At 44.9% G+C, this 56868-nt stretch carries 58 protein-coding genes and 3 pseudogenes (1 of these 61 only partly in view); 29 read left to right on the forward strand and 32 right to left on the reverse strand.

The window, feature by feature from the left end; all coding sequences use genetic code 11:
* Positions 1-419: pseudogene (locus tag B5D35_RS06965) on the reverse strand (transposase); the annotation flags it as partial.
* Between the two features lie 5 nt (positions 420-424).
* Here B5D35_RS06965 and B5D35_RS06970 point away from each other — a divergent pair.
* A pseudogene (locus B5D35_RS06970) lies at positions 425-1480 on the forward strand (BCCT family transporter); the annotation flags it as partial.
* A gap of 50 nt (positions 1481-1530) precedes the next feature.
* On the opposite strand, the gene B5D35_RS06975 reads toward B5D35_RS06970, so the two are convergent.
* The 4 genes from B5D35_RS06975 to B5D35_RS06990 are packed head-to-tail and all read right to left on the reverse strand — an operon-like array spanning position 1531 to position 5839.
* On the reverse strand, positions 1531-2139 hold the full coding sequence (locus B5D35_RS06975; protein WP_078751872.1) for a nucleotidyltransferase family protein: 609 nt from the start codon (positions 2137-2139) through the stop codon (positions 1531-1533).
* Positions 2140-2143: 4 nt separating this feature from the next.
* Positions 2144-3154, reverse strand: a complete 1011-nt coding sequence (locus tag B5D35_RS06980) for an XdhC family protein (RefSeq protein WP_078751873.1) — start codon at positions 3152-3154, stop codon at positions 2144-2146.
* Positions 3155-3171: 17 nt separating this feature from the next.
* On the reverse strand, positions 3172-5370 hold the full coding sequence (locus tag B5D35_RS06985) for a xanthine dehydrogenase family protein molybdopterin-binding subunit (protein WP_078751874.1): 2199 nt from the start codon (positions 5368-5370) through the stop codon (positions 3172-3174).
* Positions 5363-5839 (reverse strand): (2Fe-2S)-binding protein, encoded by a 477-nt coding sequence (locus B5D35_RS06990; RefSeq protein WP_078751875.1) that lies wholly within the window; start codon positions 5837-5839, stop codon positions 5363-5365. The genes B5D35_RS06985 and B5D35_RS06990 overlap by 8 nt, the downstream gene beginning before the upstream one ends.
* A 215-nt stretch (positions 5840-6054) precedes the next feature.
* Here B5D35_RS06990 and B5D35_RS06995 point away from each other — a divergent pair, with 215 nt between their 5' ends.
* Entirely contained in the window at positions 6055-6942 is an 888-nt protein-coding gene (locus B5D35_RS06995; RefSeq protein WP_078751876.1) for an AraC family transcriptional regulator, read from the forward strand.
* Between the two features lie 21 nt (positions 6943-6963).
* Here the strand turns inward: B5D35_RS06995 and B5D35_RS07000 are convergent, their stop codons facing one another.
* A complete protein-coding gene (locus B5D35_RS07000) occupies positions 6964-7509 on the reverse strand; it encodes a hypothetical protein (RefSeq protein WP_244556524.1) in 546 nt (181 codons plus the stop codon).
* A gap of 241 nt (positions 7510-7750) precedes the next feature.
* On the opposite strand from B5D35_RS07000, the gene B5D35_RS07005 reads away from it, so the two are divergent.
* Positions 7751-9214 (forward strand): cobyric acid synthase, encoded by a 1464-nt coding sequence (locus tag B5D35_RS07005; protein ID WP_078751877.1) that lies wholly within the window; start codon positions 7751-7753, stop codon positions 9212-9214.
* A 159-nt stretch (positions 9215-9373) separates the two neighbouring features.
* On the forward strand, positions 9374-10435 hold the full coding sequence (aroG, locus tag B5D35_RS07010) for a 3-deoxy-7-phosphoheptulonate synthase AroG (protein ID WP_078751878.1): 1062 nt from the start codon (positions 9374-9376) through the stop codon (positions 10433-10435).
* Between the two features lie 86 nt (positions 10436-10521).
* Here the strand turns inward: aroG and B5D35_RS07015 are convergent, their stop codons facing one another.
* From B5D35_RS07015 to B5D35_RS07065, 11 genes are all read right to left on the reverse strand, one after another.
* Positions 10522-11646, reverse strand: a complete 1125-nt coding sequence (locus B5D35_RS07015; RefSeq protein ID WP_078751879.1) for an amidohydrolase — start codon at positions 11644-11646, stop codon at positions 10522-10524.
* A 197-nt stretch (positions 11647-11843) separates the two neighbouring features.
* Complete coding sequence (locus B5D35_RS07020; protein WP_078751880.1) at positions 11844-12410, reverse strand: YceI family protein; 567 nt, start codon at positions 12408-12410, stop codon at positions 11844-11846.
* A complete protein-coding gene (locus tag B5D35_RS07025; protein WP_078751881.1) occupies positions 12407-12946 on the reverse strand; it encodes a cytochrome b in 540 nt (179 codons plus the stop codon). The genes B5D35_RS07020 and B5D35_RS07025 overlap by 4 nt, the downstream gene beginning before the upstream one ends.
* Positions 12947-13169: 223 nt before the next feature.
* Complete coding sequence (folX, locus tag B5D35_RS07030) at positions 13170-13535, reverse strand: dihydroneopterin triphosphate 2'-epimerase (protein WP_198557030.1); 366 nt, start codon at positions 13533-13535, stop codon at positions 13170-13172.
* Between the two features lie 11 nt (positions 13536-13546).
* Complete coding sequence (folM, locus tag B5D35_RS07035; protein WP_078751883.1) at positions 13547-14254, reverse strand: dihydromonapterin reductase; 708 nt, start codon at positions 14252-14254, stop codon at positions 13547-13549.
* 287 nt (positions 14255-14541) lie between these two features.
* A complete protein-coding gene (locus B5D35_RS07040) occupies positions 14542-16116 on the reverse strand; it encodes a GMC family oxidoreductase (RefSeq protein WP_078751884.1) in 1575 nt (524 codons plus the stop codon).
* A gap of 5 nt (positions 16117-16121) precedes the next feature.
* Positions 16122-16640 carry a hypothetical protein gene (locus B5D35_RS07045; protein ID WP_078751885.1) on the reverse strand — a complete coding sequence of 173 codons (519 nt, stop codon included), beginning with the start codon at positions 16638-16640 and terminating at the stop codon, positions 16122-16124.
* Positions 16641-16670: 30 nt separating this feature from the next.
* Positions 16671-17072 carry a VOC family protein gene (locus B5D35_RS07050; protein ID WP_078751886.1) on the reverse strand — a complete coding sequence of 134 codons (402 nt, stop codon included), beginning with the start codon at positions 17070-17072 and terminating at the stop codon, positions 16671-16673.
* Positions 17073-17153: 81 nt separating this feature from the next.
* Positions 17154-17465, reverse strand: a complete 312-nt coding sequence (locus tag B5D35_RS07055; RefSeq protein WP_425291232.1) for a ribbon-helix-helix domain-containing protein — start codon at positions 17463-17465, stop codon at positions 17154-17156.
* A gap of 129 nt (positions 17466-17594) precedes the next feature.
* Positions 17595-18122, reverse strand: coding sequence for an NlpC/P60 family protein (locus B5D35_RS07060; RefSeq protein ID WP_078751887.1), 528 nt, complete (start codon positions 18120-18122; stop codon positions 17595-17597).
* Between the two features lie 104 nt (positions 18123-18226).
* Positions 18227-19093 (reverse strand): LysR family transcriptional regulator, encoded by an 867-nt coding sequence (locus B5D35_RS07065; RefSeq protein WP_078751888.1) that lies wholly within the window; start codon positions 19091-19093, stop codon positions 18227-18229.
* Positions 19094-19204: 111 nt separating this feature from the next.
* On the opposite strand from B5D35_RS07065, the gene B5D35_RS07070 reads away from it, so the two are divergent.
* On the forward strand, positions 19205-19477 hold the full coding sequence (locus tag B5D35_RS07070; RefSeq protein ID WP_078751889.1) for a DUF1127 domain-containing protein: 273 nt from the start codon (positions 19205-19207) through the stop codon (positions 19475-19477).
* Positions 19478-20308: 831 nt separating this feature from the next.
* On the opposite strand, the gene B5D35_RS07075 is transcribed toward B5D35_RS07070, so the two are convergent.
* Entirely contained in the window at positions 20309-22300 is a 1992-nt protein-coding gene (locus B5D35_RS07075; protein ID WP_078751890.1) for an exoribonuclease II, read from the reverse strand.
* Positions 22301-23822: 1522 nt separating this feature from the next.
* Here B5D35_RS07075 and B5D35_RS25475 point away from each other — a divergent pair.
* The 6 genes and pseudogenes from B5D35_RS25475 to B5D35_RS07105 form a co-directional block, all read left to right on the forward strand.
* Positions 23823-24263, forward strand: a pseudogene (locus B5D35_RS25475) (diguanylate cyclase domain-containing protein); the annotation flags it as partial.
* Between the two features lie 303 nt (positions 24264-24566).
* Positions 24567-26495, forward strand: a complete 1929-nt coding sequence (locus B5D35_RS07085) for a DEAD/DEAH box helicase (RefSeq protein ID WP_078751892.1) — start codon at positions 24567-24569, stop codon at positions 26493-26495.
* 142 nt (positions 26496-26637) lie between these two features.
* Positions 26638-27297, forward strand: a complete 660-nt coding sequence (locus B5D35_RS07090) for a cupin domain-containing protein (protein ID WP_078751893.1) — start codon at positions 26638-26640, stop codon at positions 27295-27297.
* Positions 27298-27552: 255 nt separating this feature from the next.
* A complete protein-coding gene (locus tag B5D35_RS07095; RefSeq protein ID WP_170915143.1) occupies positions 27553-28662 on the forward strand; it encodes a PAS domain-containing protein in 1110 nt (369 codons plus the stop codon).
* A gap of 47 nt (positions 28663-28709) precedes the next feature.
* On the forward strand, positions 28710-29294 hold the full coding sequence (locus tag B5D35_RS07100) for a GGDEF domain-containing protein (RefSeq protein WP_244556525.1): 585 nt from the start codon (positions 28710-28712) through the stop codon (positions 29292-29294).
* A gap of 194 nt (positions 29295-29488) precedes the next feature.
* Positions 29489-30157, forward strand: coding sequence for a class I SAM-dependent methyltransferase (locus B5D35_RS07105; RefSeq protein ID WP_078751896.1), 669 nt, complete (start codon positions 29489-29491; stop codon positions 30155-30157).
* Positions 30158-30186: 29 nt separating this feature from the next.
* Here the strand turns inward: B5D35_RS07105 and B5D35_RS07110 are convergent, their stop codons facing one another.
* A complete protein-coding gene (locus B5D35_RS07110) occupies positions 30187-30393 on the reverse strand; it encodes a DUF3283 family protein (protein WP_078751897.1) in 207 nt (68 codons plus the stop codon).
* Positions 30394-30544: 151 nt separating this feature from the next.
* On the opposite strand from B5D35_RS07110, the gene B5D35_RS07115 reads away from it, so the two are divergent.
* Positions 30545-30892 carry a helix-turn-helix domain-containing protein gene (locus tag B5D35_RS07115; RefSeq protein ID WP_078751898.1) on the forward strand — a complete coding sequence of 116 codons (348 nt, stop codon included), beginning with the start codon at positions 30545-30547 and terminating at the stop codon, positions 30890-30892.
* Between the two features lie 63 nt (positions 30893-30955).
* On the opposite strand, the gene B5D35_RS07120 is transcribed toward B5D35_RS07115, so the two are convergent.
* Genes B5D35_RS07120 through pdsR form a run of 4 tightly spaced genes read right to left on the reverse strand, consistent with a single transcriptional unit; the run spans position 30956 to position 35163 of the window.
* A complete protein-coding gene (locus B5D35_RS07120) occupies positions 30956-31624 on the reverse strand; it encodes a glutathione S-transferase family protein (protein ID WP_078751899.1) in 669 nt (222 codons plus the stop codon).
* An 18-nt stretch (positions 31625-31642) separates the two neighbouring features.
* Positions 31643-32254 (reverse strand): glutathione S-transferase family protein, encoded by a 612-nt coding sequence (locus tag B5D35_RS07125; RefSeq protein WP_078751900.1) that lies wholly within the window; start codon positions 32252-32254, stop codon positions 31643-31645.
* A gap of 30 nt (positions 32255-32284) precedes the next feature.
* Positions 32285-34471 carry a proteobacterial dedicated sortase system histidine kinase gene (gene pdsS, locus B5D35_RS07130; RefSeq protein WP_078751901.1) on the reverse strand — a complete coding sequence of 729 codons (2187 nt, stop codon included), beginning with the start codon at positions 34469-34471 and terminating at the stop codon, positions 32285-32287.
* Positions 34468-35163: a proteobacterial dedicated sortase system response regulator gene (gene pdsR / locus B5D35_RS07135; RefSeq protein WP_078751902.1), complete on the reverse strand. Its 696-nt coding sequence runs from the start codon at positions 35161-35163 to the stop codon at positions 34468-34470. Before pdsR ends, pdsS begins: the two co-directional genes overlap by 4 nt.
* Positions 35164-35385: 222 nt before the next feature.
* On the opposite strand from pdsR, the gene pdsO reads away from it, so the two are divergent.
* Together pdsO and B5D35_RS07145 are read left to right on the forward strand one after the other, a co-directional pair.
* The gene (pdsO, locus tag B5D35_RS07140) at positions 35386-36111 is read left to right on the forward strand and encodes a sortase-associated OmpA-like protein PdsO (protein WP_078751903.1); all 726 of its coding nucleotides are present in this window, start codon (positions 35386-35388) and stop codon (positions 36109-36111) included.
* A gap of 13 nt (positions 36112-36124) precedes the next feature.
* Positions 36125-36574: a GNAT family N-acetyltransferase gene (locus B5D35_RS07145; protein WP_078751904.1), complete on the forward strand. Its 450-nt coding sequence runs from the start codon at positions 36125-36127 to the stop codon at positions 36572-36574.
* Positions 36575-36592: 18 nt separating this feature from the next.
* Here B5D35_RS07145 and B5D35_RS07150 read toward each other — a convergent pair whose 3' ends face one another.
* From B5D35_RS07150 to B5D35_RS07160, 3 genes are all read right to left on the reverse strand, one after another.
* A complete protein-coding gene (locus B5D35_RS07150; RefSeq protein ID WP_078751905.1) occupies positions 36593-37075 on the reverse strand; it encodes a methylated-DNA--[protein]-cysteine S-methyltransferase in 483 nt (160 codons plus the stop codon).
* 127 nt (positions 37076-37202) lie between these two features.
* Positions 37203-37625 carry a DUF3010 family protein gene (locus B5D35_RS07155; protein ID WP_078751906.1) on the reverse strand — a complete coding sequence of 141 codons (423 nt, stop codon included), beginning with the start codon at positions 37623-37625 and terminating at the stop codon, positions 37203-37205.
* A 138-nt stretch (positions 37626-37763) separates the two neighbouring features.
* Entirely contained in the window at positions 37764-38918 is a 1155-nt protein-coding gene (locus B5D35_RS07160) for a cyclic di-GMP phosphodiesterase (RefSeq protein WP_078751907.1), read from the reverse strand.
* 456 nt (positions 38919-39374) lie between these two features.
* Here B5D35_RS07160 and B5D35_RS07165 point away from each other — a divergent pair, with 456 nt between their 5' ends.
* Positions 39375-39896: an NUDIX hydrolase gene (locus B5D35_RS07165; protein WP_078751908.1), complete on the forward strand. Its 522-nt coding sequence runs from the start codon at positions 39375-39377 to the stop codon at positions 39894-39896.
* Positions 39897-39951: 55 nt separating this feature from the next.
* On the opposite strand, the gene B5D35_RS07170 is transcribed toward B5D35_RS07165, so the two are convergent.
* Complete coding sequence (locus tag B5D35_RS07170) at positions 39952-40854, reverse strand: lipid A deacylase LpxR family protein (RefSeq protein ID WP_078751909.1); 903 nt, start codon at positions 40852-40854, stop codon at positions 39952-39954.
* Between the two features lie 119 nt (positions 40855-40973).
* Between B5D35_RS07170 and B5D35_RS24800 the strand changes: the two genes are divergently transcribed.
* The gene (locus B5D35_RS24800; RefSeq protein WP_244556526.1) at positions 40974-41288 is read left to right on the forward strand and encodes a rhodanese-like domain-containing protein; all 315 of its coding nucleotides are present in this window, start codon (positions 40974-40976) and stop codon (positions 41286-41288) included.
* Between the two features lie 9 nt (positions 41289-41297).
* Entirely contained in the window at positions 41298-41825 is a 528-nt protein-coding gene (locus B5D35_RS24805; protein WP_244556527.1) for a sulfurtransferase, read from the forward strand.
* A 57-nt stretch (positions 41826-41882) separates the two neighbouring features.
* Here B5D35_RS24805 and B5D35_RS07180 read toward each other — a convergent pair whose 3' ends face one another.
* Entirely contained in the window at positions 41883-42701 is an 819-nt protein-coding gene (locus B5D35_RS07180) for a phosphate ABC transporter substrate-binding protein (protein ID WP_101210167.1), read from the reverse strand.
* 337 nt (positions 42702-43038) lie between these two features.
* On the opposite strand from B5D35_RS07180, the gene B5D35_RS07185 reads away from it, so the two are divergent.
* Positions 43039-44673 (forward strand): AAA family ATPase, encoded by a 1635-nt coding sequence (locus tag B5D35_RS07185; protein ID WP_170915145.1) that lies wholly within the window; start codon positions 43039-43041, stop codon positions 44671-44673.
* 9 nt (positions 44674-44682) lie between these two features.
* Positions 44683-46131, forward strand: a complete 1449-nt coding sequence (viaA, locus tag B5D35_RS07190) for an ATPase RavA stimulator ViaA (RefSeq protein ID WP_078751911.1) — start codon at positions 44683-44685, stop codon at positions 46129-46131.
* 47 nt (positions 46132-46178) lie between these two features.
* Here viaA and B5D35_RS07195 read toward each other — a convergent pair whose 3' ends face one another.
* The 4 genes from B5D35_RS07195 to B5D35_RS07210 all read right to left on the reverse strand — a co-directional run bounded on the left by B5D35_RS07195 (position 46179) and on the right by B5D35_RS07210 (position 49590).
* Positions 46179-46796, reverse strand: a complete 618-nt coding sequence (locus B5D35_RS07195) for a LysE family translocator (protein WP_078751912.1) — start codon at positions 46794-46796, stop codon at positions 46179-46181.
* Positions 46797-46901: 105 nt separating this feature from the next.
* Positions 46902-47696 (reverse strand): ABC transporter ATP-binding protein, encoded by a 795-nt coding sequence (locus tag B5D35_RS07200; protein WP_078751913.1) that lies wholly within the window; start codon positions 47694-47696, stop codon positions 46902-46904.
* The gene (locus B5D35_RS07205; protein WP_078751914.1) at positions 47693-48604 is read right to left on the reverse strand and encodes an ABC transporter permease; all 912 of its coding nucleotides are present in this window, start codon (positions 48602-48604) and stop codon (positions 47693-47695) included. Before B5D35_RS07205 ends, B5D35_RS07200 begins: the two co-directional genes overlap by 4 nt.
* A 17-nt stretch (positions 48605-48621) precedes the next feature.
* Positions 48622-49590 (reverse strand): ABC transporter substrate binding protein, encoded by a 969-nt coding sequence (locus B5D35_RS07210; protein WP_078751915.1) that lies wholly within the window; start codon positions 49588-49590, stop codon positions 48622-48624.
* 769 nt (positions 49591-50359) lie between these two features.
* Here B5D35_RS07210 and nhaD point away from each other — a divergent pair.
* The 10 genes from nhaD to B5D35_RS07265 all read left to right on the forward strand — a co-directional run.
* Entirely contained in the window at positions 50360-51781 is a 1422-nt protein-coding gene (gene nhaD, locus B5D35_RS07220) for a sodium:proton antiporter NhaD (protein ID WP_212567534.1), read from the forward strand.
* A gap of 111 nt (positions 51782-51892) precedes the next feature.
* On the forward strand, positions 51893-52354 hold the full coding sequence (locus tag B5D35_RS07225) for a dCMP deaminase family protein (RefSeq protein WP_078751918.1): 462 nt from the start codon (positions 51893-51895) through the stop codon (positions 52352-52354).
* 81 nt (positions 52355-52435) lie between these two features.
* Complete coding sequence (locus B5D35_RS07230) at positions 52436-52714, forward strand: peptidylprolyl isomerase (RefSeq protein WP_078751919.1); 279 nt, start codon at positions 52436-52438, stop codon at positions 52712-52714.
* A gap of 67 nt (positions 52715-52781) precedes the next feature.
* Positions 52782-54368 (forward strand): recombinase family protein, encoded by a 1587-nt coding sequence (locus B5D35_RS07235; RefSeq protein WP_078751920.1) that lies wholly within the window; start codon positions 52782-52784, stop codon positions 54366-54368.
* 264 nt (positions 54369-54632) lie between these two features.
* Positions 54633-54851: a helix-turn-helix domain-containing protein gene (locus B5D35_RS25385; RefSeq protein WP_078751921.1), complete on the forward strand. Its 219-nt coding sequence runs from the start codon at positions 54633-54635 to the stop codon at positions 54849-54851.
* A gap of 7 nt (positions 54852-54858) precedes the next feature.
* Positions 54859-55116: a hypothetical protein gene (locus B5D35_RS07245; protein ID WP_078751922.1), complete on the forward strand. Its 258-nt coding sequence runs from the start codon at positions 54859-54861 to the stop codon at positions 55114-55116.
* A 264-nt stretch (positions 55117-55380) separates the two neighbouring features.
* Entirely contained in the window at positions 55381-55998 is a 618-nt protein-coding gene (locus B5D35_RS07250; RefSeq protein ID WP_078751923.1) for a hypothetical protein, read from the forward strand.
* Between the two features lie 83 nt (positions 55999-56081).
* Positions 56082-56312, forward strand: a complete 231-nt coding sequence (locus tag B5D35_RS07255; RefSeq protein WP_139367730.1) for a hypothetical protein — start codon at positions 56082-56084, stop codon at positions 56310-56312.
* Positions 56305-56523 carry a hypothetical protein gene (locus B5D35_RS07260; protein WP_078751925.1) on the forward strand — a complete coding sequence of 73 codons (219 nt, stop codon included), beginning with the start codon at positions 56305-56307 and terminating at the stop codon, positions 56521-56523. Before B5D35_RS07255 ends, B5D35_RS07260 begins: the two co-directional genes overlap by 8 nt.
* Before the next feature lie 320 nt (positions 56524-56843).
* A protein-coding gene (locus B5D35_RS07265; protein ID WP_004411484.1) for a hypothetical protein crosses the window boundary here: on the forward strand, positions 56844-56868 show its 5' portion. It continues 167 nt past the right edge of the window; the window shows 25 of its 192 coding nt (coding positions 1-25); it begins with the start codon at positions 56844-56846; the stop codon falls past the right edge of the window.

Raw genomic sequence — 56868 nt, forward strand, 5'->3', positions numbered from 1 at the left:
GAGCAAACGTTGATCTTCTTTAACTCGAGAGCTGAGAGAATGTCGACACCAGGCATAGAAGCCACTACGCTCAATGCCAAGGGCACCACACACAACCAACAGCGGATACTTCTGAAGTCGCTCTCTTATGAACGTGTACTTTTCTTTGACTCCCCTGCAAAGTACACCGCGGCTTCCTTTAAAACGTCCCTTTCCATCGTAACCCGCTTTAAATCAGCCCTCAGCTGGCGTATCTCTGCACTTTGATCGTCTTCTTGTTTACGCTGCTTCTCGGGCTTATCGTACTTTTTAACCCAATCACACAAAGATTTGTAACTGACACCCAACCGCTCAGCTACAGAGCTGAGTGTATGACCTTGTTTTGTGACTTGCTGGACGGCTTGAATTTTGAATTCTTCTGGATAGCGTTTTCCGCTCATAGCAACACCACGTGAAAGGATTAAAACTCCGCCCAAGAGCATTGCTAGCCCCCATTTTTGGTGACCGATTGGAAAATCATTGGTTCGGGGCGGTCGTGGATGCATGTTCAATCATTGGTGTTGCAGCGGGTACGATTGGGCCTATTGGATTCTTGGCAAGCCAACTTGGTTATAGTATTGAGTCTCTTACAGGGCTTGAAAACACTTTGTCGTTACAAGTTGTCTTGTTACTCGCGATTGTGTTTGTGTACTCAATGTCAGCGTTCTCCGGAATGGATAAAGGACTTCAGTGGCTTTCAAAAGTGAATGTCCTTGGTGCAATAGCATTGTTGGTTTGCGTATTAGCATTGGGGCCAACGCAATTTATTTTCGGCGCTTTCACTCATGCTTTCGGTGACTACCTTGCCAATTTTGGAGCATTAAGCGTAGGGGACTTTAATACGGGCTGGATGCAAGGGTGGACGTGGTTCTTCTGGGGCTGGTTTATTGGATTTGCGCCAATGATGGCGATTTTTATTGCGAAGATATCCGAAGGGCGAACCATCAGAGAACTGATTTTAGCCATCAGCATTTGTGCACCTATTGCGACGAATTTCTGGTTCAGTGCATTAGGTGGCACAGGAATTTACTTTGAGCTGACGCAACCGGGGTCTATTTCAGGTCCCTTAGCCGGCGCGGGATTGCCCGCAGTACTCATAGCCATGTTGCAGCAGTTGCCGCTTCAAGTGATTTTAGTCCCCGCTTTTCTTTTGCTGACCACCACATTCGTTGCGACAACGGGAGACTCCATGGCGTTTTCGATTGCCGTTGTTACATCGCAACAATCTACGCCGTCTAAATGGCACCGTTTATTCTGGGCGATCATGCTTGGTGTGGTTGCCGCCATTTTACTTATCGCGGGTGAGGGAAGTCTCGACGCACTTCAGTCCTTTATCGTTATTACAGCAGTGCCGGTATCTCTGCTCATTGCGACAACACTGCTGTGTGCGCCAATGACGGTGATACGTATGATGGATGAGCGTAAGTGGCGTGAAAAATGCGTACCTGTTGCGTGTGATTGAGGCTTGAGTTGTCACCGCAAACATGCGGTGACACTTTTACCACGGCGGCATTACCACAGCGACGACATATTATTTAAATAGTGCGTGTAGTTTTCTAAATCTTCCGGTGTGTCGATATCGATATAACATTGGTTAATATCAACGATGTGGACAACGTGCTTTCCGTCGTTCAAAAGATGTTTTGCGCCATTGTCGCCGTGGAGCCGTTTCAACTCTTCGAACATACTTTTCCCTGCGATGGCGGGTACGCCGACCGCATCACGATACTGGCAACAAACGGCATCACATGCATGTTCGTCAAAGACTTTCAATAGTAATTCTATGTTGTCGCCACTAACGGCTGGCTGATCGGCCAACATAAACAAGATGGCATCGTAGTCGCTTTCCAGTTGAGAGGTGACAAGGGCAATAACATCGCCAATACCTTTGTCCCAGCAGGGTGCGAATATGACATTGGTTTGCCAATTGCTCTTAACAACATGTTGCTGAATGGCGTCATGCCAAAATCCGGTATAAATGTACGTATCGACATTGATCTTACTTATTGCCTGAAGAGGGAATGCAATAAGTGCTTGGTCATTGATAGGAGCAAGTGATTTACAACTACCAAAACGGCGGGCTGCTCCAGCCACCAAAATTACTGTAGCGAGTTTTGTCATTCAGTCATTTTCCACTCAAAGATTTTGTATCGGCTCCATTGAGCACCGCTACACACTCTGAAAGAATAGAAATTGCGATACCTTCTGGCAATGCTGCGCCTAGATTTAAGCCTGCGGGCCCGTAAACTTTACAAGGCAGATCAGTGTCAATTATACGTGAGCGGGTGAATACCTCTGCCTTTCGATTCTCTGGCCCTAATAGTGCGATGTAATTCAAAGAGGTGGCTAACGTACTTTCTAACACCGACGCATCGAGCGAAAGATTGTGAGACATAATGATCAATGCATCGACATGCTGTTCGTTGCAAAACTGGCTGAGTGTCGCGGCATCGCCTCTAAGAAAGGTGTCTACGCCAGTAAAGTGTTCCAATCTTGCGTTTGCGGGCCTCGGATCCCACAGGGAGATTTTCCATCCTAGCGCCTTGGCTATGGTGGCAACGGGTTGTGCGTCCAGTCCACCTCCTGCAATCAACAGATGTATGGGAGGCTGAATAAAGGTACGTAGCCAGTCTTGCTGTTCCTTTTGAATTATTCTGCCCTTCTTTTGCCTGTCGCTTAGGATGTGATGCGCATCAGAGATGGGAGTAAATGCCCCGTGAGATTGTGCATGAATTTGCTGAACATAGTGTCCAGAGATGCCTTGTTTCAGACTTATATAGAGTTCATCCAATGCTAAATAGCGGTTTTCCATCGCAACAGGGTGAAGGCAGATGTGAACGGTTCCGCCACAACCGATACCTAATTGGTAAGTAATATCATCTTCATCAGCACTGTCGTAGGTTAGCGATATGGGGGTATTTTGAGTCATGACTTTTTTCGCTTGACGCTGAATGTCTGATTCAAGGCAACCACCGCTCAGCATCCCAAGTTGCTGTCCGTCGCCAGAGAAAAGCATCATAGCACCGGCTTTTCGATAGCAGGGCCCTTCGGTTGAAAAGACAGTGCCCAGCACCCACTCGGTCGTGTCTTTTTGAGGAAACCAATGCGAAAGCAAATGGTAGAGATGTTGATGCATTGGCATCCCTTAATGTGTCACGATAAAGATAACGGTAAGTTGTATAAGCGCTGACCTGTTGCAGCAAAAACGGCATTTGCGACGGCAGCCGCAATGGGGGGCGTACCCGGTTCACCGACGCCAGTAGGCGCAACGTCTGAAGGAACAATATGCACCTCAATTTTCGGCATTTGTTGCTCTCTCAACACTAAGTAGTCATGAAAGTTTGATTGCACTGTTCCCCCTTCATTGAGTGTGATTTGACTCAGAAGGGCAGGTGAAAGCCCAAAGCCAATTCCACCCTGCATTTGCGCTTCTATGATGTCTGGATTGATGGCAAGTCCACAATCGACAGCGCACACTACGCGTTCCACAATAATTTGGCCGTTTTCGACTGACACCTCTGCAACTTCCGCAACGTAACTTTTGAACGATTCATGCACGGCAATGCCCCGGCCTTTACCTTCAGGAAGCGGAGTTCCCCAATTCGCTTTTTCTGCAGCCAGTTTGAGTACCGCCTTGTGGCGAGGATGCTTCTCTAGCATGGATTGCCTGAATTCAACCGGATCTCTCCCTGCTTTTGTAGCGAGCTCATCGATGAACGTTTCGGTGGAATACGCATTGTGGGTATGACCGACAGAGCGCCACCACAACACGGGAACAGGGAGTTGCGTGGTGTGGAGTTCAACGGAAAAGTTTGGGATGTGATAGGGCAAGGTTGATGCACCTTCGACCGAACTGGCGTCTACACCATTTTGTATCATAAATCCTTCAAAGGGCGTGCCAGACGCGATGGATTGTCCGACGATCCGTTGCTGCCATGCCTGTATATTCCCGCTTTCATCAAGTGACGCTCTGATTTTGTGGACATACATGGGGCGGTAATACCCTGCACGCATGTCATCTTCACGTGTCCAAATGAGCTTAATAGGTACACCGCGCATTTGTTTAGCTATGGATGCTGCTTCAACGACGTAGTCAGACTGTGGGTTGGCACGACGGCCAAAGCTCCCGCCTGCAAACAGTGTATGGATCATAACCTTGTTGGGATGCACATTGAGCACGTCGGCAACGGCAAACTGGTCTAGGGTCTGGAGTTGGCACCCATACCATAATTCAGCCTTGTCTTTGTCGGCGAGAATGACACAGTTCATTGGCTCCATCGGCGCATGCGCGAGGTAGGGGAAGTAATAGGAGGCTTCGACTACCTCACTGGATTGTTCGAGAATCTTGTCGGCATCCCCGTCATTCCGAGCTGACGCCCCTGGCGTATTTGCAAGCTCTACGTATTCTTTTTTGAGCGCGTTGGTGCTTTTGGTAAATCCAGAGCGATCCCAGACGATATCAAGCTTGTCTCTACCAACCTTTGCACTCCAAAAATCTTCCGCGACGACAGCAATGCCGCTGGGTATTTGAATAACATCGATTACGCCTGGGGATTTTTTTGTTTCACTGGCATCGAAGGACGTGACGGTTGCGCCAAACGCGGGTGGGTGGGCGACCAAGGCGGTGCGGAGTCCTTCTAATTGAACATCAATCGTGAACGTCGCCGTGCCATTACTTTTGCCATGATCCTTACGTTTCGTCCCTGATTTGCCGACGAGTTTAAAGTTGCTAGGATCTTTTAAAGTCACGAGCTCATCAGTCGGGACAGTTTGTAGTGCCGCAAGTTCAGCCATTTGGCCATAGATTGCTGAACGCTGTGACGGTAAATGGGAAATGACGTTGTTTTGTGTGGTGATGGTGAGAGGTGACACTTGCCATACTTTGGCGGCTGCATTGACCAGCATGAGGCGTGCTTTTGCGCCTGCATAACGTAATTGGAGAAAAGAATTCGCGATTGCTGTACTGCCACCGGTCCCCTGAACGGTACCAAACAAGAGGTTATTGTATTCCGTGGCATTGACCGGCGCTGGCTGAGTGACAACCTTGCTCCAGTCTGCATCGAGCTCTTCCGCTGCAATGGTGGCGAGCCCTGTTGTGACACCTTGCCCCATTTCAAGGTGCTTGATAATAATGGTGACGCTATCGTCATTCCCTATTCGGATAAAAGCATTGGGTTCAAACGGTGATCCCGACGTCTCTTCGGCGTCAGCGAGCGCTTGAGGCAAATGAAGGCCCAGTGTCAGGCCCGCTCCCGCGGAGGAGAGGAGCTTAATAAAACCGCGCCGTGATGTCTCTGTAGTAGGCGTGTCGAATTGGGTTTGATTGACATAGTGTTGGATAAAATCACGCATTCGATCCTCCTGCCTGTAGCTGTTGCGCTGCATCTTTAATGGCAGACTTAATGCGAACATAGGTTGCACACCGGCATATGTTCCCGCTCATTGCAGCGTCAATGTCGGAATCAGAAGGCGCGTTGTTGTTTGTAAGGAGGGCAGCAGCCGCCATGATTTGGCCCGATTGACAGTAACCACACTGAGGAACCTCGAATTGTTCCCATGCTGCTTGAACTGCTTTGGCTGCTTTAGACTGAACGCCTTCGATTGTTTGAATATTTTGGCCTGCGACGGCAGAGATGGGAGTGACACAGGCGCGTATAGGTTGCCCTTCCAGGTGGACAGTGCAGGCGCCGCATTGCGCGAGACCACAGCCAAACTTGGTTCCTGTCAGTTTAAGGTTATCTCTGATCACCCAAAGAAGTGGGGTGTCTGTGGGAACATCGAGATTATGGTGTTGCCCGTTTATCGTCACGGAAATGCCCATTTCAAACTCCTTTTTATGTCTATGGCGAGAAATGGAAACGACATACTTTTGATAAGACAGTTGCTTCACAGCATCTCAACTATGACTTTAGATTGCCTCTGTCGTTATAAAGATGCTCCTGAGTTCTTGCCTAATACTCCGAAAACTCAGTGATAGGTCATTGTTAAGAACACGAAGGTGCCATAATTCTCCGAATAGGACTCGGGGAGTGAAGAATGAGCATTGACCAAACTCTGGTTGATAAAGTGTTCGATTTAGCCCATTCGGATGGTGTGACAACGACGCCAGTTTCTGCCTTAAATGTTTACGTGTCATCACACGATATCCCACTGATGCCAATTGTTCTCCAGCCTGCAATTTGCTTTGTTCTTCAGGGTAAGAAGAAAGTTATTGCAGGACGTGCAAACTATGAATACAGCCCGAATACATACCTTATCAACTCAGTGATACGGCCAGTGGAAGCCAGTATGTTTGATGTACATGAAGAACGGCCTTATGTGGGACTCAGCTTGGGAATCGATCAACATGTCGTTGGGCAATTGATGATGGAGATGAACCGATGGGATCATGAATCTACGTACGTTGAACAGACCACATTGACCCAATCAACGCCGCTGACGATGCCTATCACCAAGGCATTGGATCGTTTGGTGAGCATACTGTCTAGCCCTATGGATTGTGACATTATGGCAAGTTCAATTTGTCGTGATTTGTATTATCAGGTGTTAAAGGGCCCGTGCGGTGGTCTGTTGCGAAACAGCGTGAGTCATCATGCTGGTGCGAATCGAATAGCGCCAGTAGTGCACTATATCGAGAAACATTTTGAGAGGAATATCTCCATTGAGGAAATAGCGAGTGTGGCAGGAATGAGCGTTTCTTCATTGCATGAGCATTTTAAACAAATTACTTCCGTATCACCTATGCAGTATGTGAAGTCTTTACGACTACACAAGGCAAGATCGATGTTGTCGCAAGGGTACCAAGTGTCAGAAGTCTGTTTTGGCGTAGGCTACAGTAGCCCTTCACAATTTAGCCGAGAGTTTAAACGCTACTTTGGAATTGCCCCTAGCGAGGCGAAATCCAACGCTGCAACCATGGGTTAAATTCTAGTCTGGTTTAGTTCATTAAATCTCAAACCGGACGTTCAGATAAAACTGTTCTTTATACAGGCCATTGGCGCGATACATGACACCGACGGATAGTGCATCAGTTGAATGAAAGCGCCCGCCAAGCTCGACAATACTTCTTGTATCATCAGAATCGAAAGCGACTTGACCCACAATCGCTGTCGCTTCAATTTGGGGCATCACCCATGCTCGAATACCGACGTTAACGCCATATGCCAACTCACCAAAATCATGCTTTTCGTCTTCAGGAAATTTCACCGAGTAGATGCGAGCATCACCATGGAGGTCGACAAACCCGTTGATGGGAGCTTGAAAACCCGCGCCGCCGGAAATGACCCAGTCACCTTCAAACTGACTGCTGCCATTGACGACAAAGTGGGCGCCATCCATAAAGGTGAAGCGACCAGTACCGGCTAAACCTGAAGGGTCTGCCGTGAAACCGATTTCTAGGTTGGTGTAATTGAAATTGGTTGCCATTGCATTCGTACAACTTACGCCAACCACGACCATCAGCACTTTGATTAAAATAGTTATTGGTTTCACCCGTTGCTGCCTTGTTTACAATCAGTTACATGATTGCGAGTGTAAGAGTTGCTGCGTGAAAAATTTAGCTAAGATTCGAATAACTTTGATGGTTGTGGCAAAGTTAATTGATTAAAACTCGCTGCTTATCAAATTATTGCAACACGATGTGATATCGTTGCACGAAAATTTCTTCTTAGGCGCAGATACCGTGCGATGTATGGTTTGTTGCGAGGGTCTGTGCCGCAGTCTAGGCTTTTCTATGCTTCCTACACATAAAGCTCTGATGGTGCAGGGTACATCCTCTGATGCAGGAAAGAGTGTTCTTGTTGCCGGTCTGGGTCGCGTCCTTGCGCGTAATGGTATCTCGGTTGCCCCCTTTAAATCTCAGAATATGGCGTTAAATAGCGCGGTGACTGAAGATGGTGGTGAAATTGGTCGGGCTCAAGCGTTTCAAGCGTTTGCATGCTGTGTGGCGCCGAGTGTTCATATGAATCCTATCCTGCTAAAGCCCGATACTGATTGCACCGCACAGGTTATTATCCAAGGAAAAGCATCCGTATCGATGCAGGCTATTGGCTTTTCGTCATACAAAAAAATGGCAATGGGGCCCGTGCTTGAATCCTTCAATATCCTCAAAGACAAATTTGATTGCGTGCTCATTGAAGGGGCGGGCAGCCCGGCAGAAGTCAATTTAAGAGAGCATGACATTGCGAACATGGGGTTTGCAGAAGAAGCGGATGTTCCTGTGATCATCGTGGCAGACATCGACCGAGGCGGGGTGTTGGCGCATTTACTTGGGACGTTGGAATGTTTGTCACAATCTGAAAGAGATCGTGTCATTGGATTTGTCATTAACCGCTTTCGTGGTGACATTGAGTTACTGAAGCCGGGACTGACGTGGTTGGAAGAGAAAACTGGGAAACCAGTGTTAGGTGTAGTGCCTTACCTGCAGGGGCTTAATCTCGACGCTGAAGATGCCATTGATGTGACACAAAACATTGATCACTCCCTGCCAATGTTAAACGTGGCCGTTCCGGTTTTTCCGCGAATAAGCAATCACACAGACTTTGATACATTGCGGCTCCATCCGAATGTGAATTTACATTTTGTTGGACCTGGAGACGCAATTCCAGAATGTGATCTGATTGTTTTGCCGGGCAGTAAAAATGTCATTTCCGATTTAGCAGCACTTCGTGAGTACGGATGGGATAAAACCATTGCTAAGCACTTGAGATACGGTGGAAAGGTCATCGGCATTTGTGGCGGCTATCAAATGCTTGGTAAATGTATAAACGACCCTTATCACGTTGAAGGGAGCGTCGATTCTGCTCTGGGGCTGGGTTTTCTCGATGCGGAGTCAGTGATAGAAAAAGAAAAAGTGCTGACACAAAAAGAAGGTCTTCTTTCACTTAATGCCCGGTCCGTAAATGTGGTGGGTTATGAAATCCATATGGGCATCACGAAGACGTTAGGAAAGTCAGTCATTGAAACTGATAATGGCAGCGATGGATTGATCAGTGACGATAACAGTGTGTTTGGTACGTATTGGCATGGGCTGTTCGATTGTCCCGAAGCATGTTCATTAATTTTGAACTGGGCAGGGCTAGATACGCAAGGCAGCGTGGATGTTGTTGAAGAAAGAGAACGAAGCATAAATAAACTGGCTGATGCGTTAGAAGCCTCAATTGATCTGGAACTGCTCTGGGGCGATATAGTTCGTTAAGGTGCCCTTGTCAATTTTTATGTTAAACATAAATCTTGTCAAAGTTGTAAAATTACGTTTGCACTCTATGCGGTTTGACGATAAGTTAAATATGAATGTAGGGATTACACGTTGTATTGCTATAGGCAAAGCAACGGGAAGTATAAGCAAGGTGAGATAATGAGCTTTCATAAAACAGACGATGTACGCATTAGCAATATTAAAGAACTTCTTCCGCCAGTAGCGGTTTTAGAAAAGTATCCGACAACAGAAAAAGCGTCTGAGACTGTTTTTAATGCTCGTCAGGCTATTCACAATATTCTTAATGACAAAGATGACCGTCTTCTCGTCATTATCGGTCCATGTTCTATTCATGACCCAATTGCAGCCGTGGAGTACGGTGAAAAACTGAAAGCTCTTCGTGATAAGCATGCGGATAAGCTAGAAATTGTTATGCGTGTTTACTTTGAAAAACCACGTACAACAGTTGGCTGGAAAGGGCTAATTAATGACCCTTACATGGATAACAGCTTCCAACTAAATGATGGCCTACGCATCGGGCGTAAATTGCTGCTGGATATTACCAATATGGGTTTACCAACAGCGGGCGAATTTTTGGATATGATCACGCCACAATACATGGGTGATTTAATCAGTTGGGGTGCAATTGGTGCGCGCACCACGGAATCACAGGTTCACAGAGAATTGTCTTCAGGTCTATCGTGTCCCGTTGGTTTTAAAAACGGTACCGATGGCAATATCAAGATAGCCACTGATGCAATCCGCTCTGCAGAGTCTCCTCACCATTTCTTGTCAGTGACGAAGTATGGTCACTCTGCAATCGTGGAAACTACGGGTAACGAAGACTGCCATATCATTCTTCGCGGCGGTAAAGAGCCAAATTACTCGGCAGAACATGTGTCTGCGATCATGTCTGAGTTGGAATCTGCGAAGTTGCGTTCCAAACTGATGATTGATTTCAGCCACGCAAACAGCAGCAAGCAGTATAAACGTCAGGTTGTCGTTGGTGATGACGTGGCAAATCAGATTGCAGGTGGTAACGATTCAATTTTCGGTGTGATGATTGAAAGCCACATCGTAGAAGGCCGCCAAGATCTTGTAGACGGTAAAGCACCAGTTTACGGGCAAAGCATTACCGATGCTTGTATTGGTTTGGACGATACGGAGCAAGTGCTGCAACGATTGGCCGACGCGGTTCAAGAAAGACGAGCCAGTAAATAAAGCACCACCTTTCTATTATAGAGCCGCCTATCTTGGCGGCTTTTTCTATTCAGCATATGTTCGCGTGGTCGCCTCTCGTGCCTGTCTTATTTCAGCCCGTTCATGTCTCTGATGATTTGTTCGAATATTTTGCTAGAAACATCGATCAATGCATCGGGAAAGTCGTAGTGCGGATCGTGTAAAGGCGGATGTTCTGAACCGCTTCCCAAACCAAAAAATGCCGATGGCCACACTTTAGAATATTCCGAAAAATCTTCTGACCACCGAATCGGCGCTTCAAGATTCACGAAATCAAACTTGAGGTCTTTGCAGGCTTGGCGCAGTAACATGTTAGCTTCGCTGTGATTGATGGTGGCACTAAATTGATCGAACCATTCAATTTGCAAATCTAACCCATCTCTTTCAGCGTAAAAGTGCGCCAATTTCTTCACTTGTTCGCAAAGGGCAGAAAAACTCTTGTTGCTGTCACTTCTCAATGTAGCGAGAAGCTTTCCTGTTTCTGGTGTTGTTCCAAAAGCGGGTTTACCAAGGCTTACATGAACAATAGTCGTTAGGGTAAACCCTTGAGAAATTGCGTATGGAAGCGCCTCGATATCTTGCATTAATTCTCGAATAGCGGAAGTGGGGTTAATGGCTGTTTCAGGGTAGGCTGCATGCGCTGTTTTTCCGACGAAACGAATTGCGACACCCGTGGAGGCACAGGCGAACGTATTATCTCGACACAATATTTGTCCAAGCGGGTAGCCAGGTACATTATGGTAACCAAAGGCATAATCGAACGGTGTCGTTTGCCAAGAACTGTCCTTCATCATGCCTTGCGCACCTCGACCATTTTCCTCTGATGGCTGAAAGATCAGTGTCACTGAGCCTCGTTGCAGTTTAGTGAGAGAGAGTTTGTAAGCAAGTGCCATCAAGCTGGCTGAATGCCCATCATGACCACAGGCATGCATGACACCACGAACGGTCGAGCCGTGTTCATGGCTGGGATTTTCGTGAATTGGCAGAGCATCAATATCTGCGCGAAATAGCAAGTGTGGCCCATCGTCGACACTATCAAACCTCACGACAACCCCATATCCACCAACGCCGGAAACAGGAGCAAGGCCAAAAGAGGTCAAGGTCTGGATGATCACATCACTGGTTTTTTTTTCGAAACCTGATAGTTCAGGGTATTTGTGGAGACGATGACGGAACAGGATGGGGTTGAACATGGCGCTACCGAACAGCGGAAAGTAAACGTCATACTCTACGCATACGAGACGGTGATTTTTGTGACGCAGATCTAATCTGTTTCGGTTTCAGATCAGAGTTGTAATTCGCCAGTTTTGTGCATGATCACGATACGATTGATTTGGAAAGGAAAAAAGAATTGGCAAGGTTAATGCTTGCCAATACAGTAACTTAAGGTTTACTTTCGAATGCCTTCTACGTGCAGTTCAAGGTCGACGTAGCTTGATGGCCCTACAACATTGATATCATAATCGGCGAGTTCAATACGTGTCGTGCCTTCAAAACCTGCACGGTAGCCACCCCATGGATCTGCACCTGCGCCAATGAAACTGGCCTCAATAGCGATGGGGTTCGTTTTACCATGCAGCGTCAAGTCGCCGTTGATCGTCAGTGTGCCGTCCTCATTTTGGCTCACAGATGTACTTTTAAATGTAGCGGATGAAAATTTGGGTGCGTTGATGAAGTCATCATTACGTAAATGCTTATCACGTTCTGCGTGATTAGAGTCTAGGCTTGTTGTGTCAATGTTCACCAGAACTGTCGCGTCTTCAATATTTTCTGGGTCATAAGAAAATTCTCCGTTGAAGTCATTGAAGCGGCCTTTTATGAAACTGTATCCCAGATGTGGCACTTTAAAATTGATTGACGCGTGTGCGCCCTCGGTATCAATTACATAATCTTCAGCGATCGCTGTGGTTGCGAGTGTTGCAGCACCAAAACCAAGAGCAAGAATGACTTTCTTCATAATGTTTTTCCTCCAATCATTTTCCGTAATGTGTTGTCTTTATCAATGAAGTGGTGTTTAAGGGCCGCAAGTGCATGTATCGATGATAGACCTATCAACCCATATGCAGCGTAGTAGTGTATGGCGCCCGCAATATCTGATTGGTCAGGGAAGAGTTCACCCAGTGCTGGTACAGCGAACCAATCAAAGACATCGATGGGTCTCCCATCGGACGTGGAAATGAGATAGCCGGAAACAAAAATCACGAACAGCAGTAAGTAGATCGTATGGTGTGCAGCGTGAGCAGCTGTCTTCTCAAATGTCGACCCTGTGATGCTCGGAGTTCCTTTTACGGCACGCCACAGTAATCGAACGATTGTTAATGCGAGAAGCAGAATACCAATAGACTTGTGCCAGTGTGGCGCAGTTTTGTACCAAGAACTGTAGTAAGTCAGATCGACCATCCAAAGTCCCACTGCAAACATTCCGATCACCGCGATGGCGGTGATCCAATGTAGTAGCCTTAGCGTGAGATTGTATTGCGCCGGGTTTTCCATGTGCGAAACGTGTCCTTGCCATTCATTGATAATGAGAAGTATATGTATATGGATTTTCTTTATAACCAGCGCAGCTAGAACGACTTGTTCGAAAAAATAGAATGAACTTTAGAGGCGGATTAATACACAAAGATGCTAATGAACAAACGATGAAACAGAAACGACACCTAAACAAAGGTGTCGTCGATAGAATCGAGCAAAGCGTAATAAATACAAATTGGACTTAATCTTCTTTTTGCCAGCTTAAGCTCAGTGATACAGAATCTGCGAAACGCAGTGCATGAGGCTTATCGATAGTGACGCGCGAGAAGGTTACCCAAGGGTGTTCAATCGTAATTTCCAGTACGCTTGAAACGAGTTTTTCAAGTAAGAGAAAACGCCCATTTTCAACGTGGTCAATGATGGTCTTTGTAATGGTTTTATAGTTAAGCGCATCTTCTACGTTGTCATTACTACACGCTTTATCACCAGGGTAGTGAATTTCCAGATTGAGGATCACGTCTTGCTTTTTTTCTTGCTCTTCAGGGTTGAAGCCAATGTAAGTGCGCAGACGAAGGTTCGTAATGGTAATAATGGCATTCTGCATAATGATCGTCCCTGTTATTTTAGTGCTCGACCGCCGTCAAGGTTGACGCTCTGGCCTGTCATATAGTTACTTTTCATGATGAAATCTACGGCATTCACAACTTCTTCCTCTCCTGGCGCTACTCCCATCAATGACTTGGAAAGTGCTTTTTCTTTGTAGGCATCATCATCTGTTTCATTGAACATGATCAGTGCCGGAGCAATGCTATTTACTTTGACATTGGGTGCGAGTTTTTGTGCGAAAGAAAGTGTCATGTTTTCTAGTGCCGCTTTACTTGCGGAATAGGCGATATGTTTTGCACTGCCTTTTCTCACAACATAATCAGTAAAATGAATAATATCGGCTGAAACATGTGAGGATAAGAAAGGGGCAAGTGCGAGGTTAATCAGATAAGGCGCTTTCACGTGAACTTGCATCATCTGATCCAGCAGTGCCGCATAGTCATCGGTGTCTTTTTCACAGTTCCAGTCAGACGCGTTGTGGATAATGGCACGAATTGAGTTGTGTTTCTCGGCGACAGCCCTTGAAAATTGGTGGATACCTTTGTCCGAACCGAAATCCGCAGGAATACACTCAACCCCCATCGCTTTTAACTCCGCCACGCCCTGACGCTCTGTACGGTACGAAACGACGACTGAAAAGCCTTGTGCGTTGAAGTGTTTAGCCAGTGCAAAACCAATTCTTTGCCCCGCGCCTGTGATGACGATTGTTTCTTGCTCCATATCTTCCTGTTTTAGCGTTTTTTTGCTTCACTCAGTACGAGATTTATCAGAGAAAAATCACCTTGATGAAGATTGAAATCAGTGGTTTACAGAATAGTAGCAGAAGCGCTGTATGGTCGATGTACAAGAAGTTGGTAATGGCGGCTAGCTCACAAGGTACGGCCTGCCTAGACAAGCATTGCGTTTTTCTTGAGAGCTTAACGTGTTTTCACGTTAATGGGCGTCGTAGAAATACAAATAAAGGATGCGGCCAGCAAACAGGAAGTTACTCTGTTTGCTGGCGATGATTATAGTTGCTTTCTTTTCATAGACGCTGCGATGTAATCGGCTTGGCGAATTGCCAATGCCACAATGGTGAGCGTCGGGTTCTCTGCTGCACCCGTCGTAAACTGACTGCCGTCTGAAATAAACAGATTAGGAATGTCGTGGCTTTGCCCCCATTTGTTAACCACACCGTCCTCGGCATTCTCACTCATGCGATTTGTCCCAAGATTATGCGTGGAGGGGTAAGGGACAACTCGGTGAGTTTTCACTGCGCCAACGGCCTCATAGACTTCGGTACCTCTGTCATAAGCAAAATTTCGCATGGCGACGTCATTAGGGTGGTCATCAAAGTGCACGTTGGGGATTGGAAGGCCATATTGATCCTTTTCATCAGAGTTTAGCGTGACACGATTTGTTGATTGCGGCATGTCTTCTCCCACAATCCACATGCCCGCCATGTTTTCGTATCCCTCCATGGATTTTGCGAAATCCTCTCCCCATGCGCCTGGTTTGAGAAATGCCGCCATAAACGGCAAGCCTAGAGAGAGTGTTTCCATTTCAAACCCACCCACAAATCCACGCGATGGATTGTGATTTGATTCGTCAGTGATGATCCCTGCCATTGTTGTCCCTCGGTACATATGGACAGGTTTCTCGAATTCTGCGTAAACCGAACCCGTAACATGGCGCATGTAATTTCGTCCCACCTGACCAGACGTGTTTGCCAAGCCATTTGGGTATTTGTTGCTGGTGGAATTGAGCAAAATTCGTGGACTTTCAATTGAGTTACCTGCCACACATACCACGCGGGCTTTTTGGAACTGTTGGTTGCCGTTTCCATCTACATACAGAACGCCAGTGACTTTGCCATTGTTATCGTGAGCGATTGTCTGAACATGGCTAAGAGGACGCAATTCGAAATGTCCGGTTTTCTCGGCATTTGGAATTTCTGTATATAGCGTGGACCATTTCGCGGCGACTCGGCATCCTTGAAAACAAAAGCCAATTTGCTGGCAGGCAGGGCGTCCGTCTCTTGGTTGCGAATTTATGGCCATTCTCCCAGTATGAACGTTCTTATATCCAACTTTTAGTGCTCCGGCTTGAAGGACTTTGAAGTTGTTGTTTCCGGGTAAACCGGGGATATCATGGGTTCGGGTTACGCCCATTTTATCTTCTGCTTTATCGTAATAAGGTTCCATCTCTTCCAGTGTGAGAGGCCAGTCGAGCAGGGTGGCTCCTTTAACAGGACCGTATGTAGTTAACGCTTTAAATTCATGAGCTTGAATGCGTAAACTTGCGCCTGCCCAATGTAGCGTTGAGCCACCGACTGTTTTACAAATCCAAGCTGGTAGCCCAGAGAAATCCTTGGCTACTTGCCAAGTACCTGAGGTCGTTCTTGGCTCTAACCACGCTTCTTTACTAAACATTCCCCATTCGTTGTTTTCGAAGTCTGTTCTGTAATCGAGTCGTGACCCCGCTTCTAGGCAAACAACATTGATGCCTTTTTGCGCCAACTCATTGCCTAACGTTCCACCGCCCGCTCCTGAGCCAATAACGACGACGACACTGCTATCCTTTAAATCAAATTTGGCAGACATAACCGTTACTCCTTCGTTGTCGTTGGCAACCAGTCAATATCATCAAACCCACGGTATAAATATCCGCCTTTGGGGAACGAGGGGCCTTGGTAGCCAAATTTAGGCCAAACTTTTGGGTTGTCGTAAAAGGAAACAACCATGTTTCCACGTACAGTTTGAAAAAAGGGGGATTGGGCGATGTGATTGAGTTGTGCCAATCGCTGGGTTTGTGACTGACTCTCCCATTCACTGAGCGACTCCAAACCTTCGACAATGAGTGTGCGAGTTTGTGGGTTTCCACTGGCTGCCCCGTCCAAGCTTTCTACAGAAGCGGCATAAAAGGTGTCGGACAAGTTTGGGTGAGGATAGATGAGTCGACAGACTGAAAGCAGTTTTTCTCCTTGCTTAGCGGATAACGTGTTAACCGTTAACGCCCAACTCTTTTCGGGAATGACGAGTCCCAGCGAAGAGTATGCCAGCGCAGTCGAAGCGCTGAGTAATCCGAGTTTTATTATTTGTCTTCGGGACATTGCTTGTTGCTTCATTGTGAATCCTCCTTTGCTGTTTGCAGGTATTCACAAGGATGTGAATCGCCCTGAACGTTCAAGAAATTCGATTTTGTATCCGTCTGGATCAGTGATGAAAAAAAAGGTTGCCATTGGTTGGGTCTGATAAGTCATTAACTTAATCGGGGTGGGGGACAAGCCTTTCTCTACCAGCACGGCGTGTGTAGCTTCAATGTCACTGACCGAAACGGCAAGATGGCCATAGCCGGTACCATGCGTGTAAGGCTCCGTATTGTTGTGATTGTGAGTTAGCTCTAGCTCAAAGGTTGTTTCTGGGTTTCTCAAATAAATCAGAGAGAAACCTTCAAAATCGAGCCTGTCTTCGACATCAAGGTTTAGCGCTGCTTTGTAGAACTGAATGGACAAATCCGGGTCAAGAACGCGGATCATTGAATGGATTGCTTTCGCCATAAGATGTTCTCCACAGTGTGTAGAACTACCATACGCCTGCAAAGAGAAAGGGAGGTGGTATTATGCTACTGCATGTTAAATTTATGTTTCGCCATGGGCAGCTTTCAGCTGTGCGTTCGCGATGTCCATGGTTTTTTCTGTATCACTGAGATAGAGAATGCAGCTGCACCGAAGAAGAGAGGCAAAGTTTGAGACGTCACCGTTAATGTCTAACGCTTCGTCATAGATGGTAGTAAGAAAACGGCTTGTGTTCATATTTTGAGAGCGCGCAATATGGTCGAGAATTTCCCAAATTTTTTTTCCAGTCTTACGCTCGTACAGTGGCCGCCAAGCCTGATAGAACGCGTATGGAACGCATAATTTGTCGTGTCTTGTCCCGCAAAAATAGTACACATAATGTCAATCTCCTACAGCTGGATTGCGACAGCATGATTTCTCATCATCATTTGTGTAGTTATAAGCGTAAGAATAACGACTTAACTGTGTCGTCTTATCAGTAATACTTTGCGAATTGGGGGTATTTTACGGAGAGGGAATATAGCTTCTAACCTGCCAAAATCGCGCCGACCAGTAAGGGTTGTCAAGCGTAGAGATAATGACGCCTTTAGAGGTTGATGCATGCATAAACTCGCGTTCGCCAATATATATGCCTACATGGTAACGGCGTGATCCTGTTTTAAAAAAAACAAGGTCACCGTAATTTGCATTAGTGAGCGCCACCTTTTTTCCGTTTTTCACTTGCTGTGTTGTTGTTCTAGGCAACGAGTGTTCGAAAATCGCGTGATACGCCTGCTGGGTAAAAGCCGAGCAATCAATGCCTTTTTTGTTGCTACCACCCCAGCGATACGGCGTCCCTTTCCACTCGTCAAAATATTGATTTAATGCATAGTTAACATTTTTCAAAATGACGAGATCTTCCGTCTGATCGTGTTCTATGTTTTTTTGCGGAGAGGGGGCGACTGTCGTTCCTAGAGAGGCGGGAGGCGTTACGCAGCCAGACAAAAAAATACCGCCAAAACAAAAAAACGTAGCTGAGTAGAAACGACGCATAAAACAGAGAGATACACTGAGAAATCATTGGTTTCTAGTGTAGGGCAGCGAGTTGACATCCGCAATGCGGTAATCCCCCGAGTTCTTAAAACCGAGATTGTGGACTACGCAGCGGATTGATTACGTCGTATATACCAATCTGATATGTAACTCGATAAAGCTAACACGGCGGGCTCACTGGCGCCGGGTTTTACGGTCAAACCGCTGACAATCGATGTTTCATGAGAATGTTGGTCAAGCCAATCTAGCGTATCCATTTTATCTGTAATCGAGCATGCTGCGATCAAAGATGCAGCCATGCCTGACTCGATTGCGGCATTGAGTCCGTGGAAGTCGGCAGCAGATAGTACAACATGATAGGGAACGCCGGCACGATCCAATAATTCAAGTGCAAGCCTTCCCCAGCGGCAATCGCATTCAATGGCGATGGATAAGGGACGTTCTTTGCAGTAACTGACGTGTTTTGCTTTCGCCCATATTAGCTTTTCTGTAAACAATTCTTTTGCTGGGTAGCTGTGGTCATGGATATTAATAAGGGCGAGATCCAAGCGCCCATCAAGGACTTGTTTGAGCAATCTTTGGCTGCTGTTGCTCTGAACGGAAAGCTGTAAATTTGGGTAACGCTCGGTAAAACCGGTAAGAATGCGTCGAAATACAAGATTGACGTAGTCATCACATACTCCAAATTTCACGACACCGTTCATTTCTGGATTGTGAAAATGTGCGACAGCTTCATCGTTGAGGCTGAGCATTTGGCGCGCATAGCTAACCAATGTCATGCCATGAGAGGTCAGTATGTGTCTGCGTCCTTTCTTTTGAAAAAGTTTAACCTCGGTGATTTCTTCGAGCTTTTTCATCTGCATGCTTACAGCAGATTGGGTGCGATGAACACTGTCCGCTGCGGAAGCAAAATTGCCACAGTCAACGATAGCCACCAATGTGCGGAGTTGGTCGACATCCAAATTCTTCATACTTCAACACCTTTGATGTTTTGGGTGAATAATATTGGCTTTTCTGAATTATTAAATTGATTAAATATTGAGCTGTCAAGTTTGCAACATCGTCAAGCGGAGGGAGCTGAAATGGGAGAGAACATAAAAACGATAGCGAAAGCTGAAACCGAAAGACTCTTTTCAAAGATCATCTCTGTACAAATCGAGGTGGTATCAAAAACGACACATAGACTTTGGTCGGCTTGGCGTAGATACCAATTGGTGAAAGAGTTAGAGCATCGGCTAGATGATGAATTGTTTCTACGAGACATTGGGCTGACACGTCTGCAAGTAGAAATGGAGTTAGACAGAATAAAACAACGAGGCGGAAAGAATTATATGGATACGTTACCGAAAAAGTAGCGCGTTCTGTAAATTAGCATTCATTTACCCTACGAGTCCTTGAGCAGGTTCTTCTGCTACGAGTCCCGGCCATTCTTATGGTGCGGGATTTTTCTTTTTTGATCTCTATTGCAAAAATAATCGACTAAAAAAACCGCAATGAACCAAAATTATATATCGCGGTCTCATGGGGTAATGGAGTGCAAATGCTTTGTGTTGTTAATATAGCTGTAATGAATAAGTGCTCTAATTTGTGTAACTGGAGTGTCGAGTAATTTAGTCATTGCCTGTATAAAATATCTTTAAAATTTGGCAATAGTTAAAATTCATGACTACACTCTAGTTAAGTCAATGACTCTAAAGGTTAATTTTACCTTAATGTGGAGTTTTGGACGAGCTTCACGAACAATAACCCTTCATTAGTGACGGTTGTCACCAAGATGCTTTAGGGGTATGATTCTTGGAGTTTAAAAATGCGATGCATATCTTGTTATGTTTTGTGTTGAGTTCGAAACAGTTCCCCCTGTTGGCACAGAACAAAGTTAAAGATTGGATCTATTTCACATAACAATAAGACCAGTTATTTTGGTCGACTGGACATAAAACAGTTATAAGGAATTGGTTTGGCCGCCGACAGCCTTATGATTGGTCCAATATTTGGCGTTACTGCATAGCTGGACTTTACACGCGCTTAGCGTTGGAAAGTTAAAGTAACCTAACCCGGGCACCATGGACCGGGTTTTTTATTGTCTGAAATTCGTGATTTCGAATAATAACTAATAAATTTCGAGCAATAATCAAACAAAAAAGCCAGACGAGTGTCTGGCTTTTTTGTTTCTAATTAGAGCAATACTATTCGCTTTTTGCAGATTCTTGCTTTTCTGCAATGACAGCAAACTCTTTTGTCGGCTTACCAACAATTGAACGCGTTGGCTCTTTGATGTCAGTCAGCACAACATCTATTTGGTCACCAAGTTTAAACTCAAGGTTTCCATCAACACTGATTGTACCGTTGTCACCACTGCACTCGATACGCTTCTTGTTATCAACGATGAGTGGAGCAGGGATAAATGCCATAGCGCCATTTTCCAACAAGCGGGTACGCATACCGGCTCGATTGATATCAAAAATCTCAGCGCTAAAGACAGTTTTCTTTTCTACTGCACCTTTAAGCAAGCGCACGTAAAGCCAATCAGCGACGTCGCGTTCTGCCATGCGGTGGTGCTTACGGTGTAGAGCAAGTTCATCACCAACCTTCTCATCAGGCGTTTGAGCTGATGTATCGCCGCGAACAATGGCCTTAAGCAAACGATGGTTGATCATGTCGCCATATTTACGAATAGGAGATGTCCAAGTCGCGTATACATCCAGGCCCATTGCAAAGTGTGGTGCAGGAGTGTTGCCTACTTCGCTGTAACCTTGGTATTTACGTATACGGTTGTCTAAATACGTAGTGTCTTGCTCATTCAACCAACGGCGAAGTGCAGAGAAGCCTTCGATGGATTGAAGAGACTCAATAGACGTGTCTGCGCCATGTTCGTTAACCAAAGCGAGCGCATCAGCAATTTTTTCTGGTGAGAAACCGGCGTGGGTGTTGAATACTCCAAAGCCGAAGGCGTTACGCAGTGCTCGACCCGCACAGATGTTGGCGGTGATCATTGCTTCTTCAACCATACGGTTAGCAATACGGCGAGGCTCAACGTGGATTGCAACTACGTCGTTTTCGTTACTCAGTTCGAAACGATAATCTGGTCGGTCAGGGAAGGTAACTGCGTTGGTTTCACGCCATTGCATGCGAGCCTTCGCCAGTCCATGAAGTGCTTTAACTTGCGCTTCAATGACGTCAGATGGTACCCATTTTTCGCAGCTACCATTTTCAAAGAAATCAGACACATTGTCATACGACAGACGGCCTTGAGATTTGATGGTTGCAGCGAAGAACGTTGCATCTTCAACAATGGTGCCATCAGCCAAAACGGTGACACGGCAGCACAACGCTGGGCGCACTTCTTCTTCACGCAGTGAACACAAGTCATCACTCAGCTCACGAGGAAGCATTGGAATATTGCGCCCTGGTAAATAGATTGTGAAGCCGCGCTCACGTGCTTCTTTGTCCAGAACGGTATCTTGGGCAACATAAGCCGTTGGATCAGCGATTGCGATTGTTAGCGTGAACGTACCGTCTTCATTTGCAATCGTGTGCAATGCATCATCCATATCTTTGGTTGATTCACTGTCGATTGTAATAAAAGGCAGTGCGGTAAGATCTTCACGCACGAGTTCTTCATCCAACATTTCCCAATGTTCTTGAGGTGCTGGCTCAACGTTTGGCAGATTATGCTTTGCAAGAGTTACCCACCAAGGCGCGATTTTATCGTCAGATTCAGTGATTTTTTCACTGATTTCACAGAAAAAGCCGTTTTCACCGTTAAGGGGGTGGCGAACAAGATGGGCTACCACCCAGTCATCTTCAGAAAGTGCACTGTGGCTCAAGCCTTTGCGCGTTTTGGCGCGAATTGCGTCTTTAAGCTGAGGGCTATCAGGCACCACATTCAGCTTGTCGCGAATCATTTTTACACGACCAATAAAGCGATCCACAGACTGCTCCAGCAGTTCATCTGGCTCCGCAACTTCTTTTTCTTTTTCGGTGCGGATCAGTGCAACCACCTTGTCGCCATGCATGACTTTCTTCATGTATATAGGTGGGATGAAAAAGCTGGTTTTACTGTCGACTTCTAGAAAGCCAAAGCCTTTTTCAGTGGCTTTGATTGTGCCTTCTTTTTTAGGGATGCTTTCTTTAATTTGCTGTTTAAGCTGTGCAAGTAATGGATTGTCTTGAAACATTAGCCTGGTCTCAGAATGTGAACCGCCACACTATACGTATTCAAGATGTCAAAACCAAGGCATTCAGGTGCAGAAATTTTAACTTATCTATACAGCACACTGTTGTGAGGGTAATTGATACTGATAAGACAGTGATTTAGTTAGTTGACTTTGAAGGCGTAGTCATATCTATCAAAAAGATATGTAAGTGGTTTAATTATTTTATGTATGGCTTCTCAAACTTAGCCTGTGTTGAATGCCAAATTTATTCTTGATGACAGAATAGTCAGACAATATTTACAAAATGATGAACTGTTTGATGGGATTGACTGAAGTACTTGCCTTGCCGGAAGAGACGGAAATTGATGAATCACTTGAGCTATGGAGCAAAGCCCTGTTTAAGCGGCTGGAAAGTGAGATTGGTGCCGTCAATATCGCCCTGTTTGTTCTGATCGAAGACAAACCGTTGTTATGTGCAAGTCTCACTACCCAAGTGTTTCACTTTTATCCAAACTTCAGGCCGTCTGAAGAGTACGGTGGTTACTCTATTGATTGGGAACAAGAAGCGAGAAAGTGCGAACGAAAGTTCTCATTGATCGGCGAGTTTCCGGTAAATGGCATTTGGAAAAAAGAGAATGCTCTTTGGGAGCATACAGTTCTTCGTTTAAAGAAAGGTAAAAGAACGCTCGCTTATCTTTTCATCGAATCGGAATGTATATCAGGACATCGTCACTTTACGCCGCGACATTTTGACTGGATTTACGATGAAGCATCAGAAACCTTACGGTGTTTGATACTAAGGCAACAACTGACACAAGTTAAGCATGACCAGCATCAGAATGAGTTAAGCTTTGCCCTGAATAATCACCAACTAACATCCCAACTCTCCTATATGAAAAGCCTTCATGAGATATCTCTTCGCTTTACTAAAGCGACGACGATTCAATCTTTGTGTCGAATTGCTGTAGAGCTGGGGAGAAGCAAGCTGCAAGTTGATCGCATGGGGATTTTTCTTTGCGATATGGACAAGTCAGAAATGTGGGGGACATGGGGAACCGATATTGACGGTAATGTTGTCGACCGGTCAGATTTTCGGACTGAAATGCCGAACAACCTTTTTATGGAAGAAGCATTTTCTAACCAGAATCAGCTTATCGTCAAAGAAAACGTGCCACTTTATTTCGGTACGGAACAAGTTGGCGTTGGCTGGAACGTCATGATGGTCATGTGGGATGGAGATGAGTGTATTGGTTGGTTAGCAGCAGATAATCTACTTTCTCAATCGCCGCTTGATGAACCAAAGAAAGAGGCATTTAAGCTATTAACCGCGTCCATCTGTCAGAAAATCGTTAAGCTTCGTGAAACAGAAGCAGCAGATGAAAGATTCTATTCATTGCAAGATCAGATAAGGGCGCAGACTGAGCGAGACAGTGAAATAGAGAATTTACTGGTAACCACTCGTCAACAAATCCGGTGGCTAAATGTACACGATGAACACTATGGCTTGTTAAACGCCACATACCTAGAACTGGCAACGCCAACCTTTATTAAAGCGGCAAGGAAAAATAAAATGCCGGTGACAGTTGGTGTTGTGTCCATTGATTTTTTCCAAGGCTACAAAAAGCGATATGGTGCAAAACTAGCACGACGCTTAATGATGATGATTGCGGATGACTTAAAGCAGCACTTAGGCGAATTTGAGGAGCAATTATTATGCGTAATAAAAGAGGGGCAATTTGCTTTTCTTGTACAAACCCAAGATGAAGTTCTATTAAGAGATGTCGCTACCAAAATCGTGGACGACACTTACCATCGCAATATCGAAAACGGAACCTCTCAATATTATCAACGTATCACGCTGAGTCTAGGCATTAGTTTTAACTGTGTTGGACTGTTTACTAAGCCGAGTGGAGTGTTAAAAAAAGCGGAAAAAGCGTGTTTGATCGCTGAGAAGCTGGGAAGAAATCGATTTTGTATCGACTGATATGTAGTACCCGAAGTTGTTAGTGCTGGCGGAATTAGCAGCGATTCGTTGTGTTATTAATCGTTTGCAGTCAAAAATACAGCGGTCGTAGGAAGAATTGTGAAGTTGTTCAATTTTTTCTGGCTTTTTTTGGTTTAGTGGCGCAGAATGCTGACCCTTATTGCCGAGGCCCATAGCGTTAGTTGCTGTTGCAGAGAGTAGGACGTCATTGTTTTTATTACTTTGACCCTGCATCAGTGAGAAATAACAGTGCGAAACCGCTAGAAGGGGCCCCGTTACTTTTGTCTATATATTGGGATCCCAATGCAAGAAACTGTTACTGAATTTCGCCAGCTAGAACTGGCTGAAAACATCCTTTCCGCTCTTGACGAGATTGGCTTTGTAGCGCCAACTCCTATTCAGGCGGCTTCAATTCCTCTTCTTCTAACCGGTGTTGATGCACTGGGTAAAGCACAGACTGGTACGGGTAAAACCGCTGCATTCTCTTTGCCTTTGCTGAACAAACTGGATCTAAACCAGCATAAACCACAAGCCATCGTAATGGCGCCTACTCGTGAGCTGGCTATCCAAGTTGCAGCAGAAGTCAAACTGCTTGGTAAGAAAATTGAAGGCCTGAAGGTTCTGGAAATTTATGGTGGTGCGTCGATCGTTGATCAAATGCGCGCACTACGTAGCGGTGCTCACATTGTTGTGGGTACACCAGGTCGTGTTAAAGACCTGATTAACCGCGAACGTCTTCAACTGGACGAAGTTCATACTTTCGTTCTGGATGAAGCAGATGAAATGTTGAAGATGGGTTTCGTTGACGACGTAACTTGGATCATGGAGCAAGCACCAGTAACAGCGCAACGCGTACTGTTTTCTGCGACTATGCCTCCAATGGTTAAAGAAATCGTTGATCGCTTCCTGCGTGATCCTGCACGTATCGACGTTGCAGGTAGCAACCGTACTGTTGAGAAAGTTGAGCAGCAGTTCTGGGTTGTTAAAGGCGTAGAGAAAGATGAAGCGATGGCTCGTCTTCTAGAAACTGAAGAAACGGATGCGTCAATCGTATTCGTACGTACTCGTCAAGACACCGAGCGTTTGGCTGACTGGTTGTCTGCACGTGGCTTCAAAGCTGCTGCACTGCACGGTGACATTCCTCAGTCTTTACGTGAGCGTACCGTTGACCACATCAAGCGTGGCGTAATCGACATTCTGGTTGCTACCGATGTTGTTGCTCGTGGCCTTGATGTTCCACGTATCACTCACGTATTTAACTACGACATCCCATTCGATGTTGAGTCATACATTCACCGTATCGGTCGTACTGGCCGTGCAGGTCGCGCAGGTAAAGCTATCCTGTTGGTTCGCACCAACCAGATTCGTATGCTGCGTACAATCGAACGTGTTACTTCAACGCGTATGGAAGAAATCCAACTTCCTATGCGTGACAAAGTAGCAGAAGCGCGTCTGACTAAACTGGCTGCTGATCTGGCAGAACAGAAAGAAGCCGATAGCTTGGAAGCGTTTGTTGGTTTGATCGAGAAACTGCAAGAGCAGATCGAAGTTGACGCCGCGACGTTGGCAGCAATGCTGCTTCAGCGCCAGCAAGGTAAACGTCCTCTGTTCTATCACGGTCCAGACCCAATGGTTGCTGCTATCGAGCGTGAAAGCCGTCGTCGCAGCGAACGCGGTGAGCGTAGCGATCGTGGTGGTCGTGACGGTCGTGGTGAGCGCAGTGATCGTGGTGAACGTCGTAGCTATAACGCAGCTGATTGGGATACTTACCAACTACAAGTTGGTCGTGACCAAGGCGTTCAGGTTAAAGACATCGTTGGTGCGATTGCAAACGAGCTGGGTCTAGATAAGAACTCTATCGGTTCTATCAAATTGGCAACTGGCCATACCTATGTTCAGCTTCCGAAGAAAATGCCTAAGGAAGTATTGGGTCAACTTCAGCAACTGCGTATTCGCCAAAAAGCGACTGAAGCACAAATTGTTGAAGGCCATGTGAACATGGAGCCACCTCGTCGTCGTAGCAACAACGGTGGTGAGCGCAACGGTAACAGCCGTCGTGATGACCGTGGTCCTCGTGGCCGTGGTGGTGAGCGTGAAGGCAACCGTGGTGGCCCACGTGGCGAACGCAGCAACAGCGGTAGTGGTGAGCGCGGCGGAGAGCGTCGTTTCAACCGTGACCGTGGTGGTGATCAGCGTTCATTCCGTGGCGAGCGTCGCCATACTGAAGCGTAATCCCCAAAAAGCCGGCGAAAGCCGGCTTTTTCTTTTCTACTCCCATCAAGTTTGATGCGTTGACGTTCTAACGTTTGGGACGTATCTATTCTCTTTATGTTGCTATATTTTTGATTCAGCGTTCCTTTTTGAGGACTGCTTTATGCTGAATATGCAATTTGATAAACGTATAATCATCAATACCAATGATCTTGAGTGGCAAACTTCACCAAGCGCAGGCGTGAAGCGTAAGGTGTTGTCGAGAGAGCATGCTGAGCGTGGGCATGCCACAAGCATCGTCAAATATCTCGCTCAAAGTACATTTCCACAACATCAGCACCCATTAGGGGAAGAAATTCTCGTCTTATCGGGTACGTTCTCAGACGAAAATGGTGACTATCCAGAAGGCACTTATATTCGTAATCCACCGGGTTCATTTCATTCTCCATATAGTGAGAATGGTTGTACGATCTTCGTAAAACTTCATCAATTTTCGTCAAATGACCACCATACCGTAAGAGTTAACATCCACGACCCTGATGGATGGGTCGATGCTCAAGGGCGGTTGAAAATGCGTCCGCTGCATGAATTTAACGGTGAGCAAGTTGCTATGATCCTTTGGCCAGCAGGCCAGCACTTTTTCTCGATTTCCCACTTTTGTGGCGAGGAAGTGTTTGTGCTTAAAGGTGAGTATCGAGATGAATTTGGCCGTTATCCTGCGGGCACCTGGATTCGAAATCCGCATATGTATGAATACAACCCTTATGCGGTCGAAGATACGTTGCTTTGGGTAAAAGTGGGGCATTTGCCTTACCCGCACTAGAATTGTGTATTCGTCCTCATATTAAATAAAAGTATGACAGTGTCACATGTTATGCGTTTGATGTATAAAACCATCGCATAAATGCGGTAACTGTTCGCCTTTGAACAAAACAGTCAGTTTTCTAATATGAACGCGAAAGACGTAAATTTGAGACAAATGTCTGTCTCGCTAGCCGCTAGTATATTGCGTGAGTGCACGGTCTTTTTAAGGGCATGCACCTAGTTAGACAATATTATCAGGATGCGGCTAATCAGGATGTTCAAACATCATTACCCTAGTCAGTTGCCATATTTTGATTTGGCACCTGTACCAATGTTGCTTATGAATGAGCGAGGGGAAATCGTTCATATTAATAGCGAAGGTTTCAAACTTCTTCGCTCTGTAAAAGCAGAGGGAATTGTCACGTTAGATGGCTGTCTTTCTCGTGCACAGTGGGCAGATGTTAAACAATATTTCGACGTATTTGACGCCAATCCCTGCGACACGATCTACCGCAATACGCTTACCTTCAAAGGCGATAGCATTGTTCACCTAATGACAGTGACCCTAGCGCAGACACATCCCAACAAACTATTTATAGCGGCATTTTTTCCTTTTTGCGGAGCAGTCGAATCTGATATTGAAATTGATCAAATGCCTATGTGCATGGCGATCGTCAATGATCAAGGAAGGTTCGAGCGGGCAAACCTTGCGTTTTGCCAATTGATTGGTTACGAATTTGATGAGATACGTAATGTTAAAGAAGAAGGCATCACATTCAATTCTGACGCCAATTCGGAGAAGCCTTTATTCGAAAGTCTTTCCCAGAATGGTAAGAATCAATACAGTGTTGAAAAGCGGTATATTCACAAGGAAGGGCATCAGATTTGGGTACGTTCATTTGTTACTCGGGTCGTGACAGCAGGGAAACGACACCAATATATTGTTGCTGTGGTTGATATTCATGAGGAGAAACAGCTCCAGGAAGTCATTTCCACATCGGAACGCCGTTTTCGAGCCATAGCGGAACATGTCAGTTCCGTCGTCTGGATCTCAGCATCAGACCCAATGCGCCTTCTCTACGTTAACAAATGTTATGACGCGATTTGGGAGGAGCCTGTCGAAAAACTTTACAGTGATCCGCGATCATTTCTAGATCGGATCCATCCATCCATCCATCCATCCATCCATCCATCCATCCATCCATCCATCCATCCATCCATCCATCCATCCATCCATCCATCCATCCATCCATCCATCCATCCATCCATCCATCCATCCATCCATCCATCCATCCATCCGATCTTGCCGCTGAAATGCGATTTTCTCCTTCAACGGCTTCTTGGAGTGCGAATTATCGACTTGTCTTTCCGGACAACAGAGTAAAGCATGTACGTGACAATGGACATTGTGTTCTTGATGGAAACGGAGAGTTGGTTTACCGCGTTGGAACGTTAACAGATATTACGTTTGAGATTGATCAGCGCGATACCATGATGGTGATGGCGAAGCGACTGAGAGAGCTTGTGGATTTTGATTCTCTTACGGGTATTAAGTCGCGTCATGCAATCATGTCCGACGTTGAAGATGCGTATCATCAATACACCAAAAATGGTGATCCGTCCGTGTTGGTGTATTTTGACGCAAATGGATTTAAGGTGATTAACGATACCTTTGGGCATGAAGTGGGTGACAGGGTGCTGATTTCCATTGCCAACCATCTTACCAGTAATATCCGTGATACGGATGTGGCGGGTCGCATAGGGGGCGATGAGTTTGTTGTGCTTTTAAGGCATGCTGCGCAGAAAGAAGTCCCCCATATTTTGGAACGGTTGAGTGGTGAGATTTCATCTCCGGGCTTACCCGAAGGCGTCAAAATTTCGTTGAGTCTTGGCGCCGTGGAATTAACATCTGACATAGCCTCTGCGGATCAATGGTTGAGTAATGCGGACGTTTCAATGTATGAAAACAAACGCAAATTCAAACGCGATCACTACCCTATGATGAGATCGATTTGATTCGTCCTAGATTTGACTGGTTTGCTAACATGTTGACGCAATACGCACTTCTTTACACCTCGTCTATCCGCTAACAAATGTGTGTAACCAAGTATTAGAACTTTATGCTGATATGTTTCGGTTGTTTTTAAAATGAGACACGTCTCTGTATTGCATCGGCGTATTCTCTTAGTTGAATAACAGGGGGATTGGCCATGCAGAGCGTAGTAGAAGTATTCGGAACCGCACTTGCCAGCTATTACAATGGCAACAAATCAGGAAAGCTTATTGTTAGGGAAAACAATGGTACATCGGTTATCCCTACATCTGATTTTTTCCGCAGACCGGAAGATGTGGCAACGGATCGTATAGCCCTGTCATATTGCCGACGAAGTGTTTTAAACATTGGTGCCAGTAGCGGGGAACACTCGTTGTTTCTCGTCGCAAAAGGCATCAAAGTGATTTCCATTGATAACTCGCCTATTGCATGCGCAATCATGCACCAGCGAGGTGTGCCATCCGTTATTTGTGGTCACCTGTTTGACCAGCATCCCATGTTCGACCGTACGTTCACTTGGCTGGCGCTGAGAGGTGTTGTTGGGCAACTTGGGAATATTCGAAACTTCTTCCATTTTTTGGATTTGGCCCATAGGAATCTATATCCGGGTGGTCGGCTGATTTTAAGCTCAGAAAATTTGCGGTATGAAGGTTATCGTACGCGCCATCTGACGTTTGAATTTGATGGTCGAGTGAGTGAAGAGGTGCCTTGGTTTGATATTGGCATGTCGACGCTTCGTCAAATTGCGGACAGCAGAAATTTCAATTGTCGCATCGTTTATTGCGACGACAGCAATAAGTATGTGGCATTACTGACTAAACGGTAATTTGTATTCTCGTGGTAAGAGAAAGGGGCTTACAGCCCCATTTTTTTTGAATACTTCTCCACGCAGTTAATAAAGTGAGCACGTTCATCCTCATCCGACATGGCTTTTGCTTGCGCGGAAAGCGTACTTCTATCGGCCAACGAGTTTTTAACCTGCCAGACGGCATAGGATGCCTGTTTATCGAGTTCTATTTTTTGTTTATCAACTGGCGGTAAAAGGGCTAGGTTGTAGCTCATGGTAGGTCTCTTTTCTATTTGACGACGCTACGATAACGAAGACTGCACTAAACGACAAGAGCTTACTGTCACCTTACGTCTTACTGACATACTTGATAAGCCACTGCCGTACTATTTTGTTATTGAATAGATAGGTTCTAAGCGAGGAAATATGGAATTTACCTATCACGATCGTCAAACAATTTATGATGCTTGGATGTCCTATAAAGCCAAATTGCGCATCACACAAATAGAAATGGCGAAAAGGCTTGGCATTAGCCAACTCGATTTTTCCAAGGCGTTACGCGGTGATGTCCCGATGGAGAAAGGGTTTGTTTACCGTTTTTGCAATGAGATTGGGCTCGATCCTGATTTGTCATTGCCTAGCCTCAAAAATAACAAACCCGCGCAGCAAGGAGGCCCCATCGTGATCAAAACCTCTTTTGTTGTAGACGGTACGGTTTCAAAAGTTGAGTATTCAGACAACCAAGTGTTTATTGAGTTCGTCAAAGAGATATAGAAGAAAAGCCATCCTCGGATGGCTTTTCTTGTTTTAACGCTCGAATCGGAGATGGATGATTGTTTACTTCGTTACCATCTTAGCAATCTGTTTGGCACGCTCTTCGTCTGACAATTCTGAGGGTGGCGGTACAATAATCCCTTTTTGACAAGCGGGTCGTTCTGCTAATTCATCTACCCACCGCTGAAGATGCTTCAAACCCGATAGATCGACACCACTCCATTCATGAATCCTGACCCAAGGCCAAGTAGCCATATCCGCGATGGTGTACTCATCACCCGCTAAATATTGATTGCTTTCGAGCTGAGTATTCATGACTTCAAAAAGGCGCCTGCCTTCTTTTTGGTAGCGTTCGATTGCTGCGGGGATTTTTTCTGGAAAGTATCGATAGAACACATTGGCTTGTCCCATCATGGGGCCGACGCCACCCATTTGAAACATCAGCCATTGTATGACTTGGCTGCGTTTTTTGGGATCGTCAGGAAGGAACTTTCCTGTTTTTTCAGCGAGGTAAATGAGTATGGCGCCTGACTCAAATACCGCAAAATTGCCGTTGTCTCGGTCAATGATCGCCGGAATTCGCCCGTTGGGATTAATAGCAAGAAACTCAGGTTTTTTCTGGTCTAGAGACATAAGATCGAGCGCATGAAGCTCATAGGGTACGCCCATTTCTTCCAGTGCGATGGAGACTTTGAAACCATTGGGAGTTCCAGCTGTGTAAAGCTCTATCATGGCATCCGTTCCTTATATTTAGTGTTGAAAAGCTGTTCGTTGGTTAAGCGTTTCTATCCAAACTGATATCGATGGGTAAGTGTCGTCTATTTGGATGTTCATATTGCTAATAAATTGGCAAAAGACGTAGGCGGAGATGTCGGCTACCGAGAAGTTATCGCCTGCGAGAAAGGCCGATTCGGAAAGTCGGGTTTCGAGAATAGGCAGAAACTCAAGAATTCGTTTTTTCGATTCCTCTCCCCATGCTTCGACGCACCGCTCTCTATCACTATATATACCAGATATGTTTCGGAAAGCCTGAAATGCCACGAACAAACCTTGTAGCTCGACGATACGATTCCACATTTCAATCTGGGCAATTTCAAAAGGTGTAGAACCCAAAAGATTGTGGTTGGAAGGGAATGCGGCATCTAGGTATCGGCAAATCGCCATAGATTCTGAGATTGTCGTGCCGTCATCCAGTTCAAGCATGGGAATGCGTCCGTTAATGCTTTTCGCTTTGTAATCGGCAGAAAGGTTTTCGCCACCTCGGATATCCACATCAATACGAGGGATGTCTATGCCTTTTTCGGCGAGAAACAGGCTGACACGTCTCGCGCTGGGTGCAGGTGCTTTTTCATACAGTATCATCTCATACTCCCTGTCGATTGGATGGTAAGTTTAGGTCAGTGGCAAAAGAACGGTGACGATGACGCCCTCTTTGTTTGAACGATTGGAAATCATCAAATCACCACCGTGGAATTCAGCGACCAACCGAGCGATGTAAAGTCCTAAACCTAAATGAGGCTTATCAGACTTTTGACGCTCATGACGTACAGAGACCATGGAGTTGAGCAATTGATTTCCCATATTTTCAGGGAGTAGGGGACCTGAGTTTGAAACCGTGATGCAGGCCTTATCTTTTCGATGAGTTAGGTACACGTCAATTGGTGTTCCGGGGGTTCTGAATTCCACCGCGTTTGCGACAAGTTTATCGAGCAGTTGTGCGATGTATTCGGGCACACCCTCAGAATTGTAATTGCCTTCTGTCACTTTTAACGAGAACGTTTGTTCAGGGTAGGCATATTCATACCCCTGCACACAACCTTCGATCACTTTATTTAGCGGGTATTTGACGCTTTCTGCATGTTCAAAACTTTGTTCTAAGCGCGTTGCTTCTGTCATGCTAGATAAAATGGTCGCAAGGCGTTTCACTCCCTCCTGAGCGCGATCGATATACCGCTGCTGGTCTTCATTTTGTGTCACGAAAGAGAGGTTTTCCAATGACGACCGCACCACTGCAACGGGGGTTCTAAGTTCGTGAGACAAACTGGATGACATCTTTTCCAGATAACTGTTGTAGTCTGAAAGACGCGTTACCATGGTTGACAGCGTTCGGGATAAATCGCCTATCTCATCCGCACTTGAAATTGGCGCAAGTTGATGTTTTACCCGGCCTTGAGGATCGATTGCACTCTCTGCATCATCACGCAGTTTCCTGACTCGACGGGAAATGTGAGAACCAAACAAAAGCAACACAATTACGCCAGTACAAATGACCGCCAGCAACACATTGAACAACTGTTCAAGCGCTTTGTTTCGAAGCGTTTTAATCCCTTTCGTGGTTTCTTCCACGACCACCGCGCCAATCACTTCGCCGTGTACTTTGATCGGATAAGCGGCAGATAAAATCATCTCGCCTTGTTCTGGCGTAATGCGCCAATTCGCATAGGGGCGGCCCAGCAATGCCTGTTGAACATCAACACCTCGAACGATGGCAGCGTTTTGCATTTCATCAATAATTTCTTCCGGCGGGCGTTCTAATAGTTTGTAATAGAGCGGGTTCAACACGTTCATTTGCAACCAGCCCATCATGCCATCTGGGTTCTCTTGATATTTTATCGTCGTTTCCCACACACCATTGGCTGATTGAAGGTCGCCTACTTTAGCTAATACGCGACCATGTTTGTCTACGACCCATACCACTGACGATCCATCAGCCATGCCAGATAAGACATTGTCAATTTGCGGCGAGGGCTCAAGGAAGGTCCCTAAGGTTTCTGCACTGCGAGGGTTAGAGGTGGCAATAATTGTTTCAACGTCACGATTAAAACGATCGTTAACGTTGTAGTAAGCAACGCTAAGCTTCTCGCCAACTAACCAAGCGGGCAAGGCAACCTCAATCGTGTATCCTGTGGCCGTTTCCTGCCACCACGCCTTTATCGCATCTGACAGGAAGTTGTGCGTATCGTCTGAGATATCGCCATCAATAAGATAAACGTCCGCTTTTCCGCTTTTTGTTGCGGTAATAGCGTATCGTTTTAGTTCACCTTCCGGCGTTGTAAGTGTGATAACGAGATGGTCATTTCGGTCAATACGGTGCGCGTTTTTGCGTTGAAGTACGGGTTTTTTATCCGTCACGTCGACGAGTGCGTAGATATCATGCCCATCACTGCCAAGAGAGAGGTTGAAGTTGATGTCATTGTGGTTATACGGTGTGCGACTGAACAGTACATTGGCATCGCGATAGCGCGTAGTATGAGCTCGATACCTTTGCCAATCCAACGCAGAGCCATCTAAATCGATAGGGCTTTGCAACGCCAGCGCATAAAGGTCTTTGCCTTCTTCCAATCTGGGTTTGGTATTGAGTTGTCGTTCAAATAGCTCAGGTTGTTGATTTAGCGCCATGGAAAAGGCACGCGCCGAGCCCATCAAAGTTTGTTCTTGCCCCTGTCTGAGTACATTTTCTAACTCCCAGACATAGTTGTATCCAATGAGTGGTAAAAGAAGCAAAAGCCCTGAGAGCAGAACCACTTTTGCACGAATGCCGGATAACAGATGCCAGACACGGGAGAACAGGTTTTTCATTTAGAACTGTCCCAACGATAACCCATGCCATAAACCGTATCGATGTGGTCGAACTCACTGTCTAACGAGATAAACTTTTTACGAATACGTTTTATGTGAGAAGTGATAGTGCTGTCATCTACGACCACGTGAGCTTCTTGCATTAAGTCTTGTCGACTTCTGACATGCCCCGGTCTTTTCGCCAATGCATGAACCAACCAAAACTCCGTCACTGTAAGGTCTACCGTTTTCTCGTCCCACATCACCTGCATACGATTAAGGTCCAGTACAAGGTTCCCGCGTTCTAATATGGATTCCGTTTCTGCAGATGCTTGACTGAGAAGATCGCTTCGGCGGAAAAGGGCGGCGATTCGCGCCATCAAATGCGGTAGAGAAACATCCTTAGTCAGGTAGTCGTCTGCGCCCATGCGCAATCCCACAACGGTATCAATGTCACTGTCTCTGGCTGTGAGGAAAATGATCGGCAATGTTGCCGACAGGGAGCGCAATGACTGACAAAGGTGGAAACCCCCATCAATTTCATCGGCCAGACCGATGTCGATGATGGCCAAATCGGGGAGACGCTGTTTGAAACCGTCTTCTGCATCCGGTCGATTGGCATATGTTGATACGGCATACCCTTGCTTTCTTAGCACGTCAGCATAGTTTTCTCGGATGGCTGGTTCGTCTTCCACGATAGCAATGCGTTTCATTTTTACTCAATTATTCAAACAGTAGATAGAACGACTATACCGCAAAAAAACGGGGGAAAAAGGGGTTCTCAGCGAATTGTGGCAAAAGCCATTTTTTTGCCACAATTGCCCAGAACATTGCCTTTTTTGCTCCCACAGGTTGCCATTTTGCCTTGCTTTAATGACCTCATCGAAACAAGACATGGGTATGACACCCACGCCTAACAGGATGAGGAAATAAAAATGAAAAAACTAAACAAAACGCTTCTTGCTATCTCTCTTGTGGTCCCTATGGCAATGACAACAGCCCAAGCGACGGAGCAAAGCCTTCAAACAGAAAGCGAATCGAATGTTGGACTGATTGGATTTGGTGGTGGTGCAGCCTTGGGTGCAGTAATTGGTGGGCCGATTGGTGCAGTTGCCGGTGCTGTGGTTGGTGGTTTGATTGGGCAGGTCGCCACGTTTGAAGAAGAGAGTAAATCCCAAGAGTTGTTGATCACGCAGATGCAGGATGAAAACCAACGTCTGAATTCTTTTAAAACGCTGTATGCAGAGAATGAAATGGAACTGGCTGCGTTAAAGGTAGCGATGCAGGAAAGAAATGTTGATATGGATCTGGCGATGGATATTCAATTTCGTACCAATTCATCCAACATTGAACCGCACTTTCAAAAGCAATTGGATGAAATTGCCTACTTTATGCAGCAACAACCAGAGGTACGCTGGGATTTGGAAGGGCATGCAGATGTACGAGGTAATGAAGACTACAACCTAACACTCTCTCAACAACGCGTGCAGGCTGTTTTTGATTACCTGATTGAGCAAGGCGTTGATCCTGCACAATTGCGTGCAACCGCGTATGGCGATCAATTGGCGATTGAAACTGATGGAGACAGAGAAGGCTATTTCTTTGACCGTCGAGTGAGTCTGCGTTCGGTGTCTGGTGCAACGGAAACGGCGAGCTACTAATATGGAGCGTTCGATGGATATCCGACCTGCGACGTTGGAAGATGCAGAGCGCATTAATGCGCTCTGTGACACTCTCGGCTACCCGGCTACGATAGAAGAAACGGAAGTGCGTATTGAACGGGTGATGAAAAGGGAGACTGGTGGAATTTTGGTGGCAGAGCTTTGCAATATGGTGGTGGGTTTTGTTACGTATCACGTTATCGATATTGTTCATGATGGCATGCCATGGGGGCGAATTTCTGCGATAGCAGTAGATGAGAACTTTCGAGACATGAGCATTGGGAAGCAATTGCTGGAAGCTGCAGAATATCAGCTTAAATTAAACCACTGTATGCGTATAGAAGTGACCAGTCATATCAGCCGGGAAGAGGCACATGGGTTCTATCTACATTTGGGATATCGCATTACGCCTCTTCGCTTTATTAAATTGCTCGCCCAACGCATGCTGGTGGCGGCAAGCTAAATGTTTTTAGGGTGGTTGTTAGCATTTCATTGTTTTTTCATGCGCAAGCAACCACGCTTTTGCAGCAAGGCCTCCTGCATACCCTGTTAGCTTTCCATTCTTACCAATAATGCGATGGCAAGGAACGATAATCGCGATCGGGTTTTGACCATTAGCAGCGCCAACAGCACGTGAAGCATTGGGCTTTCCAATTTGGTTCGCTAAATCGCCATAGCAGCGTGTCTCGCCTGCTGGGATCTTTTGTAGCATTTCCCAAATGCGTTGCTGAAAAGCGGTGCCTTGTAAGTCGAGTGCAACGTTAAAAGCAAATGCCTCACCAGAGAAATAACGATCCAATTGGCTAACAAGATCTTCAAACATCAACTTGTTTTCAATGTGCTCTGAACAAACAGGTACGTCATACTTATACTCAGGCAAAGACAGAGATGTGAGGCCTTTATCTGACGCTGTTAATGTAATGAGACCGAGTGGGGAGCGATAGCTGTAGCGATACTGCACCATAAATTAATCCTTTAATGTATGACAAGGCGTTGTATGTCAATTGGCAGACATGCACCGTTCGATAGGGACGACGAGCGAGGAGCTTACATAGAAAACAGGCCGCAATGAGCGACCTGTTTTTCTGGGATTACTTGTTCAAGTAAGCACAGGCAGTTTGAAACGCGTGCTCTTGAAACTGCTTAAGGCCCACATCTTTCATCGAAACCAAGACTGGTGTGCGCTTAAGGGACTCTTTCATCGCGGAAGCGGTTAGGATCTCACAATCAATCGTTTCGATTAGCTGAAGAGCTGCTTCCAATTTAAAGCCAATTGCACTGCCAGCAAACTTACCTTTCATTGGGCGTTCGCGGATAACAATTTTGTCCACTTTGTAATCTTCCATTAATTTCACAAATTGACTTTGAAAATTACGGATTTGATCAGTGCTGGCTGCATCAGAGATGGTGAACTTGCGTGCACGGCAATCTGGCACGTCAAACAGACCCTGATTCAGATCTAGTAGGCAGATGTTCGCTTCATTGCTTTTAAAGTCGACAGCACAAACTCGCATTATTCTTATTCCACATGTAAATGAGCGCAACATTATAAGCAAACGAGAGCGGTAGGTCATGCACAAACATGACAATGATGCGCGAATGATGGAATTTAGTGCAGATAGAACGCCGCGAGGTCTAGGATTTACGCGTTTTTAGCGGAAGTCGCTGAATGATTTTTTCAGTTTGGCTTCGGTGATACCACGAATGATTTTAAGGTCCGGACGTTTGCGAAGATCAACATACTCAACTTCACGAAAGGCTTCGGTTCTGGCAGAGTAAAACAGCTTGACTGTTGGGGTCATCAGATCATCAGGGTTATCTTTACATACCAACCCAACACGTCCATTACTCAATTCTACGACTGAACCGATTGGGTAGAAGCCTATGCAGCGAATGAACTTCTTCCATAGGTCGGAATCAAGGTGAAACGGTGTCAAACCGATCATTATTTTGAAGGCTTCAGAAGGGGAGAGGGCGGGTTTGTAACACCGTTCAGCAGTAAGCGCATCATAGATATCAACGATACACGACATGCGCCCGATTAGCGTAAGTTCGTCGCCTTTTAAGCCGTTTGGGTAGCCATTCCCGTCGATTTTTTCATGGTGCATCAGGCTTACATCTTTACTGGTCTGCGAGAGTTCCAGCATGCTGTCCAAAACGGGCTGGGACAGTGTTTGGTGCTCTTTCATATGGAAGAACTCTTCATCCGTGAGCTTTCCTGGCTTATTAAGCACTTCGTCACGCACAAGAATTTTACCAATGTCGTGAACAAGCCCACCAACTGCCAAATCTTCAAGGGTTCGCCTGTCCAATTCCAAGAAGCGGCCAAAGTTTACCAAATGAAATGCCACGTTCATTGAATGCTCTAACAGGTAGGCACTTTTCTCTCTGATACCACTTATCCAGAGTACCGCATCTTTACGTTCAAAAATGTTCTCTACGATGTCTGCGCTGATTTCTTTGACAGGCTCAATATCAACAGGTTTGTTTTCGTAGATGTCGGTGAGCAGTTTACTGATTTGCTTTTTGGACGTGTCGACAAGCTCTTTGGCGTAGGAATACTCGTCATTGCCTTTAATGGAGGAATGCTTGCCTACTTTCGTGACGTGATAGCGAATGTCTTCGTCGGACGTGATTTGGTCTGCGTCGATGTATACGAAAAGCACGCCTTTATTTCGAAGGTTGTCGATGGTTTCCTGACGGCGTATAAAGCCAGGCTTTTTCATCTTGGTACGAGCGTGCTGAGATTCGGTCTGCTCGACGTACATACCTATCTCAACGTTATCAATGGCGACTTTCTGCAGCATTGATGGGGCTCCGTATACAGAATTCTATTGCTGTTTTAATGGGTTGAACATTCGATAAGGCTATCGCGATATAAGAGCGAAAATGCACATGGTTATGAATATAACTATATACAAAATACGAGATATTGGTTGATTTAAAAGACAAAGTATTCATTTCGTTACATTTTAACCGTATGCATCACTAATTGTGATGAAATATATAGATTAAATGAAATTACCTACTTTCTTGAAAAAAACGAATTTCTTGCATATTTCGGTGTCTGATAGCGTAAGACTTAACGTAATAGCGTTTACTTTTTCATATTAAAGTGTGGTGTATTTTATTTTGATGTTGAGAAAACGCAAGTGCTACGCTTTGATTTTTATTCAAGGAGTGAATACCTGTTGCTGATTGCGCAGACGTTATATAGAGTGCGCGTTGATTTTAATACCGTGTTAGCGTAACAGGCCGATTTAATGCAACCACTCCAAACTGCCATGCATCCTGACGTATTCCCGTTAGAAGGCAAATCAATGTTCCATCGACGAGCTGCACGCGCAATTGTACTGCGTGGCGAAGATATATTGCTCTTATATACTGCACGCTATCACGACTACTCACTACCAGGTGGTGGTGTTGATGATGGCGAAAGCGAGACCGAAGGAATGATTCGAGAGTTGCAAGAAGAAACGGGTGCTCGGAATATTCGGAATATTGTTCCTTTCTGTACTTATGAAGAATATCGACCTTGGTACAAACCTGATTATGATGTGATGCACATGCTCTCGCATTGTTTCTATTGCGAAATTGACGAAGAGTTGGGCGACGTCGCTTTTGAAGAGTATGAAGTGAAAAATGGTATGCGTCCGGTGTGGATAAACATCCATGAAGCTATCGCACACAATAAGCACACATTACACAACAGTGATAAGAAGGGGCTTTCTCTAGAGCGTGAGATTTTTCTGCTGGAGAAAATCGCAAACGCATTAACGCACTAAAAATCCGATTGAAAACCCCTTACCAGCAGCATGATGGTAAGGGGTTCACGACAGATTAATAGCGATAGAAGACAGTGACATTTCCGAAGCTGTGGTGATTGCGCTTCGATTCTTCAAATTGCTGAGATTCCATGGTCACAGACAGCGTTGCACCCCAATTTTGGTTATACCAAGCAAGGCCAGTTGAAAGTGCACCTTGTGTGTTCTCTAGCGTTGTCGTCGCATTCGATGACGGTTTATCACCTTCTACGGTGATATCGTTGAAACGGTATCTTGCTTCGAGCGTTGCGTAGAAAAACATACCTTGAGCGCTGTGACTAAGCATGCTCACGTCAACGTTGTTTCCGGGAATCACCGTTGTTGACCCCAGCGTACTGCCAAGATCTAATCCATATCGATAAGTACCACCAATCGCCGCTTCACTTTGGAAGTTCCCCGCCTGCCCGCGACCATAGACGCTGAATTCGCCCACCGCCGAGCGAGAGACAAGTTGGTGTGCTTCTAGGCTCAATTGATACACGAATTCATCGTAAACTTGGTAATCCCAGCCCTGAGGGTCTGGAGAGCCAACAATGGTATGCACGATGTCCTGCGCTTCTTCCGCCATGGAGTTTGGACCAACTGTGCCGACCATCAGACCTGCTTTATATGCATTGAGGTCATTTTGGTGATAGGTACGGCCTTGAAGGTAGAGCAAACCCGCGTAAGCGCGTTCGTTAGCTTGCGGTGTGGCAGCTTCAATATCTGAAGGCGTCCACATTTGATTACCAATTTCTACACTGTATCCCACTGTGCTTGGGTCAGAAGACCAGCGTAGGAATAGACCGCTGGTGTATTCTCTATCTGTACCCAACATCCCATCATTGTCTACTGACAAGGAAACCGTGGCCGCTTGAAGTGGAAAACTGACCAACGGAGCAGCGAGAATTGCCGCACCAAGAAAACTGCGAGTAAACATAAAATCCTTAGGAGAAAAACAGGTTGTTTTTATTGCTAAACGGGTGATTTTCATCGTTAATGGGAACATGCTAAACCATTCAAGCTGGTGTGGCGATAGTCGTCGTTAAGGAGAGTGACTTGAAACTGAAAAATAAGGTATTGGTTACTGCTGAATGGCTAAAAAGCCATCTAAATGAACCTTTTATAAAGGTGGTGGATGCCACTAATTTTATGCCGGGAACCCCGAGAAACGCGTTGAATGAATGGAAAAGTAAACGAATTCCAGGCGCGGTTTTCTTTGACTTCGACACTCGAATTTGTGACCAGTCTTCATCGTTGCCTCATATGTTGCCGACGACTGACGTTTTATCAAAAGAAGTTAGCCTACTAGGCATTCACCGTGATGACATTGTGGTTGTCTATGACAGTATGGGCATTTTCTCTTCGCCATGAGCATGGTGGATGTTTAAGATTATGGGGCATGAAAATGTTGTGGTCCTGGATGGTGGTTTGCCTGAATGGGAAAGTCTCGGAGGCGGGCTTGATACCTCAGAACCTTCAGAAATCGAACCTGCAAACTACCTAGCGACGTTTGATGCAACGCGGGTGATTGACAAGTCTCTGCTTCTTGAAGGCATTCATGACGGCTCTGTAAACGTTATAGATGTTCGCCCTAGCGATCGTTTTAATGGTGTCGCCGCAGAACCTAGAGAGGGAGTGAGAAGTGGCCATATGCCCGATGCGGTTAACCTTCCGTTTACCCAGTTGCTTGAAGCCGGAAAATTCAAAACTCAAGACGTGCTTAAATCGCTAATCGAACCGTCACTGAACGATGATAAGCGTAATGTCGCTTCTTGTGGCTCGGGCGTAACGGCGTGTATTCTTGCGTTGGCGAGCGAGCATGCGCTGGGGAAAGTCGTGACGGTTTATGATGGGTCATGGACCGAATGGGGCGGTGATCACACACTACCGATTGTTAGCGGAAAATAATCACGTCTAACCAAACGAATAAAGCCTTCGATTAAGAAGGCTTTATTGATTCAAATGTTATTTAATCACAGGGATAAAGCCCATAGAAGCTGCTAGTTTTTGAGATTTGGCACTGAGGACATAATTCAAAAAGTTTTGGCTGATGTCGGATAGTTCATCTTTTTTATGTAGCAACAAAAATGGGCGAGACAATTTGTAGCTGCCATCTTCCATATTTGAAAGGCTGTAAGACACACCGTCTACTGCAACCGATTTAATTGAAGGCTCAATAGTTCCTGCTGAGATATATCCCATGGCATGTTTGTTGTTGGAAACCAGCATTTTCACCATGCTGTTTGCATTTACAACCAGCAGCGAAGCGCTTATGTCGGATACTTGCGCACCCTTATACACACGGGTTAAACCAAGAAAAGATTCAAACGAATATCTTGAACCGGATGCAAGCTCACGCGATACCACCGCAATTTTCTGATCTTCCCCGCCGACTTGACGCCAGTTAGTGATTTTACCGCGATAAATTTCAGAAATTTGCTTGGAAGTAAGAGAAACCACTGGGTTTTCAGGATGCACAACCAATGTGAGCCCATCATAAGCAATAACATGCGTTTTCAAATCAGGCATGATTTCTGAATTCTTCAAATAGCGAGAGCTCATACCCAGTTCAGAAATACCTTTGTTAACTGCGAGAATGCCAGCTGAAGAGCCAGTTCCCTGAACTTCAATAACCTGACCCGTTTCTTTTTCATAATGTTCTGACAATACATCAATTAAATACGTGACGGATGTAGAGCCTGAAACCGTTAGTCGATCTTCAGACGCAGCGTTGGCAAAAGGAATGATAAAACTGAATACCAGCGCAATTAAGCGAAACAACATACTTTCTCCGATTTTGTTATAGGGTGCCAAAAAGCCGAGGAATTTTATGACTGTAATATGACAATAATGTGATATCCGTGAACAACTTGGCTTCACCGCACTCAATTTGTGCATGACGAATATTAGAACGAATGGATAAAAATAGGAGGCGCGAATTGTTCAAAAGTTACTCTACAAATCTGAAAACTAAGGTTGAAGGGTGGAACAGGTCAAAGTTGGAATGATATACACCATGTAAGCAGATATTAATGGTTACAATTTATTAACAATATGATATGACTGAAATCATGTTGTTGATAGAGCGAAATGGAGCAGCAGCGTGACAAATAAAATTGCTATGTCGACGAATAACGTATTACTTCCCGAGCGGATTCAAAAGCTTGTTCAAGCTTTGTCTAGCGGTGTATACGAGCGGGAAAATACTATTCGTCTCTGTTTGCTTGCTGCGTTAAGCGGTGAAAGTGTTTTTTTGTTGGGGCCTCCGGGCATTGCGAAAAGCTATATCGCCAAACGTTTAATTAAAGCATTTGATGACAGCCACTTTTTTGAGTACCTGATGACGCGCTTCTCAACACCTGAAGAAGTGTTTGGTCCACTGTCGATTCAAGAACTAAAAGACAATGGAAAATATGTTCGCTTAACGGATGGCTACCTGCCAACGGCTGATGTCGTTTTCCTTGATGAAATATGGAAAGCAGGTCCTGCTATTCTCAACACGCTTTTAACTGTCGTTAATGAGCGCGTTTTCCGAAACGGTAGCGAAGTATTGCCGGTTCCTATGCGCCTTCTTGTGACTGCTTCCAACGAATTACCCGATCCTGATAGCGGCCTTGATGCACTGTATGATCGCATGCTGGTTCGTATTTTCGTAAACCGAATTCAAGAGAAAAACAACTTTAAACGCCTGCTGGTAGGTGATGCAGCGGATCCGGATCTCGAACTGGACTCGTCGATAAGGATCAAAGCCTCTGAGTATGATCGCTGGCAGCGACAAATTGACCAAGTGCTACTGACAGATGCTGTTTTTGAGAAGATCTACGCGCTCAAGATGCTGTTAGAAAATGAAGCCGAAAATGGTAGCCACGTATTCCCGTCTGAAGAGCTTTATGTGTCTGACCGACGATGGAAAAAAGCAGTGCGCTTACTCAAAGCGAGTGCGTTTTTTAATGGCCGCAGCGAAGTTAATCCAGTCGATATTCTTTTGCTTCAGGAATGTTTGTGGCATAGCCCAGAATCACGTGAAGTGGTTAACAATATCATGCGTCGCTTTGCGCAAGATGTCTGCTTCAACCAACAAGAAGCCTTGGCTGTTTCCGCAGAAGCCGGTGAGGATATTAAAACCCTTGCAGAAGATATTAATGACTCGCTTGGTCATACCATGGACACGGAAATGTCGATGCGTAAGGAAAAGTACTATGTAGATCTGTCGAACGCGCGTCGATACAGCATCAACATGTCTAAAAACATGATCAAGTTGGTGATGCTGGAAGCGAACCCTTCGGTGTCTGAGAAAGAGAAAGGAGACAGTCGCTGGGTATATGTCGATGCTGCTGAGTTTGAGAAGAAAATAAAAAGTGCCCCGTGTGACGTATATGGCTACGTCAATAAGAACGAAAACCTGTGTGTACTAAAATTAGATGTAGACAGTGATCGTCGATTGTTGATCAAAGACATTGCTAACCGACCTGTGCCCGTTGCTATTGCGGGTGTGGATGATAACGATGCGCAAGCATTTGTAGAATGGCAGGAAAGAAATGAGGCTGCGATCAAAAAGATCAATGAATCAAAACACCTGATCCGTCTGGCTCGCACACAGTTAAATGCAGCTTTGCCTCATCATTTTGCTAATTCTGATCTTTTAGAGTTACTGGCGACGAGTATCACTGATGCTGAAGAGACACTACAGCGTCAGACAACGAAATTTGAAAAGAATGCGTTTCGCGTTCGCATGTTGTCAGAATACATTGAATAAGGAGATGGTATGGTGAGTCCAGAATCCCTACATCTCGGCATGATGTTGGCCGAAACTGGTATGTTGGAGCATGCGGTTACGGAAGTCATGGCTAAACCTCAACTTTTGGTGTTAACCGAATCTAGCCCTGGCGCAAAATCTGCAGTGAGACGACATATTCGAAAATGGCGTCATTCTGTAAAGCGTCGCCTGAGCAACGACTGTATTACGGCTGATCTCAAGCAAGAGCTGACGTTTTACCAAGAAGCTGTTCAAATGTCCCAACAAACGTTCTCTGAAAATGCCAAAGGCATGATCAAACAGCTCGAAGGGAAATCAGTTTTCTATCTCGAAGCACGGCGTTTGCTCGAAAAAAACATTGCGCAAGAAACGCCAATGTTTCAAGCGTACTTCTGCAATAAATGGTACGAGCACCTAGCGAGCTCTATAAAAGATGCGCAGCAGAAACAATTAGAAGCGCACAAAGACAGATTGTTGAAAGAATTGTACCAGCGGATTGAAACCTACAAAACGCTGGAAGATGTGCAAGAAGAGGGCAAGTTTGAAAAGGTTGGCAGGCTATGGGATTTAGCCGCTGCGAAAGTGACACAAACCGACGTTGAATTACTAAAACAATTTGTCGCTTTTCTTAAAGACAATCAAGACCTTCAGGATATCGCCCAAAAGCTCGGGAGAATGGCCAGTGATGTTGATGATCCCTCTCTGCAGCGTTCACCTTCTGAAGAATTAAAGCTGGTGGAAGAGCCTGCGGACAACGTCGCAGACGATATTGTTGGTATTCATCAAAGTGATCACCTTGATAAGCTTGTTCCCAATGAAACCATTTACCTTGCAGAGCCTTCACTGGAAATCTTGTTCTATAAACATTTCGCGGATAAAAGGTTGTTGACTTATCGCATGCAGGGGATGCAGCGTTCGTTACGTAAAGTAAAAGCGTTTAAACCAGAAAGTAAGCAGATAGACGTTGAGAAGGGGCCCTTTCTCATTTGCGTTGATGCTTCTGGCTCGATGAGTGGTTACCCTGAGCAGTGCGCCAAAGCAATGGCGTACGCTTTGATGCAAATCGCGGTTCGCGAAGAGCGCGAATGCACGGTGATGATCTTTTCCACCGATCACATCAGCTATGAACTCACAGGCGAAGAAGGACTAAAAGAAGCGTTAAATTTTCTTTCTTACTCCTTTCATGGAGGTACAGATTTAGCACCTGTGCTGACGCACTCAATTGATCTGATGGGAACAGACAAATACCGCAATGCAGATTTGGTGGTCATTTCGGATTTTATGGCCCCAGAGCAGGACAAAGACGTTCGAGATAAAGTGGAAAAGCTAAAAGGGCAGCACAATCGCTTTCATGCTCTTAATCTATCAAAATATGGAAACCCAGCACTGATGCAAATGTTTGATTGTGTGTGGGATTACCATCCTTCATTGATGGGAAGGTTGCTTAAGCGCTTTTAATTATTAGCCCCGCCATTGCGGGGCTATTTGATCGTGCTATGCGCAAGTTAGTGTCGTTCAGAAAATGCGAGTTTCAACCCTAATAACGCAAAACTGCCTGCAAATACACGCTGTAATAGGGTAGTAATGCGTGATGAATTGAGCACATAGTCTCTTACTGTTGCAGAAAGTAACCCGTAGCCAATAAAAACAATAAAAGTCATTGCCATAAATATGCAGCCGAGCAACAGCATCATCGGCGTAGGGTTTGTCATTGAGCTTGGAACAAACTGAGGCAGAAAGGCCATAAAGAACAATGTTAGCTTGGGGTTGAGCACGTTTATCAAACAAGCACGAACGGCAATACTCAGCATGTTAGTCTGCTCTTTTTCCTGCCTAACAGATAAAGTCCCGCTGTTTTTCCACATAGACCAAGCCATAAACAACAAATAGGCGACGCCGAGATATTTCACGAATTGAAAGGCGATAGCACTGGTATGGATGAGGATAGCCAACCCCGTGATACTGGCGAGCATGGAGGGGATAATTCCAACTGTGCAGCCAATCGACGCCCAAATGCTGGCACGGTAGCCGACAAACAGTCCAGTTGATATGGTATATAGAACGCCTGTGCCAGGGATTAGTACGACAACCAGAGAGGTGATAAGAAATTCCATCGATACCATATAAAGTCTTCCTTTTTTCCGTGCAACAATTTGCGAATACCGTTATAGATTAATCAAATACAAAGAGCGACCCAAGCCGCTCTTTGTTACGTCTTTGAGATTGCATTAACTCAGTAACAAGCTGTCATCCGCAAGCTCCTCACCACGGACCTTACTAAACATTTCGAGGAGGTGAGGAACATCCATGTTGGCACGCTCTTCACCTTTCACATCCAGTACAATTTGTCCCTGATGCAGCATCACTGTTCGATCGCCACAAGCGAGGGCATCTTTCATCGAGTGGGTGACCATAAGCGCGGTGAGGCCAAACTCGGTGATAACCTTCTTAGTCAGATCAATCACGAAAGCCGCCATGCGAGGGTCAAGGGCAGCAGTGTGTTCATCTAGCAGTAGCAATTTACTGTCTGATAGTGTCGCCATTACCAAGCTCACAGCTTGTCTCTGACCACCTGAAAGAAGGCCAATACTGTCACCAAGTCGGTCTTCCAACCCCAATCCCAAAATGGATATACGGTCTCTGAAAACATCTCGGCGTTTGTTTGATGTTGCTAGACTCCAGCCTCGAATACCGCCACGTTTAAAAGCGAGGGCGAGGTTTTCTTCAATGGTGAGAGTTGCACAGGTGCCCGCCAAAGGATCTTGGAACACTCGGGCTGCGAGTTTTGCACGTTTATGCACGGGCTGGCGGGTAACGTCAGTGCCATCAATGACGACCTTGCCACCAATCATGGGCGTTTCACCACTGATTGCGCCAAGGAGGGTCGATTTACCTGCACCGTTTGAGCCTATAACTGTCAAAAACTCATTCTTAGGGACAGTGAGTGACACTTGCCGCAAGGCCCGATTTTCCAACACAGTGCCGGGATTGAAGGTGACTTCAATGTCTTTTAATTCGATCATTTCGCCATCCCCGCTTCTTTGATCTTTTTCTTCTTCTGGTATTGCTCTCTGGCTTTAGGTGCGATTAGCGCCAGTGCTACAAGCAACGCAGTGACCAAGTTGAGGTCGGATGCCTTTAGCCCAAACATGCCAGAGCTAAGGGCAAAAGCGACGGCTAAGCGATAAAGAACAGAGCCAAGAATAACAGCGACAACGGCAACCCAAACCTTACGGCCTGGGAGTAACGTTTGGCCCAATATCACTGCAGCAAGACCAACAACAATCGTCCCGACGCCAGAGGTGACGTCTGCAAAACTGTTTGTCTGAGCAAACAGTGCGCCGGAAAAACCGACAAAACCGTTCGAAATCGCCAAACCAAAGTATGTGTAAAACGCCGTGCTCGCCCCTTGTGCTCTGACCATTCTAGCGTTCACACCAGTCGCTCGTAGGCCTAAACCAAAGTCACTGTTCAAAAGACGAATGATAAACCACGCACTGATCACCACTAAAATAAAGACGACCAACGGACGTGCGTAAACAGGGTCAATACCCATGTTTTCGAATGGCGTGAGAATGGTTTCTTCACCAAGAAGCGCAATATTCGGGCGGCCCATGATGCGAATGTTGATCGAAAACGCAGCGATCATTGTCAAAATACTGGAAAGTAGGTTTAGTATGCCGCACTTTACCGTCAAAAACGCAGTGATCAACCCTGAGGCTGCACCAGCAAAGATTGCAGCAATGGTTGAAACCCAAGGGTCAACACCAGAAACAATTAGCGTCGCTGCGACGGCAGCGCCCATAGGGAAGCTGCCATCAACAGTAAGATCTGGAAAATCCAGAACTCGGAAGGTTAGATAAACACCCAGTGCCACCAGGCCGTAAACCAGACCTACTTCCAGCGTGCCAAAAAAGGCAATTGAGGTCATGTACTACTCCTAGTGAATTACTTTTCAACCGTCGTTGCGCGGTCTAACAGCGATTGCGGTACAGTGACGCCCAGTTTTTGAGCTGCTTTCAGGTTGATTGCTAGGTCAGAACCTACCGCAACCTTTGCGGGAAGATCTGCCACTTTTTCGCCTTTCAGCAACGCGGCAACATAATCAGCGGTTTGAACACCAATTTGGTAGTAGTCAAAGCCAAGTGCGGCAACCGCACCATTTGGAATGTAGGATGTTGCACCACCTATAACAGGTTTGCCCGCTTGGTTCGACGCACCGACAAGTGCATCAATCGCACTGGCAACCGTGTTGTCGGTTGGTGCATAAATGACATCGGCTTGAGAAGCTACGATTTGCGCGGCAGATTGAACGTCAGCACTTTTCAACGCCGTGCCTTCAACCACTTTTAAACCTTGAGCATCTGCGGCTGCACGCAGCAACTCTACCAGTGCAACGGCATTTGCTTCTCCCGGGTTATAGACCACACCGATAGATGTCATGTTTGGCAACAGCTCTTTTGCAAGTGCGACATGCTGGGCAACAGGAGACAGATCAGACAGCCCAGTGACGTTTGCACTCGGCTTTTCCATATCTTTAATGAGCTTTGCGCCAACCGGATCAGTCACTGCTGTAAAGACAACAGGAATGGATTTGGTTGCGGCAACAAGCGCTTGAGCAGAAGGAGTTGCAATGCCGACGAGGACGTCAGGTCTTTCGCCGACGTATTGACGAGCAATCTGAACAGCGATAGCAGGGTTACCCTGAGCCGTTTGATAGGAGAAGTCGAGATTTTCACCGTCAACATAACCGAGTTTTTTCAGGCCGTCGACAAGACCCTGGCGAGTCGCGTCTAATGCGGGGTGTTCAACAATCTGTGAAACGGCTACTTTTGCCGTGTCAGCGCTGGCGGTAAAAGGCACAGTAAAAAGAGTGGCAGCACAGCATGCGGACATGATTAGTTTGGAAATTTTCATCGCTTTCTCCCTGATGAGTGACGGTGGGCAAGAATCACCCAACGCTTTGTCACGTGTTAATCCATTGTTATATCCAAAAATTGACGTTAAATCAGGTAGTAAAGTTGCAAAACAAGACCAACTGTATTGCCCGATTACGCTTCTCTTGAACATTTATGCTGTTAAGTTCATGAATAAACAATACTTTTGTGCCATGTTGGATATTCATCCAATAGCGCTCAAATAGTGGGTTACTCTATGTTTTTAACAGAATGTGAGTTTAGTGGTAACATACTACCTTATAAAGCAGTGAATAATATGTCACAATGTCTTTACGATCGAAATATCATCTTTTTGTAAGAAAGTTTGATCTACGATGGGTAAACCAACCTCAAATTACACTGTAAATCCTGAAAACTGGCGAACGAGCAAGAACAAGAGTACGTGCTACTAACATTTTTGTGCATTGAAATGAAAGATCCTTCTCCCATTTAGTCTGATTGATGATGAAAATTTAAGGGGAATGTTGATGTTTGTGGGGTAAGCCAGAAAGCGAGAAGTTAGAACTGTAATATTCTCATTCACCCTCTAAGATATGTGCCCAATTACTTCTCTCGACTATTTTCGTTACGCACAAGGACTTGTGCGACTCTTCCAAAATAAGAACAACTGTATTGAGAGGAGGCTTTGGGGAAGGTGCCGGCACCTCTAATGGCCGAAATACTGCTGAGCGATTTTTCCCATCGCAAAGGACACAATTCGCTTGGAGGCGCAAGAAATGAAGCTACTAATGGCGCTAATGCTAATGCTAATGCTGCTGTTGCCGGGAACGGCATTTGCTGCAGGCGCAGGGACCCCACTCGACCTCACTGACTCCCCTGTAGGTTATATCGCTTTGGTTATCTTTGTTGGCGCATACGCGCTGGTCATGATGGAAGAGCAGATACACCTTCGTAAATCCAAACCTGTACTGCTAGCTGCTGGCCTTATTTGGCTTATGCTTGGGTTTGTCTATTCCAGTGCGGGGAAGACAGAAGTTGCACAGTACGCTATCGAACATAACCTGCTCGAATATGCTGAATTAATGCTCTTTTTGTTGGTGGCAATGACATATATTTCAGCCATGGAAGAAAGGCGTTTATTTGATGGGTTAAAAGCCTGGATCGTTGGTAAGGGGTACGATCTTCGTCAACTATTTTGGATCACGGGTTGGCTTTCCTTTTTCATTTCACCCATAGCCGACAACCTGACCACTGCATTGTTAATGTGTACAGTTGTAATGAAAATTGGGGGGAATAACCCACGATTCGTGAACATTGCGTGCGTTAATATCGTCGTTGCTGCAAATGCTGGCGGGGCATTCAGTCCATTTGGAGACATTACTACGCTCATGGTTTGGCAGGCGGGTATTGTTGAATTTACGCAATTCGGTGCGCTGTTTGTTCCATCTGTTGTTAACTATATTCTGCCTGCCTTTATCATGTCTCTGTTTGTTCCTAAAGAACAACCAGATGTGGTACAGGAATTTGTTGAACTGAAACGCGGTGCGAGACGAATCGTCGTCCTTTTTCTGTTCACGATATTAACCGCCGTTGGCTTCCACGGATTGGTACATTTCCCACCGGTGATAGGCATGATGATGGGATTAGCTTATCTGCAATTTTTCGGGTTCTATCTACGAAAAACCTTACCCAATTCACTGGCGCGTAAGAGGGCGTTAGCACAAGCCAAGAACGATGAGGCAGCATTAAGAAGGTTGGGCTCTGTCATTCCGTTTGATGTATTCCGCAGAGTCTCCCACGCAGAGTGGGATACGCTCTTGTTCTTTTACGGCGTTGTTATGTGTGTGGGCGGTTTGAGTCTCATCGGTTACTTATCAAGCGTTTCAAACGTAATGTACTTGCAATGGGATCCTGTTTGGGCCAACACACTGGTGGGGATACTCTCTGCTTTGGTGGATAACATACCTGTTATGTTTGCCGTGTTGACCATGCAACCCGAGATGTCTTTGGGTAACTGGCTACTTGTTACCTTGACCGCTGGTGTCGGCGGGAGCTTGCTGTCTCTTGGCTCTGCTGCAGGTGTGGCTTTGATGGGGCAAGCGAGAGGTATGTATACTTTCTTCGGCCACTTGAAATGGGCTCCGGTGATATTCATAGGATACGTGGCATCAATTTTATGCCACCTCTGGTTGAATAGCGGGGCATTCTAACCCAATGATCGAAAAGAGAGCGGCGAAAGCCGCTCTCTTTTTTGTTGAGCATTTGTCCGCAGTTCTGCAAAATAGCAGCAATGTATTCTTGGGTAACACATTGGAAACACGATGATCTCGAAGTGGGCAGTACGTTTTTATCAAATGGCAGAGCTAGTAGGCTCTTGGAGTAAAGACCCTTCAACTCAGGTCGGTGCGGTGATTACCAAAGGCAAGCGCATTGTGTCTGTAGGGTTTAACGGTTATCCACACGGTATTTCTGACAGTGCAGACACGGATGATCGCGACATGAAGTTGTTAAAGACGCTGCATGCAGAAGAGAACGCGATTCTTTTCTCTAAGCGTGATCTGGAAGACTGCGAAATTTGGGTGACGCATTTCCCTTGTCCGAACTGTGCAGCGAAAATTATCCAAACTGGGATTTCTAAAGTGTATTGCCCTGAACAAAGCGAAGACTTTCTTTCTCGTTGGGGTGAAAAGATCAAAATCAGCGCAGACATGTTCACGCAAGCAGGGGTAGAAGTCCATTGGTTGCCATTGTCTGAGTTGCCACCAAAGCGTGACGCTGAATAAGCTGAAAATGGGCTTTCGTGCGTAGAGCGAAATCTCTATAATCGGCGGCCATAATGAACACAGCAGTAAGAAGGTAGCAACATGGCTAGCACTGCACATGCGTTGCACATCTTGGTTAAACACCAAAATCAGGCTGAAGATATTATCCAGCAGCTGAAAAAAGGCGCGAAATTTCAAACACTCGCGAAGAAGTACTCCACTTGTCCATCAGGTAAAAGCGGTGGTGATTTAGGCGAGTTCCGCCGAGGTCAAATGGTGCCACAGTTTGACAAGGTTTGTTTTACCGCTGAGGTGCTAACACCCCATTTAGTGAAAACAAAATTCGGCTGGCATGTGGTGAAAGTTTTGTACCGTATTTAATTAATCTTGTATACCAGAACTCTCAGTAGTTTATAATGTACTACGTTGAAATTACTGAGAATTCTTGATGTATACCCCTCAATTGCTTAGTGAACATTACAGTCAGATCACTACCCACCAAACTGAACAACCATTAGCTATCCTTTACTCACGATTCAGTTCCCGTAACCAAGTGGGCAATGATTCTATCAATCGCCAGCTAGAAGGTGCTCAAAAGTTTTGTGAGTACCACAATCTAAAGTTATCTGAAGCTAACTACTCCGACTTGGGAATAAGCGCCTACAAAGACAATGTCCGTGAAGGACTTGAGCTGCTTTTGAACGCTGTCCGTGATGGAACCATTCCTGCTAATAGCTGGATCTTGTGTCACACAACATGCCGTCTATCCCGTAAAGGCTTTCAACATGTGCTTAAACTAGTGAGTGAACTAGTAGCAACTGGTTGTAAGTTCTGCACGATTAATGACAACCAAGTGTATGATTCAACAAACATCAACAAGTTGAGCAGTGCTTTACCGCTCATTATTTCTGCTGATTTGGCGTTCAGTGAATCAGAGAAAAAGTCATTAATGATCAAGCACGCTAAAGAGCAAACACGCAAAAATCGCAAGATTGTTGGTAAGCAGCCATACTGGATCACTCTTCAAGATGGCAAGCCAATGCTTAATGACTTTTCAACGATTGTTAAGACTATTATTGATCTCCGTTTAAAGGGTTACTCTGCGCAACGCATTGCCAAGCAGCTTAATGCAGATGGTCATCTAAGCCCTACAGGGAAATCATGGGGTGCAGCTGCGATCAGAAAGACGATTGATAACCATGTGCTCTATGGAGCCAAAGAATATAGTGAGATGAAAGATGGTAAATTAGTGCCAGTTGAAATCGTTGAGGATCTGTATCCTGCATTATGTGATAAAAGCATTTGGTTGCAAATCAAATATGAAAAGGGCACAAAAGAAGTAGGTAAGCGAAGTAAGAGCAGCCCATTTAGCAAACTGTTGCGTTGTGCATGTTGTGGCTCAGCCATGACCACTCGAAGCACGTATCAAAAAGGTGTCAAATACGATTACCGTGTCTGCATTCGTTCCACTGAGGGTAGCTGTGATCAAAAATCCCGTTTCCGTGATCTAGACAATATCATATTAGGTGAACTCAAACACTTGAAGTATGAAGTAAAGACACATGCAACAGTTGAAGTTGATAGCATCAAGGTGTTTCAAGATAAGCTAACTTTGCTAAATCAAACGAAAGAGTTACTTCAATCAAATCCTACTGCTCTAGCAGCAATTTACGCTGATATTGCCAAAACAGAGCAAGAGCTACATGAAGCAAAGCGCACAAAAGAGTTACTGGAATCTCAACCAAATGAAGTCAACTTCCAAGCCATTGTGGACGTTGAGGATCAAAGTCAACGAAATGTTCTATTAAGGCGCATCATTGCATCAATTGAAGTAAAACGCATTGACAAGGAAAAGTTAGTATCTCAAGTGCGTGTAGTAGTTCGTTTTAAGAACAGTCATACACAAACATTTGTCGTTTGCTATCGTTATCGAGGCTATGACATTAAGTGGCTTACTGATACTGAGAAATATAAAGAGCAATTGAACGCATTTGTTAATGATGCAGTGAAACAACTTGAAGAATGGGAACAATAAAAGGGCGAAAGCCCTTTTTTTATACCTGTGCTATCTGATCCACCAGCATCAAAAAATACCCTTTCATATACATATCATCCGTCTGACTGAGCACAATTTTCTTAAATCAAGTGTTCATATTGTTTATATTTGTCAATTCTCTCACTAATTTTAATGCTTACTTGTATAGTGAATATAAAGTGATTGTAAATTAAGCGTTAACTCAATAAAAGTATGTGTAAATTAAATGTATAAATAAAATAAAGAAAAGCACAAGGAGAAATTATGACTTATAGAAACTATAGTCCAGATGAACTTTATCGTACGGAATCGAAAAGATCTCGTAACGAACGTATTATTCGTCACCTAAAAGCTGGATACACAGTATCTACAGTGGCGGTTCACAATCAACTATCTCGTCAGACAATATACAATATTATTAATAGGACATATAAGGATGCAAAAGAACGTGCTGAATTTATGGACTCATTGGAGAAGTACTGAGGTTTAAATGACAGCATTTTATGATCAAACAGGACGTACTTGGAAATGGAAGAAAAATATAGCGCAAAGACAAGTCGATGAAAGAGAACGTAGGCAGCAACAGATTAATTATAGTGAGATTATTCGCAATGCAGTGAACTGGTTAAAAGTTCAGGAATATGTAGAAAAAGGAGTTAAACCAGTTATTGCAGTTAGAGAAACTGGTGTCTCTCGTACTCAATATTGGAAGATGAGAAAAGAATATGAGCGAAAGAGTGAGAAGTGAGATTGCTTTTTTTGCATCTATCTATGGGACATTAATTACTAGTTGTTTGTTTGATAGAAGCGCTCGCAGTGTACGAGATATATGCAAAATAAAAGGCGTAAAACCAGTTCGTACATTCAGTGGCATAAAGAATCTGGTAAAGGTAATTCGTCCCATTGAAATAAAACGTGCAACAATGGATAAAGTTAGAGATAACAGAAATGTAGCATCATTAAGCAATGAATGTGACACTAAATCAAAAATAGAGTTTTTAAGGAGTTTTAAATGAAAGTTTTAAAAATGTATAGCACCTCAAAAGGAAGGCATAACATAGTAAGAGAGGCAGAAAGTACTTACGAGTTTTTCAAAAGTCATTATAAAGAATATTTTGGCGGTAAGTGGCGTAGAGATTATTTCAGCAAAGCATTGATTAGATTGTTCGTAAATGGTCGTATCACAAGCGATGAGTTTAAAGAGTTCAATCAATATGGTAGCAAAATGTCAGACTTACTTGATGAAATGGGTGCTGAATTGCCAAATGTTAGACCAATCTTATTAGAGATCGGAAAGAAAAATGTAGATAAAGAAACTGATCTTTCTAATATACAGCACTTTATTGAATGGCATCAAAAGTTTAAGGGTATTCATCTTCAGATAGTTGATGTATTGATGTTAATTACAGATGTTGAAAATATATTAAACGGATTTAACATCCAAAATGGATATTCACAAAATTGTACTGATGCGGGAGCTATTCCAGAAAAATTACTAACTGTTGAACAAGTAGCATTTCTAATTGAGCTTGGATGGTTTACGAAAGCAAGTATAAAAAAAGTACTTGGAATCACCGATTATGAAATGAGAAAAGCAAGTGATATTGCACGTCAAAGAGTAGCTGCTTAATTTAACAATATTTCAGAACTGCAAATAACTTGAGCATCATTCAGTTTGAGTTCAGCAGTACTATTTTTCATATGAGGTATGAAGTGAATAACCATTTACATGCAAAGGATGTTTACTTGGCTTTAAAATTAGTTCCATTAGTTGGAGCTAGCTTTGTAGCGAAGATGCTAGGTGTAAACATCAGAACAATTCAATATATAACTAATAAAAGAGTAAAGAGTAGTATCAAGAGCAAGGATGAATTAATAATTAAACTAGTTCCTGATATGAAAGAACGACTTATCAAACATTTAGAAGAGAATGAAAATGACTAAATCAATTCCATTGAGAACATTAATTCAAGAGCGTAGTATGAGTGAGTTCTTTAAATCACTTGATTATGACACTCATACATTAAGAAGTGAAAATAAAGGAATTATACGTTTAGAAACGCATAATGGAACGAGTGCGGAAATAAAAGTTGCTCGTGAAGATATGGTATCAAGCAGAATGGTTAAAATGATAATGTCATTTGCTGCACTTTAATATCACGCGAAGCGTGTTGTACCAAATATTATTTTCTTTCTCTTTAATATTATTATCCACAGTGTTAATGGATATTAGATAGTATTGAATGTATTGGAGAAGATCATTATAACAACGAGATTTTTAGTAATAAACACTAAAAGTAAATTTATTTTCTTGTTAAAAATATTTGATAATAATTGTGTCAAAAAGTTTATTTTGAGTTATATCGTTATATAATAACAGTATCAAATTAATTACGCCTGCAAGGCGTTTTTTTAAAATTAAACTATCAAATATTTTTGATAATAAATAATTCATAATCACTCAAAGGAGTAAATATGCAAGCTTTAGATAATAACATTA

The sequence above is a fragment of the Enterovibrio nigricans DSM 22720 genome, assembly GCF_900167155.1.
In the GTDB taxonomy this organism is placed as follows: Bacteria; Pseudomonadota; Gammaproteobacteria; order Enterobacterales; family Vibrionaceae; genus Enterovibrio; species Enterovibrio nigricans.

What these genes read in the sequence shown, in the direction of transcription:
- B5D35_RS06975 (WP_078751872.1), bottom strand. Translation starts at nt 2,139, where the DNA reads ATGACAAAACTCGCTACAGTAATTTTGGTGGCTGGAGCAGCCCGCCGT.
- B5D35_RS06980 (WP_078751873.1), bottom strand. Translation starts at nt 3,154, where the DNA reads ATGCATCAACATCTCTACCATTTGCTTTCGCATTGGTTTCCTCAAAAA.
- B5D35_RS06985 (WP_078751874.1), bottom strand. Translation starts at nt 5,370, where the DNA reads ATGCGTGATTTTATCCAACACTATGTCAATCAAACCCAATTCGACACG.
- B5D35_RS06990 (WP_078751875.1), bottom strand. Translation starts at nt 5,839, where the DNA reads ATGGGCATTTCCGTGACGATAAACGGGCAACACCATAATCTCGATGTT.
- B5D35_RS06995 (WP_078751876.1), top strand. Translation starts at nt 6,055, where the DNA reads ATGAGCATTGACCAAACTCTGGTTGATAAAGTGTTCGATTTAGCCCAT.
- B5D35_RS07005 (WP_078751877.1), top strand. Translation starts at nt 7,751, where the DNA reads ATGCTTCCTACACATAAAGCTCTGATGGTGCAGGGTACATCCTCTGAT.
- aroG (WP_078751878.1), top strand. Translation starts at nt 9,374, where the DNA reads ATGAGCTTTCATAAAACAGACGATGTACGCATTAGCAATATTAAAGAA.
- B5D35_RS07015 (WP_078751879.1), bottom strand. Translation starts at nt 11,646, where the DNA reads ATGTTCAACCCCATCCTGTTCCGTCATCGTCTCCACAAATACCCTGAA.
- B5D35_RS07020 (WP_078751880.1), bottom strand. Translation starts at nt 12,410, where the DNA reads ATGAAGAAAGTCATTCTTGCTCTTGGTTTTGGTGCTGCAACACTCGCA.
- B5D35_RS07025 (WP_078751881.1), bottom strand. Translation starts at nt 12,946, where the DNA reads ATGGAAAACCCGGCGCAATACAATCTCACGCTAAGGCTACTACATTGG.
- folM (WP_078751883.1), bottom strand. Translation starts at nt 14,254, where the DNA reads ATGGAGCAAGAAACAATCGTCATCACAGGCGCGGGGCAAAGAATTGGT.
- B5D35_RS07040 (WP_078751884.1), bottom strand. Translation starts at nt 16,116, where the DNA reads ATGTCTGCCAAATTTGATTTAAAGGATAGCAGTGTCGTCGTCGTTATT.
- B5D35_RS07045 (WP_078751885.1), bottom strand. Translation starts at nt 16,640, where the DNA reads ATGAAGCAACAAGCAATGTCCCGAAGACAAATAATAAAACTCGGATTA.
- B5D35_RS07050 (WP_078751886.1), bottom strand. Translation starts at nt 17,072, where the DNA reads ATGGCGAAAGCAATCCATTCAATGATCCGCGTTCTTGACCCGGATTTG.
- B5D35_RS07060 (WP_078751887.1), bottom strand. Translation starts at nt 18,122, where the DNA reads ATGCGTCGTTTCTACTCAGCTACGTTTTTTTGTTTTGGCGGTATTTTT.
- B5D35_RS07065 (WP_078751888.1), bottom strand. Translation starts at nt 19,093, where the DNA reads ATGAAGAATTTGGATGTCGACCAACTCCGCACATTGGTGGCTATCGTT.
- B5D35_RS07070 (WP_078751889.1), top strand. Translation starts at nt 19,205, where the DNA reads ATGGGAGAGAACATAAAAACGATAGCGAAAGCTGAAACCGAAAGACTC.
- B5D35_RS07075 (WP_078751890.1), bottom strand. Translation starts at nt 22,300, where the DNA reads ATGTTTCAAGACAATCCATTACTTGCACAGCTTAAACAGCAAATTAAA.
- B5D35_RS07085 (WP_078751892.1), top strand. Translation starts at nt 24,567, where the DNA reads ATGCAAGAAACTGTTACTGAATTTCGCCAGCTAGAACTGGCTGAAAAC.
- B5D35_RS07090 (WP_078751893.1), top strand. Translation starts at nt 26,638, where the DNA reads ATGCTGAATATGCAATTTGATAAACGTATAATCATCAATACCAATGAT.
- B5D35_RS07095 (WP_170915143.1), top strand. Translation starts at nt 27,553, where the DNA reads ATGTTCAAACATCATTACCCTAGTCAGTTGCCATATTTTGATTTGGCA.
- B5D35_RS07105 (WP_078751896.1), top strand. Translation starts at nt 29,489, where the DNA reads ATGCAGAGCGTAGTAGAAGTATTCGGAACCGCACTTGCCAGCTATTAC.
- B5D35_RS07110 (WP_078751897.1), bottom strand. Translation starts at nt 30,393, where the DNA reads ATGAGCTACAACCTAGCCCTTTTACCGCCAGTTGATAAACAAAAAATA.
- B5D35_RS07115 (WP_078751898.1), top strand. Translation starts at nt 30,545, where the DNA reads ATGGAATTTACCTATCACGATCGTCAAACAATTTATGATGCTTGGATG.
- B5D35_RS07120 (WP_078751899.1), bottom strand. Translation starts at nt 31,624, where the DNA reads ATGATAGAGCTTTACACAGCTGGAACTCCCAATGGTTTCAAAGTCTCC.
- B5D35_RS07125 (WP_078751900.1), bottom strand. Translation starts at nt 32,254, where the DNA reads ATGATACTGTATGAAAAAGCACCTGCACCCAGCGCGAGACGTGTCAGC.
- pdsS (WP_078751901.1), bottom strand. Translation starts at nt 34,471, where the DNA reads ATGAAAAACCTGTTCTCCCGTGTCTGGCATCTGTTATCCGGCATTCGT.
- pdsR (WP_078751902.1), bottom strand. Translation starts at nt 35,163, where the DNA reads ATGAAACGCATTGCTATCGTGGAAGACGAACCAGCCATCCGAGAAAAC.
- pdsO (WP_078751903.1), top strand. Translation starts at nt 35,386, where the DNA reads ATGAAAAAACTAAACAAAACGCTTCTTGCTATCTCTCTTGTGGTCCCT.
- B5D35_RS07145 (WP_078751904.1), top strand. Translation starts at nt 36,125, where the DNA reads ATGGATATCCGACCTGCGACGTTGGAAGATGCAGAGCGCATTAATGCG.
- B5D35_RS07150 (WP_078751905.1), bottom strand. Translation starts at nt 37,075, where the DNA reads ATGGTGCAGTATCGCTACAGCTATCGCTCCCCACTCGGTCTCATTACA.
- B5D35_RS07155 (WP_078751906.1), bottom strand. Translation starts at nt 37,625, where the DNA reads ATGCGAGTTTGTGCTGTCGACTTTAAAAGCAATGAAGCGAACATCTGC.
- B5D35_RS07160 (WP_078751907.1), bottom strand. Translation starts at nt 38,918, where the DNA reads ATGCTGCAGAAAGTCGCCATTGATAACGTTGAGATAGGTATGTACGTC.
- B5D35_RS07165 (WP_078751908.1), top strand. Translation starts at nt 39,375, where the DNA reads ATGCAACCACTCCAAACTGCCATGCATCCTGACGTATTCCCGTTAGAA.
- B5D35_RS07170 (WP_078751909.1), bottom strand. Translation starts at nt 40,854, where the DNA reads ATGTTTACTCGCAGTTTTCTTGGTGCGGCAATTCTCGCTGCTCCGTTG.
- B5D35_RS24805 (WP_244556527.1), top strand. Translation starts at nt 41,298, where the DNA reads ATGTTTAAGATTATGGGGCATGAAAATGTTGTGGTCCTGGATGGTGGT.
- B5D35_RS07180 (WP_101210167.1), bottom strand. Translation starts at nt 42,701, where the DNA reads ATGTTGTTTCGCTTAATTGCGCTGGTATTCAGTTTTATCATTCCTTTT.
- B5D35_RS07185 (WP_170915145.1), top strand. Translation starts at nt 43,039, where the DNA reads ATGTCGACGAATAACGTATTACTTCCCGAGCGGATTCAAAAGCTTGTT.
- viaA (WP_078751911.1), top strand. Translation starts at nt 44,683, where the DNA reads ATGGTGAGTCCAGAATCCCTACATCTCGGCATGATGTTGGCCGAAACT.
- B5D35_RS07195 (WP_078751912.1), bottom strand. Translation starts at nt 46,796, where the DNA reads ATGGTATCGATGGAATTTCTTATCACCTCTCTGGTTGTCGTACTAATC.
- B5D35_RS07200 (WP_078751913.1), bottom strand. Translation starts at nt 47,696, where the DNA reads ATGATCGAATTAAAAGACATTGAAGTCACCTTCAATCCCGGCACTGTG.
- B5D35_RS07205 (WP_078751914.1), bottom strand. Translation starts at nt 48,604, where the DNA reads ATGACCTCAATTGCCTTTTTTGGCACGCTGGAAGTAGGTCTGGTTTAC.
- B5D35_RS07210 (WP_078751915.1), bottom strand. Translation starts at nt 49,590, where the DNA reads ATGAAAATTTCCAAACTAATCATGTCCGCATGCTGTGCTGCCACTCTT.
- nhaD (WP_212567534.1), top strand. Translation starts at nt 50,360, where the DNA reads ATGGCGCTAATGCTAATGCTAATGCTGCTGTTGCCGGGAACGGCATTT.
- B5D35_RS07225 (WP_078751918.1), top strand. Translation starts at nt 51,893, where the DNA reads ATGATCTCGAAGTGGGCAGTACGTTTTTATCAAATGGCAGAGCTAGTA.
- B5D35_RS07230 (WP_078751919.1), top strand. Translation starts at nt 52,436, where the DNA reads ATGGCTAGCACTGCACATGCGTTGCACATCTTGGTTAAACACCAAAAT.
- B5D35_RS07235 (WP_078751920.1), top strand. Translation starts at nt 52,782, where the DNA reads ATGTATACCCCTCAATTGCTTAGTGAACATTACAGTCAGATCACTACC.
- B5D35_RS25385 (WP_078751921.1), top strand. Translation starts at nt 54,633, where the DNA reads ATGACTTATAGAAACTATAGTCCAGATGAACTTTATCGTACGGAATCG.
- B5D35_RS07245 (WP_078751922.1), top strand. Translation starts at nt 54,859, where the DNA reads ATGACAGCATTTTATGATCAAACAGGACGTACTTGGAAATGGAAGAAA.
- B5D35_RS07250 (WP_078751923.1), top strand. Translation starts at nt 55,381, where the DNA reads ATGAAAGTTTTAAAAATGTATAGCACCTCAAAAGGAAGGCATAACATA.
- B5D35_RS07260 (WP_078751925.1), top strand. Translation starts at nt 56,305, where the DNA reads ATGACTAAATCAATTCCATTGAGAACATTAATTCAAGAGCGTAGTATG.